At 39.5% G+C, this 57,671-nt stretch carries 54 protein-coding genes (2 of these 54 only partly in view); 47 read left to right on the top strand and 7 right to left on the bottom strand.

What is annotated here, in order from left to right; all coding sequences use genetic code 11:
- From QUF73_06465 to QUF73_06425, 9 genes are all read left to right on the top strand, one after another.
- Positions 1-735, top strand: the 3' portion of a protein-coding gene (locus tag QUF73_06465) for a CoA-binding protein (GenBank protein ID MDM5225853.1). 183 nt of this gene lie to the left of the window's left edge; 735 of the gene's 918 nt are visible here — the last part of the coding sequence; its start codon lies off the left edge, out of view; its stop codon occupies positions 733-735.
- Positions 732-2,090, top strand: coding sequence for an MmgE/PrpD family protein (locus QUF73_06460; protein ID MDM5225852.1), 1,359 nt, complete (start codon positions 732-734; stop codon positions 2,088-2,090). The genes QUF73_06465 and QUF73_06460 overlap by 4 nt, the downstream gene beginning before the upstream one ends.
- Positions 2,072-2,710, top strand: coding sequence for a succinate dehydrogenase (locus QUF73_06455; GenBank protein ID MDM5225851.1), 639 nt, complete (start codon positions 2,072-2,074; stop codon positions 2,708-2,710). The genes QUF73_06460 and QUF73_06455 overlap by 19 nt, the downstream gene beginning before the upstream one ends.
- A gap of 51 nt (positions 2,711-2,761) precedes the next feature.
- Positions 2,762-4,537: a succinate dehydrogenase flavoprotein subunit gene (sdhA, locus tag QUF73_06450; GenBank protein ID MDM5225850.1), complete on the top strand. Its 1,776-nt coding sequence runs from the start codon at positions 2,762-2,764 to the stop codon at positions 4,535-4,537.
- A gap of 18 nt (positions 4,538-4,555) precedes the next feature.
- Entirely contained in the window at positions 4,556-5,308 is a 753-nt protein-coding gene (gene sdhB / locus QUF73_06445; protein MDM5225849.1) for a succinate dehydrogenase iron-sulfur subunit, read from the top strand.
- Entirely contained in the window at positions 5,305-6,846 is a 1,542-nt protein-coding gene (locus tag QUF73_06440; GenBank protein ID MDM5225848.1) for an FAD-binding protein, read from the top strand. The genes sdhB and QUF73_06440 overlap by 4 nt, the downstream gene beginning before the upstream one ends.
- 22 nt (positions 6,847-6,868) lie before the next feature.
- Positions 6,869-7,714 carry a fumarate hydratase gene (locus QUF73_06435; GenBank protein ID MDM5225847.1) on the top strand — a complete coding sequence of 282 codons (846 nt, stop codon included), beginning with the start codon at positions 6,869-6,871 and terminating at the stop codon, positions 7,712-7,714.
- Positions 7,715-7,725: 11 nt separating this feature from the next.
- On the top strand, positions 7,726-8,289 hold the full coding sequence (locus QUF73_06430) for a Fe-S-containing hydro-lyase (protein MDM5225846.1): 564 nt from the start codon (positions 7,726-7,728) through the stop codon (positions 8,287-8,289).
- A 103-nt stretch (positions 8,290-8,392) separates the two neighbouring features.
- Entirely contained in the window at positions 8,393-8,773 is a 381-nt protein-coding gene (locus tag QUF73_06425) for a VOC family protein (GenBank protein MDM5225845.1), read from the top strand.
- Between the two features lie 54 nt (positions 8,774-8,827).
- On the opposite strand, the gene QUF73_06420 is transcribed toward QUF73_06425, so the two are convergent.
- From QUF73_06420 to QUF73_06405, 4 genes are all read right to left on the bottom strand, one after another.
- Positions 8,828-10,276, bottom strand: a complete 1,449-nt coding sequence (locus QUF73_06420) for an NAD-dependent succinate-semialdehyde dehydrogenase (GenBank protein ID MDM5225844.1) — start codon at positions 10,274-10,276, stop codon at positions 8,828-8,830.
- Positions 10,277-10,304: 28 nt separating this feature from the next.
- Positions 10,305-11,411, bottom strand: a complete 1,107-nt coding sequence (locus QUF73_06415) for a zinc-binding dehydrogenase (protein ID MDM5225843.1) — start codon at positions 11,409-11,411, stop codon at positions 10,305-10,307.
- A gap of 29 nt (positions 11,412-11,440) precedes the next feature.
- Positions 11,441-12,955 (bottom strand): hypothetical protein, encoded by a 1,515-nt coding sequence (locus QUF73_06410; GenBank protein ID MDM5225842.1) that lies wholly within the window; start codon positions 12,953-12,955, stop codon positions 11,441-11,443.
- A 121-nt stretch (positions 12,956-13,076) separates the two neighbouring features.
- Positions 13,077-13,613 carry a hypothetical protein gene (locus QUF73_06405; GenBank protein ID MDM5225841.1) on the bottom strand — a complete coding sequence of 179 codons (537 nt, stop codon included), beginning with the start codon at positions 13,611-13,613 and terminating at the stop codon, positions 13,077-13,079.
- A 213-nt stretch (positions 13,614-13,826) separates the two neighbouring features.
- Here QUF73_06405 and QUF73_06400 point away from each other — a divergent pair, with 213 nt between their 5' ends.
- The 29 genes from QUF73_06400 to QUF73_06260 all read left to right on the top strand — a co-directional run bounded on the left by QUF73_06400 (position 13,827) and on the right by QUF73_06260 (position 45,017).
- Positions 13,827-15,218: a sigma 54-interacting transcriptional regulator gene (locus QUF73_06400; GenBank protein ID MDM5225840.1), complete on the top strand. Its 1,392-nt coding sequence runs from the start codon at positions 13,827-13,829 to the stop codon at positions 15,216-15,218.
- 344 nt (positions 15,219-15,562) lie between these two features.
- Positions 15,563-16,636, top strand: coding sequence for an amidohydrolase family protein (locus QUF73_06395; GenBank protein ID MDM5225839.1), 1,074 nt, complete (start codon positions 15,563-15,565; stop codon positions 16,634-16,636).
- Between the two features lie 19 nt (positions 16,637-16,655).
- Positions 16,656-17,009, top strand: a complete 354-nt coding sequence (locus tag QUF73_06390) for a Rieske (2Fe-2S) protein (GenBank protein ID MDM5225838.1) — start codon at positions 16,656-16,658, stop codon at positions 17,007-17,009.
- 47 nt (positions 17,010-17,056) lie between these two features.
- Positions 17,057-17,707, top strand: a complete 651-nt coding sequence (locus tag QUF73_06385; GenBank protein ID MDM5225837.1) for a GntR family transcriptional regulator — start codon at positions 17,057-17,059, stop codon at positions 17,705-17,707.
- Between the two features lie 86 nt (positions 17,708-17,793).
- Positions 17,794-18,681: an NAD(P)-dependent oxidoreductase gene (locus QUF73_06380; protein ID MDM5225836.1), complete on the top strand. Its 888-nt coding sequence runs from the start codon at positions 17,794-17,796 to the stop codon at positions 18,679-18,681.
- A gap of 224 nt (positions 18,682-18,905) precedes the next feature.
- On the top strand, positions 18,906-19,289 hold the full coding sequence (locus QUF73_06375) for a helix-turn-helix domain-containing protein (protein MDM5225835.1): 384 nt from the start codon (positions 18,906-18,908) through the stop codon (positions 19,287-19,289).
- A gap of 29 nt (positions 19,290-19,318) precedes the next feature.
- Entirely contained in the window at positions 19,319-19,711 is a 393-nt protein-coding gene (locus QUF73_06370) for an IclR family transcriptional regulator C-terminal domain-containing protein (protein ID MDM5225834.1), read from the top strand.
- Positions 19,712-20,046: 335 nt separating this feature from the next.
- On the top strand, positions 20,047-20,787 hold the full coding sequence (gene fabG / locus QUF73_06365) for a 3-oxoacyl-ACP reductase FabG (protein ID MDM5225833.1): 741 nt from the start codon (positions 20,047-20,049) through the stop codon (positions 20,785-20,787).
- Positions 20,788-20,830: 43 nt separating this feature from the next.
- Entirely contained in the window at positions 20,831-21,283 is a 453-nt protein-coding gene (locus QUF73_06360) for a MaoC family dehydratase N-terminal domain-containing protein (GenBank protein ID MDM5225832.1), read from the top strand.
- Between the two features lie 11 nt (positions 21,284-21,294).
- On the top strand, positions 21,295-21,717 hold the full coding sequence (locus QUF73_06355; protein ID MDM5225831.1) for a MaoC/PaaZ C-terminal domain-containing protein: 423 nt from the start codon (positions 21,295-21,297) through the stop codon (positions 21,715-21,717).
- A gap of 12 nt (positions 21,718-21,729) precedes the next feature.
- The gene (locus tag QUF73_06350) at positions 21,730-22,893 is read left to right on the top strand and encodes an acyl-CoA dehydrogenase family protein (protein ID MDM5225830.1); all 1,164 of its coding nucleotides are present in this window, start codon (positions 21,730-21,732) and stop codon (positions 22,891-22,893) included.
- Positions 22,894-22,895: 2 nt separating this feature from the next.
- A complete protein-coding gene (locus QUF73_06345) occupies positions 22,896-24,080 on the top strand; it encodes an acyl-CoA dehydrogenase family protein (protein ID MDM5225829.1) in 1,185 nt (394 codons plus the stop codon).
- A 47-nt stretch (positions 24,081-24,127) separates the two neighbouring features.
- On the top strand, positions 24,128-25,297 hold the full coding sequence (locus QUF73_06340) for an acetyl-CoA acetyltransferase (GenBank protein ID MDM5225828.1): 1,170 nt from the start codon (positions 24,128-24,130) through the stop codon (positions 25,295-25,297).
- 2 nt (positions 25,298-25,299) lie between these two features.
- Positions 25,300-25,716, top strand: a complete 417-nt coding sequence (locus tag QUF73_06335) for a Zn-ribbon domain-containing OB-fold protein (protein ID MDM5225827.1) — start codon at positions 25,300-25,302, stop codon at positions 25,714-25,716.
- Between the two features lie 315 nt (positions 25,717-26,031).
- Entirely contained in the window at positions 26,032-27,201 is a 1,170-nt protein-coding gene (locus tag QUF73_06330; protein ID MDM5225826.1) for a TAXI family TRAP transporter solute-binding subunit, read from the top strand.
- 108 nt (positions 27,202-27,309) lie between these two features.
- Positions 27,310-29,247: a TRAP transporter permease gene (locus QUF73_06325; GenBank protein MDM5225825.1), complete on the top strand. Its 1,938-nt coding sequence runs from the start codon at positions 27,310-27,312 to the stop codon at positions 29,245-29,247.
- A 2-nt stretch (positions 29,248-29,249) separates the two neighbouring features.
- Entirely contained in the window at positions 29,250-31,385 is a 2,136-nt protein-coding gene (locus tag QUF73_06320; GenBank protein ID MDM5225824.1) for an acetate--CoA ligase family protein, read from the top strand.
- 40 nt (positions 31,386-31,425) lie between these two features.
- Positions 31,426-31,839, top strand: a complete 414-nt coding sequence (locus QUF73_06315) for a PaaI family thioesterase (GenBank protein ID MDM5225823.1) — start codon at positions 31,426-31,428, stop codon at positions 31,837-31,839.
- 95 nt (positions 31,840-31,934) lie between these two features.
- Positions 31,935-32,705, top strand: a complete 771-nt coding sequence (locus tag QUF73_06310) for a citryl-CoA lyase (protein MDM5225822.1) — start codon at positions 31,935-31,937, stop codon at positions 32,703-32,705.
- A gap of 81 nt (positions 32,706-32,786) precedes the next feature.
- The gene (locus QUF73_06305; protein MDM5225821.1) at positions 32,787-33,761 is read left to right on the top strand and encodes a nitronate monooxygenase; all 975 of its coding nucleotides are present in this window, start codon (positions 32,787-32,789) and stop codon (positions 33,759-33,761) included.
- A 113-nt stretch (positions 33,762-33,874) separates the two neighbouring features.
- Positions 33,875-34,654, top strand: coding sequence for an enoyl-CoA hydratase-related protein (locus QUF73_06300; protein ID MDM5225820.1), 780 nt, complete (start codon positions 33,875-33,877; stop codon positions 34,652-34,654).
- A gap of 96 nt (positions 34,655-34,750) precedes the next feature.
- Complete coding sequence (locus QUF73_06295; protein MDM5225819.1) at positions 34,751-36,553, top strand: acyl-CoA dehydrogenase family protein; 1,803 nt, start codon at positions 34,751-34,753, stop codon at positions 36,551-36,553.
- 66 nt (positions 36,554-36,619) lie between these two features.
- On the top strand, positions 36,620-38,149 hold the full coding sequence (locus QUF73_06290) for a 2-isopropylmalate synthase (GenBank protein MDM5225818.1): 1,530 nt from the start codon (positions 36,620-36,622) through the stop codon (positions 38,147-38,149).
- A gap of 299 nt (positions 38,150-38,448) precedes the next feature.
- Positions 38,449-39,711 carry an MFS transporter gene (locus tag QUF73_06285; GenBank protein MDM5225817.1) on the top strand — a complete coding sequence of 421 codons (1,263 nt, stop codon included), beginning with the start codon at positions 38,449-38,451 and terminating at the stop codon, positions 39,709-39,711.
- Between the two features lie 98 nt (positions 39,712-39,809).
- On the top strand, positions 39,810-40,589 hold the full coding sequence (locus QUF73_06280) for an enoyl-CoA hydratase-related protein (GenBank protein MDM5225816.1): 780 nt from the start codon (positions 39,810-39,812) through the stop codon (positions 40,587-40,589).
- Between the two features lie 194 nt (positions 40,590-40,783).
- Entirely contained in the window at positions 40,784-41,707 is a 924-nt protein-coding gene (locus QUF73_06275; GenBank protein ID MDM5225815.1) for a hydroxymethylglutaryl-CoA lyase, read from the top strand.
- Positions 41,708-41,731: 24 nt separating this feature from the next.
- The gene (locus tag QUF73_06270) at positions 41,732-42,532 is read left to right on the top strand and encodes an enoyl-CoA hydratase-related protein (GenBank protein ID MDM5225814.1); all 801 of its coding nucleotides are present in this window, start codon (positions 41,732-41,734) and stop codon (positions 42,530-42,532) included.
- Between the two features lie 34 nt (positions 42,533-42,566).
- A complete protein-coding gene (locus tag QUF73_06265; GenBank protein ID MDM5225813.1) occupies positions 42,567-43,739 on the top strand; it encodes an acyl-CoA dehydrogenase family protein in 1,173 nt (390 codons plus the stop codon).
- A 63-nt stretch (positions 43,740-43,802) separates the two neighbouring features.
- On the top strand, positions 43,803-45,017 hold the full coding sequence (locus tag QUF73_06260) for a CaiB/BaiF CoA-transferase family protein (protein MDM5225812.1): 1,215 nt from the start codon (positions 43,803-43,805) through the stop codon (positions 45,015-45,017).
- Positions 45,018-45,162: 145 nt separating this feature from the next.
- On the opposite strand, the gene QUF73_06255 is transcribed toward QUF73_06260, so the two are convergent.
- Positions 45,163-46,572: a sigma 54-interacting transcriptional regulator gene (locus QUF73_06255; protein MDM5225811.1), complete on the bottom strand. Its 1,410-nt coding sequence runs from the start codon at positions 46,570-46,572 to the stop codon at positions 45,163-45,165.
- 268 nt (positions 46,573-46,840) lie between these two features.
- On the opposite strand from QUF73_06255, the gene QUF73_06250 reads away from it, so the two are divergent.
- From QUF73_06250 to QUF73_06210, 9 genes are all read left to right on the top strand, one after another.
- Positions 46,841-48,229 (top strand): aspartate aminotransferase family protein, encoded by a 1,389-nt coding sequence (locus QUF73_06250; GenBank protein MDM5225810.1) that lies wholly within the window; start codon positions 46,841-46,843, stop codon positions 48,227-48,229.
- 132 nt (positions 48,230-48,361) lie between these two features.
- Entirely contained in the window at positions 48,362-49,807 is a 1,446-nt protein-coding gene (locus tag QUF73_06245; GenBank protein MDM5225809.1) for an amino acid permease, read from the top strand.
- A gap of 111 nt (positions 49,808-49,918) precedes the next feature.
- The gene (locus QUF73_06240) at positions 49,919-50,062 is read left to right on the top strand and encodes a hypothetical protein (protein ID MDM5225808.1); all 144 of its coding nucleotides are present in this window, start codon (positions 49,919-49,921) and stop codon (positions 50,060-50,062) included.
- A 22-nt stretch (positions 50,063-50,084) separates the two neighbouring features.
- Positions 50,085-50,255 carry a hypothetical protein gene (locus QUF73_06235; GenBank protein ID MDM5225807.1) on the top strand — a complete coding sequence of 57 codons (171 nt, stop codon included), beginning with the start codon at positions 50,085-50,087 and terminating at the stop codon, positions 50,253-50,255.
- Positions 50,256-50,419: 164 nt separating this feature from the next.
- Entirely contained in the window at positions 50,420-51,448 is a 1,029-nt protein-coding gene (locus tag QUF73_06230) for a VanW family protein (protein MDM5225806.1), read from the top strand.
- A 303-nt stretch (positions 51,449-51,751) separates the two neighbouring features.
- Positions 51,752-52,939: a CaiB/BaiF CoA-transferase family protein gene (locus tag QUF73_06225; protein MDM5225805.1), complete on the top strand. Its 1,188-nt coding sequence runs from the start codon at positions 51,752-51,754 to the stop codon at positions 52,937-52,939.
- Between the two features lie 14 nt (positions 52,940-52,953).
- Complete coding sequence (locus QUF73_06220) at positions 52,954-54,159, top strand: acyl-CoA dehydrogenase family protein (protein MDM5225804.1); 1,206 nt, start codon at positions 52,954-52,956, stop codon at positions 54,157-54,159.
- Between the two features lie 83 nt (positions 54,160-54,242).
- The gene (locus QUF73_06215) at positions 54,243-54,554 is read left to right on the top strand and encodes a DUF3870 domain-containing protein (GenBank protein ID MDM5225803.1); all 312 of its coding nucleotides are present in this window, start codon (positions 54,243-54,245) and stop codon (positions 54,552-54,554) included.
- Between the two features lie 339 nt (positions 54,555-54,893).
- Entirely contained in the window at positions 54,894-56,582 is a 1,689-nt protein-coding gene (locus QUF73_06210) for a methyl-accepting chemotaxis protein (GenBank protein MDM5225802.1), read from the top strand.
- A 32-nt stretch (positions 56,583-56,614) separates the two neighbouring features.
- On the opposite strand, the gene QUF73_06205 is transcribed toward QUF73_06210, so the two are convergent.
- Positions 56,615-57,601 carry a TIGR03943 family protein gene (locus QUF73_06205; protein MDM5225801.1) on the bottom strand — a complete coding sequence of 329 codons (987 nt, stop codon included), beginning with the start codon at positions 57,599-57,601 and terminating at the stop codon, positions 56,615-56,617.
- Between the two features lie 10 nt (positions 57,602-57,611).
- Positions 57,612-57,671: the 3' portion of a permease gene (locus QUF73_06200; protein ID MDM5225800.1), read on the bottom strand. It continues 933 nt past the right edge of the window; only the last 60 of its 993 coding nucleotides appear in the window; its start codon lies off the right edge, out of view; the stop codon is at positions 57,612-57,614.

Here is a 57,671-nt window from a genome sequence, read left to right as displayed (position 1 = left end):
AAAAAGCATGATATTAATGCAACTCTTATTGTTGTGCCTCCTGCGTTTGCATTGGATGCTGTTCTCGAAGCAATATCCATTGGAATTAAGCTGATTGTTGTTACAACAGAAAATATACCTCAGCATGATGCAGTAAAATTGCTATACGCTGCGCGAAAAGAAAATGTTACGATCATCGGTCCTAATACGGTTGGCATGATCAATCCAAAGGACCGCATAAAGATGGGATCAATAGGTGGAGATCGGCCTGAACGCTGTTTCGTTCCTGGAAATGTCGGAGTGATATCAAGAAGCGGCGGGATGACTGCTGAAACCTCCTGGATGGTTAAGAGGGCCGGGTTTGGTGTTACAACAAGTATAGGCATTGGCGGAGATAGCTTGATCGGAACCACGATTAAAGACCTTCTTGTTCTGTTTGAAAAAGACGATGATACAGAAGCTGTTGTTACTTTTTCAGAGCCAGGAACCTCATTTGAAGAGGACGCTGCCCAATTATTAAAAGAGGGTGGTTTTACAAAGCCGTTAATATCATTTGTTGCCGGCAAGTTTACAGAATCCATGCCGGAAGGGACTGTTTTTGGCCATGCCGGTGCGATGATTTCCGGAAATACAGGCCGACCTTCATTAAAGATGAAAGCGCTTAAAGACTCAGGTGCAAATGTAGTGGAGAAGTATGATGATATCATTAGCGTTTTACAAACAGTTTTAGGAGCAAAAGTAGGTGAAGTAAAATGACATTAACCAGAATGTTAGCTGAATATGCTAGTAATGTTAGATTTGAAGATTTGCCTTATGAAGTTGTTGAGTATACCAAACTATGTATTTTGGATTGGTATGGCTCAGCACTTGCGGGAAAAGATGAAAAACCGATTCAATCCATATTAGAATTGACTCAAGAATGGGGCGGGAATGAACAAGCAACACTTATTACCGGGGGAAAGTCTTCAATTGGCAATGCCTGCTTAGTCAACGCAGCTGCCAGCCATATTGTAGAGCTGGATGATATTCATAAATCATCCATTATCCATGCCGGCACGGTGGTCATTCCAGCAGCTGCAGCTGTTGCTGAAGCCTATGGATTAAGCGGAAAAGACCTAATTACCGCTGTAGCTGTGGGTTATGAAATTTGCTACAGAATTGGAGAGGCTGTTTCTCCTTCCCATTATTATTTCTGGCATAACACAGCAACCTGCGGGACTTTTGGTTCTGCTGCAGCAGTAGCTAAGCTTCTTAACTTAAATGTGGAGCAAACGATGTATGCTCTCGGAAATGCTGGCACACAAGCAGCCGGTTTATGGGAGTTTATTGAGGATGGAGCTAACACGAAACAGCTGCATACTGCAAAAGCAGCTTATAATGGCGCACTTGCTGCCTTACTTGCAAAAAAGGATTTCACTTCCGCATCAAAAATACTGGAAGGCAGAAGGGGCTTTTTTAATGCCATGTCAGAGAAATATGATGCAGATAAAATTACAAGGAATCTTGGCAAAGAATTTAAGATTATAGAAAATAGTTTTAAAATCCATGCGTCCTGCCGCCACACACATCCAGCGATGGATTGTATTTTAAACATCATGAAGGAAAACGCCCTCACCCATGAGCAAATACAGAGCATCTCAATAAAAACCTATCAAACTGTCCTGAATATAACAGATAACCCAAACCCTGATACAGTGTACGCTTCTAAATTCAGCAGCCAGTTTTGCGCGGCACTCATTGCAATAAAGGGTTCTGCATCATTAAGAGATTATAATATAGAAATTTTACAATCGCCTGAGATTATAGAGTTGATGAAAAAAGTCAGTGTTGAAGCAGATCCTTATTATGAAAATGCTTATCCTGAAAAATGGGGGGCAAAGGTAGTCATTACATTGAATGATGGCAGAACATTCAGTGAAGGAACAGATTATCCAAAGGGTGATCCTGAAAAACCTGCGGATAAGGAAGAACTGATTCAAAAATTTATAACTATGACTTTAGACAAAGTATGGAACGCTGAAGAAAAGGTTCAGGCAATTTTACAATTAGAAGAAATTAGCGCAGCTGAAATGATGGAAGCGGGGGAAGAGTCGTGCAAACAAATACAGTAGCGCCTCTTTCAAATTCAAGAAGATTTGTTCTTACAAGACTGCATTCACTAGCGGGGCTAATCCCGCTAGGCCTTTTTTTAATACAGCACTTAATGGGGAATGCATTGGCTATCCTCGGAAGCGAGAAATATGATGAACATATTCACTTTATGCTCAATCTCCCATTTTTGCTCTTGCTTGAAATTGGATTTATAGCCATTCCCCTATTATTTCATGCTATATACGGAATCTATCTATCCTTCATTTCCAAACCGAATGCTCATGTATATAAATACAAACAAAACATAAATTTTCTGCTCCAAAGGGTTACAGGAATCATTACCTTTATTTTTGTTATTTATCATGTCTGGTCACTTAGAATTAGTCCTGTAATCAGCGGAAATGAGGTTAATCATCAGGTGGTTGGGGAACATCTGGCAAACCCTTTTATGATGATTTTTTATATGGCTGGTGTATTAAGCACAACCTATCATTTTACAAATGGAATTTCCACTGCTCTCATAACTTGGGGGTTAACAATTGGTCCTTCATCCCAAAAAGCGGTCAGGAATCTGTGCTTTGGATTGTTTATTATTTTAACTGTCTTGGGATTGGGAAGTCTAATTTCATTTGTTAGTTAAACGCCATCCAGGATGGCAAATACTAGAACTTTCAAATGGAGAGGGGATATTATGAATAACCAGGAAATTATTGTGATAGGCGGCGGCCTGGCAGGATTGATGGCCACTATTAAAATAGCAGAAGCCAAAAAGAAAGTGAAATTGTTTTCTCTTGTCCCGGTTCGCCGTTCCCATTCGGTGTGTGCGCAAGGTGGCATCAATGGGGCTGTAAATACAAAGGGAGAAGGGGACTCTGTATGGGAGCACTTTGATGATACGATTTATGGCGGTGACTTCTTAGCCAATCAGCCTCCTGTAAAAGCAATGTGCGAAGCTGCTCCGGACATTATTTATTTATTGGCTAGAATGGGTGTGCAATTTAACCGTACAGAAGAAGGCCATATTGATTTTAGAAGGCTGGGAGGCGCCAAATATTCCAGGACGGCTTTTGCTGGATCCACAACAGGTCAGCAAATTCTTTATGCGCTGGATGAACAGGTTCGCAAATATGAAGCTGAGGGTCTTGTTGAAAAATTTGAATACTGGGAATTAGTATCGCTTATTAAAGATGATGAAGGAAGATGCAGAGGCATTTCTGCTCAGAATTTAAAATCGATGGCAATTCAGACATTTAAATCAGATGCAGTCATTTTAGCATCAGGCGGTATTGGCAATATCTTTAGAAAAAGTACAAATTCGATCATCAATACAGGAAGTGCACATAGCATTGCATACCAGCAAGGGGCCAGATATGCAAATGGCGAATTTATTCAGATTCATCCAACTGCAATTCCAGGGGATGATAAACTTCGGCTGATGTCAGAGTCAGCCCGCGGTGAGGGTGGAAGAGTATGGGTCTACAAAGATGGTAAACCATGGTATTTTCTCGAGGAGAAGTATCCTGCTTACGGAAATCTCGTTCCTAGGGATATTGCAACAAGGGAAATCTTCCATGTATGCGTTGACCTCAAGCTTGGCATCAACGGAGAAAATAAGGTTTACCTTGATCTTTCCCACCTGCCTGCAGAATTACTGCAGAGAAAGCTTGGCGGAATTCTTGATATCTACGAAAAATTTGTGGGCGATGATCCAAGAAAGCTCCCGATGAAAATATTCCCGGCTATGCATTACTCAATGGGAGGCCTCTGGGTTGATTATGATCAGATGACAAATATACCAGGCCTTTTTGCATGCGGAGAATGTGATTACCAATTTCACGGTGGAAACCGCCTTGGAGCTAATTCCTTAGTTTCGGCTATATATGGAGGGATGGTGGCAGGCCCTAATGCTGTCAGCTATATAAATAGCCTTGAAAAATCTTGTGAAGACCTTGCACCATTCATTTTTGAAAATGAACAGAGAAAGCAAGAAGAAGAAGTTGAAAAAATCTACAAAATGAACGGGCATGAAAATCCATATCAGCTGCATGTCGAGATGAGTGACTGGATGGTGGATAATGTGACCGTTGTCAGATATAATGATCGCCTTCAAAAAACAGATGAGAAGCTTCAGGAACTTCAGGCGCGTTTCAGGAACATTGGAATTGATGATACATCAAGGTGGCATAACAGAACCGTACCGTTTGTCCGTCAGCTTAAAAATATGCTTGAGCTTTCCAGGGTCATTACGCTTGGCGCTCTTAACCGGAATGAGAGCAGGGGGGCCCACTATAAACCTGGGTTCCCTAATAGAGATGATGAGAATTGGCTAAAAACTACAATTGCTACGTATACCCCGTTTGGTCCAAGCCTTTCTTATGAACCAGTTGATCTTAAATATATCGCTCCAAGGCCAAGGAGATATGACATTGTAACATCAGGGCAAAAAGAAGAGGCATCAAAAGTATAAGGAAAAGAAGGTGAAAAGATGGGTGCTGCAGTAGATATCAAGCTTAAAATAAAGCGAAAAGATTCCTCCGATTCTCCCTTTTACTGGGAGGAATTTAACATACCTTTCCGGAAGAATATGAATGTAATATCTGCCTTAATGGAGATACAGAAAAATCCGGTTAACGCGAAGGGAGAAAAAGTAAGATCAGTAGCTTGGGAGTATAACTGTCTGGAGGAAGTCTGCGGAGCATGCAGCATGAGAATAAATGGAAAAGTCCGCCAGGCGTGCTCTACCTTAGTGGATCGGCTGGAACAGCCAATCCATTTAGAGCCAATGGAAACATTTCCTGTAGAAAAGGATCTGGTTGTAAACAGAGACCGCATGTTTAGTGCTCTCAAGAAAATAAAAGGGTGGATCCCTCTTGATGGAACCTATGCATTGGGTGCTGGTCCTCTAATTTCCTCAGATGTGCAGCAAGAAGCTTATAAGTATTCAACCTGTATGACCTGCGGATGCTGCCTGGATGCATGCCCAAATGTTAATAGCGGCTCACCATTTATTGGCCCGCAGGCATTGGGGCAGACTAAATATTTTAATATGCACCCTACTGGAGCACAGCAGAAGAATGATAGATTATCAGTAATGATTGGGGAGGAAGGGTTAGCTAACTGCGGAAACTCCCAGAACTGTGTTCAGGTTTGCCCTAAGGAAATCCCATTAACAACTGCCATTGCTGAACTAAATAAAGATGTAAATAGATTTGCATTATGGAGCTGGTTAAAGAGATGAGGGCAATTCAATATAATCAATATGACGTAATGGTAATTGGCGGGGGGCAGGCTGCTTTGGCTGCTGCCATTTCTGCTAAAGAAGAGGGTGCATCTGTGGTTCTGGTTACAAAAGGAAAAGCAGGGCTTGGGGGTTCATCTGTTATTTCAGATAGTGTGCATTCGGCCATTTTTTCTCCTGGAGATTCTCCTGATATGTTCTTAAAGGATCTATTAGAAGGAGGCAGGCATTTATCAGATAAAAGGTTAGCAAGAATTTTAGCCGAAGAATGTACTGTCAGAGTCAATGAATTAGAAAGCAAATTTGGAATTCATTTAGAAAGGGAAAAGGTGGTTATTACTCCTGGCCATTCCCACCCAAGAAGAGTTTATGCCGGAACCGGACTTGGAAAAAATATTACAAAGCCAATGCGTGATTATGCAATAGAAATAGGTATTGATTTTCATGAACACTCTGCAGTTGTTGATTTAATAAAAGATAATAATGAAGTAAAAGGTGCACTGTTCCAAAAAGACAAGGAGTTTCATATTATTTATTCACCAGCTGTCATATTGGCAACCGGGGGTTTTGGAGGACTCTATCAATCTTCGGATAACCCAAGGGATGTATCGGGTGAAGGAATCGGCATGGCATGGAGACATGGCGCTATTCTTGTTGATATGGAGTTTGTGCAATTTTATCCATACCGTTTGCAGCATCCGGCAAATATTGATATCATGACAAAAATTTTTGCGAAAGGGGCTTTTCTTGTAAACGATAGAGGGGAACGGTTTATGGAAAAGTATCCTAAAAAAGAGCTTGAAACAAGAGACAAACTCAGTTATGCGATGTTTAAGGAAAATAAAGTACTGCTGGATTTTTCTGCAGTGGCAGGAAATATTCTTCAGCTTGACAGTCCATACCTGTATCGTCTGTTTCAAAAAGGACATGTAGGAGAATGGGTTATGAGTCCTGTACAGCATTATTGTATGGGTGGAATCCAGACAGATGAATGGGGGAGAACGAACGTTCCGGGTCTATATGCTTGCGGAGAAGTGACAGGCGGACTGCATGGGGCGAATCGTTTAGGCGGAGGATCTTTAACTGAATCACTGGTTTTTGGACACCGTGCGGGAAAGATGGCTGTACAGGAAAAATCGATGGATAGAATATCTAGCATTATGGTCTCAGGAACAGAAGAATTAATAGATAATTCTCCAATAATGGATGAAGCTGAAACGATCAAGAAAGTAAAAGCAGTTATGTGGCAGAAGGTGGGGATTGAAAGAACCTCCCGTTCTTTGAAGGAAGCTGCAGATGAATTATATTTAATCGCATTAAATTTGGAGAATGAAAAAAGTATTCAGGCTCTCCAGATTCGTGATAAAGTACGATCCGCATGGGCATCAGCAATCTCTGCGGCTGCAAGGAAAGAAAGCCGCGGAGCACATAAAATTCAGGATATTAAAGAAGAAAGGAAGGAGTGGCAGGGCAAAAACAGAATACACAAAAATAGCCTTCAATTTACTCCGTTATCTTCCAAAGTTGAGATGCCTTAAAGATGAAAAAGGAGAAGATCGTATGAGAACAATTACTTATGAGGAAATTGTTGAACGAGTTTCGAAAATGTGCCAGGAAGCAAATTTCGATTTAGGGCAAGACGTAGTGGAAGCCTTTCAATCAGCATTAAAAAACGAATCTTCTGAAACCGGCAAAGACATACTGGAACAGCTAATCTTAAATGCTGATATTGCAAAAAGCGAACGGGTTCCAATGTGCCAGGACACTGGAGTATCAGTATTTATCGTTGAGGTTGGACAGGACTGCCATATTGCTGGGGGAAGCATTTATAATGCTATAAATGAAGGCGTTAAAAAAGGTTATGAAGAAGGGTATTTAAGACATTCAATCGTGGATCATCCTATTACCCGGGAAAAAAGCAAGGGCTATAACACCCCTTCCATAATCCACATTGAACTTGTACCTGGGGATGAAATCGTCATCCATATGTCTGCAAAAGGGGGCGGCAGTGAAAACATGAGCAGTCTAAAAATGCTCAAGCCATCAGATGGTCTTGAAGGCATTAAGAAGTATATCCTTGATACGGTTGCAAAGGCAGGGCCAAATGCCTGTCCTCCTCTAGTAGTGGGAGTTGGAATTGGCGGTAATTTTGAAAGATGTGCCTATTTGGCGAAGAAATCACTGTTCAGACCAATTGGCCACCGAAGTGAACGCCCAGAGCTTGCCCAATTAGAAAACGAATTAATGGAAGAAATCAATAAACTGGGTATTGGGCCACAGGGCATGGGAGGAAATACAACGGCACTTGATGTGAAAATTGAGATAGAGCCTTGCCACATTGCTGCATTGCCTGTAGCTGTTAATCTAAACTGCCATGCAAGCAGGCATAAAGAAGTCAGATTGTAGGAGGAATTCATTTGTGTGCTAATAAAGTTAGCAGCCCAATAGATGAACATGTATTGATCAGTTTAAAAGCTGGTGACCGTGTTTTGATCAACGGAACGATATATACGGCGAGAGATGCAGCTCATAAAAGAATGTCAGAGGCCCTTCAAAAAGGGGAAGACCTACCCTTCAATATTAAAGGCCAAACCATTTATTATGTTGGACCAACCCCAGCGAAGCCAGGACAGATTATTGGATCAGCCGGGCCGACTACAAGCGGAAGAATGGATAAATATACACCATCACTGCTGGATCGAGGCTTAAAAGGGATGATCGGAAAAGGCTACCGGAGCCAGGAAGTAATCGATTCAATGAAGAAAAATAAAGCGGTCTATTTTGCAGCAATTGGCGGTTCTGGAGCATTGATCGCCAGATCTATTAAATCAATGGAAGTAATTGCTTATGAGGATTTAGGGCCTGAAGCGATTTATAAACTGACTGTAGAGAACTTCCCGGCAGTCGTAATTATTGATAGCGAAGGAACAGACTGGTATCAAGTGGGAAAAGAGCAATTTAACCAGCAGGCAGATCAGTAAAACGCTGCAGGCAGATTGCTGATAAAACAAAACCTCTGAAGTATTTGTCCGGGGTTTTGTTTTTTTATGTTATTAAAGGCATCTTTTAAAGGAGGGGATTTAAATGAAAATAGAAAGATTGGACCATCTAGTGCTGACGGTACATAGTATTGAAAAGACTTGTGACTTTTATAATAAAGTATTGGGAATGGAGATAATAACATTTGGTGAAGGCAGAAAAGCCTTGAAGTTTGGAATCCAGAAAATAAATCTTCACCCAAAAGGGAATGAATATGAGCCCAAAGCCCTTAATCCAGCAGCTGGATCAGGAGATTTATGCTTCATTACAAAAACGGGTATTAATGAAGTGATAAAACATTTAGAGTGTTGCAATATTGCAATAGAAGAAGGCCCAGTTGAAAGAACGGGAGCTCTAGGAGCAATAACTTCAGTCTATATTAGAGATCCGGATGGAAATCTTATCGAACTATCAAACTCCAATTAGTATATAGCATTCACTAAAAGAAATCCCAAAGCCATCATAGCTTTGGGACTTCTATTATAGCTTTATAGAAACATATTTTACTTCCAAAAATTCATCAAGACCATGGTGTCCGCCTTCTCGGCCCAGCCCGCTTTCCTTTAATCCTCCAAATGGAGCCTGTGCAGTAGAAGGGACCCCATCATTAATTCCGACTATGCCAAATTCCAATTTCTCATATGCTGTAATCGCTGTCTTTAAGCTTTCGGTAAAGGCATAAGCAGCAAGGCCATAACGGGAGCTGTTTGCCTTTTCAATTACTTCCTCTATACTCGTAAATTCAATGATCGGGGCAACTGGTCCGAAGGTTTCCTCCTGCATAATCACCATCTCCTCATGAACCCCGCTTAAGATGGTAGGTTCAAAGAAATAGCCATTGCTATATTCATTAATCCTGTTGCCGCCATGCTCGATGACTGCACCTTTTTCAACTGCATCATCGATATGCTTCTTTACTTTCGTATAGGCTGCTTCATTGATTAGAGGTCCAATCTCTGCACCAGGTTCATAACCTAAACCAACTTTAATTTTAGCCACTTCCTCTTTAAGCTTAGCTGTAAACTTCGGAAGAATTGATTTTTCAACATAAATTCGATTTGCACATACACATGTTTGACCGCAGTTTCTGAATTTTGATCCGATTACCCCACTGACAGCTTTATCCAAATCTGCATCCCCAAAAACGATAACAGGTGCATGGCCGCCAAGTTCAAGCGAAACCTTCTTAACAGTGTCTGCAGCCCCGCGCATCAGAAGCTTGCCTACTTCTGTTGATCCGGTAAATGTGATCTTGGCAACACGCTCATCCTGAAGCCAAGTTTGCCCGATTTGTTGTGCATCCCCAGTGATAACATTGAGAACGCCTTTTGGAATGCCCGCTTTTTCTGCAAGTTCAGCCAATTTTATCGCAGTCAGTGGAGTCAATTCAGCTGGTTTGATTACGGCTGTACAGCCAGCAGCCAGGGCAGGGGCAACCTTCCTTGTAATCATTGCTGCAGGGAAGTTCCAAGGTGTGATTGCGGCTACAACGCCAACTGGCTGTTTTATTAATAAAATTCTTTTATCCTGGAAAGAGGCCGGTACAGTCTCACCGTATATGCGTTTCGCTTCTTCTGCGTACCAGGATAGAAAGCTGGCTGCATAATTGACTTCAGCCAATGCCTCTGATAAAGGTTTGCCTTGTTCTTCAACTAAAATTCTTGCCACTTCTTCTTTGTTTTCCAAAAGGAGATCATGCCATTTCTTAAGCAGGGCGCTTCTTTCATAAGAAGTTGTTTGTGACCAGCTCTTAAAAGCTTCATGCGCAGCATCAACAGCGAGCCTCGCTTCTTTTTTGCCCGCTTTTGGAACAGGGCTGACAACTTCCCCTGTAGCAGGATTAATAACATCTATGCTTTCTCCAGATTCGGCCTGAATCCATTCCCCATTAATATACAATTTGTTAAGATCGGCAACTTTAGTGCTCAAAATACTCCATCCTTTCTATATGGTTTAATTAGTCGACGATAATGGAAGCACGAGTAACCTCACGGGCAGCAGACTTATCTAATGCTTCCTGTATCTGATCAAGCCTAAACTCTGCATCCAGCATTTGATCAAATGGATATTTTTCAATGGAAGCAGATAAAAATTCGAGCGATTTTCTCAAGTACCAAGGGTTATACCTAACAATCGGCAGAATTTTAATCGATTTTCTTGTTAATAAGCCCGGATCAAATTCAACAAACTTGCCAATTGAAACGTTTCCTATTGTGACATATTTTCCTCCTGGACGAATTAAATGGATTCCTTCAGCGAATGCTGCCGGTACACCGGCCAACTCCATACCCACGTCTGCACCTTTGCCATTTGTGAGCTGGAGAATAGCACTCTCCCTCGACTCAAGAGCAGAATACTCATTCATGTCAATCACATGATCCGCCCCAAACTTTTTTGCTTGTTCAAGCCTGCTTTTAATACTATCAATGACAATAACCTTTGCACCTTTTTCTTTTGCAATGGCAGAGGCATATAATCCTAAACCGCCAGCTCCCTGGATCACAATTGTCTGGTTATAGCGCAGCTCTGCTTCTTCAATTCCGAAATAAACTTGCGAAAGCGCACAGTTTGCACTCGCCGCTGCCACATCAGGGACATTATCAGGCACTTTATAAAAGTATTGGTTCTCATGAATATAATAGTGAGTTGCAAATGAACCATGAAAATGAGGTTCAACTTCCGGCTGTTTTGTCCAGAATTCATAGGCATTTTCACAAAGATGGAATTTTCCTTCCTGGCAGGGACTGCATTTTCTGCAAGTCAGGAAATAAGTCGAAACAATGCGATCTCCTGCCTTTACTGGTTCCCCGGCATAATCCTTTGTAACTCCTTCTCCAAGCTCATGAATGGTGCCAATCATTTCATGTCCCAGAACTCCCCGCTTAATGCTAGGGTGATGGCCTCTCCAAATGTGCAATTCTGATCCGCACACATTGGTCCTGTTTACCTTTACAACCAGTGAACCCGGCTGAGGGGAGGGAATCGTATACTCCTGGTAATTTAGGTTCAGCGGTTCAGTCATTACGGCCACTTTGCCTGTTTTTACGGCTGTTTTTTCTGTCATTTTAAACACTCTCCTATTTTTTTTAATATCTATGCTGAGATATCATTGCTACCGAATACTCTTTCAATTTCTTTCTCAGTTGGCTTTGCTGTTACTAAGGTAACTGCATACATCGTTGCCATACCTATTAATACTGAAATTCCAGCGGCTCCAAATGGGTTTGTAAAACCAAAGCCTATAGGCAGATAAATGATCCAGTATGCGATGGAACCAATCAGCATGGATGTAACGGCAGCTGTTTTTGTAGCTCTTTTCCATAGAGTTCCCACGCATAGAGGGCCGGCTGTAGCCGAGACGATTCCGCCAATGCCGATCCAGAGGAAGACTGCCAGTGACTGTGGAGGATTCCATGCCATCAAAATAGATACACCCAGTACAACAAAAGTACCGTAGCGGCTAATCATCATCTCAACCTTCTCCGCTTTAACTGGATCAATTCCTTTTCGTGGAACAATTGTTTTTCGGTAAATATCATTTGCTAATATCTGGGTGAGAGATACAATCAGGCCATCAGATGTTGACATAATGGCAGATAATACAGCAACTGCGAATAATCCTGCTATAATTGGAGGGAACAGCTCATTAAATAAAACTGGAATTACTTGGTCCGCAGCAATATTTGTGCTTGGATCAATAATGGCTATTCCTAATAATCCGCCAAGTGCCATTGCTGGCATAGTTGTGGCAACAACTGTACAAAACATTAGAAGCTTCTTTAATTCTTTCCCAGATTTTATTGCCATAAATTTATTTCCGATATGCGGAAGAATACTGAAAGGTATGTGTGCTATAAATAGCAGGAGTACTAGCCAGGCACTGCCATAAGTGATATCGCCAGGTTTAAATAATTCATCTACAAAGCCTTCAGGACGCCTTTCCTTTATAAGATCCATCATGCCTGCGAAACCGCCTTCAACTCCTGCTCCTGTAAGGAAAGTGAAGATGACGACAACAGCTATGATGAGCATTAATAACCCTTGAACAGCATCAGTCATGATATCTGAATGAGAACCTCCCATAAATACATAGGCGGCAAGGACTATGCCAGTTAAAAATAACCCCATGTTATAATCAAGTCCCATCATCGTTTGGAACATGGTTGCAGCAGCAACGAATTGAGACACAACATAGAATATAAGCAGGATTGAAACAAGAGCAAGGGCAATTCTTAAGAAGTCACTATTAAATCTTTCTCCCATAAATTCAGGAATTGTTCTTGTCCCAAATTTATCTCCAAATTTTTTTACATATGAGGCAATGAGGATCATTCCAAATACAGTAGCAATTGGGTATAAAATAGGATACCAGAGACTTGGAGCTCCCATGCTGTAGGCCAGTCCGGGTATTCCCATGAAGGTAGAGCCGCTGGCGATGGTAGCAGTAATGGCTAAACCAAGTGTTAGATATCCATATGAGGATCGGGCAGTAGCAAAGTCATCGGAATTTTTTGTTTTCTTCATGCCCAGCCAGCCCAAATAAATCATTGCAATTATAAAAAGGCTCATAAATATCCAAGAATACATAATTGTTGCGTTATTGACCATTTCATACACCCCCAAAGTCTAATTAGTCATCATTTATTACGTCTGTTTTAAATAAGATGAATCCCATAATAATCCAGGAAGCCAATACTAAACCAAGGTACCAAACCAGAATCATAGACTGTCACCTCCCTTCAAAACGCCTAAGCAGCACTTCTTTAATATGTGAATAGTTTGAAAGTAGATCAAGGTTCCTGGAAGAGTGCTCTAATAAATAATATTTTTTCCGTTCAGACTTTCCGGCCGAATCAATTAAAATGGTATAAGGCATATAGATAACTTCTTCCTTAGCCAAATCGATGACAGGCGGAGACCAAATCCTTTTATAATGAATATAGTAATTTCGTATAAATTCCCTGCTAGATGCCTGCTGGTCAGATTGTAAATGGGAAGGGGAAATTATGGCAGCTTCATCTGCCTCAATTTCAACATAATCAGGAAAATGATCAGAAAGCCCTGTGCCGCCACGAACTAGATCTGCTCCAGTGATCGACCGGCTTTTTCGATCTTTTCGTAAAAAACTCTTATATCCAATATTCCAAACTGAGAAAAGAGCTGGAAAAAAATAGGTGCCTTCTATCTCAAGCTTTTTTCCCTTTAATAGTGAAGAGTTTTGTATTTCTTTCATATTTAATACTTTAAAGCTATTAATCATTTTCATCATATCCCTCCGAAAGCGCTGTCATTTTTAATTATGCAAGAGCCGTGCCAAAATATATCGCTGACTTTATTTTTCCTCTTTGATATAATAAGAGTATTAACATTTTACAGAAAATAAAATTTATTTATATAACTCTGAATACTTTTTAAATGGTTTAATGTTGCGGTTTTGCAACGGATATTGCTGTTTTGCAACGGTAAGGAGGTATAAGTAGTGCTGTTTGAAACTGAGCAGATTAAACATCATAATCATTATGAAGATTGTCTTGAGCTTGAAGCAGCGATCCATGCATGTCAGGAAGGAATCTATATTTGCGATGCGGACCTGAAATGTGTCAGGTTAAATTCTGCCTATACAAGAATTACAGGTTTGACTGAAGAAGAGTTGATTGGCAGGACAAGCATAGAACTTGAAGAAAACGGGACAATATCCAAAGCGGTTGCAGTTATTGTTAAGAGAGAAAAAAAGGTAGTTTCTTTGATACAGAAGTTCCGGAGCGGCAAAAACGTACTGGTTACAGGGACACCTGTTTATAAAGAAGGCAAACTTTTTAGAATAGTCATTACTGCAAGAGATTTATCTGAATTAACTCTCTTGGAAAATCAATTAAATGATGCTGAGGAGAGGTCTGAAAGATATTTACGGGAGCTTAGTTTATATAAAGAGCATGTGAAAAGTGAAAAAATAATTGCAAATAGCCCGCAGATGAAACTAATCCTTAATTTAATTCCTAAAGTATCCAAAGCGGATTCCCCAGTTTTATTATTGGGGGAATCTGGTACAGGCAAAGAGGTATTAGCAAGACTTATACACGAGACAAGAAATGGCGGAGACAGCCCATTTATTAAAGTAAACTGCGGGGCCATTCCGGGTGATTTATTGGAATCTGAACTTTTTGGCTATGTGAAAGGGGCTTTTACAGGAGCAAGTGAAAAAGGGAAGCCCGGGCTTATCGAGATTGCAGAAAACGGAAGTTTATTTTTAGATGAAGTAGGGGAGCTTCCCTTAAAGCTGCAGGTTAAATTGTTGAGGGTCCTGCAGGATTTCGAAGTAACACGGCTCGGCAGTACAAAATCCAAGAAGGTGAGTTTCCGTCTTATATGCGCCACTAACAGGCCATTAAAAGAAATGATGGAAAAGGGAGAGTTCAGGGAGGATTTATTTTACCGGATTAATGTTCTTCCAATTACAATTCCTCCATTACGAGAAAGAAAAGAAGATATTATCCCATTTATATTAAAAACAACTGATAAACTATCCTCCAGATATGGAACACTAAAAACAATTTCTACTGATGTATTCAAAATACTTGAAAGTTATCGTTGGCCAGGTAATATCCGTGAACTGGAAAATGTGATCGAACGAATTTTTATCATGACAGATGAAACCTCGATTACAGTTAAGGATCTCCCGTCCAACATAGCTGCAGATAAAGTTAGTAAAGATGCTAATTCATTAAAAGAAAAGATGCAAATAATTGAGAGGGATATAATTGAAGACATGGTGAAGCAAAGTTCAAGTTTAAGAGATGCAGCCAAAAAACTAGGGGTTGACGCATCTACATTGACAAGAAAATGCCAGAAGTATGGGATATTCATACAATAAAGTTATATATAAATATGAAAAAGAATGATCGAATAAACTATTATTCGGTCTTTTTTTTAGAGATGATTCAATGGGCAGGAAAGTTGATTAAGTGTATATATTAAAAAATGTAATATTTGCAATTTTCATAATATATGATAATATTAAGAAAAAATATTGTCGACAATATACTCATTACTTACTCTTTATCTGTTACTACACATATTTAATAATCAAAAATTCTTGTAAAAAAATTTTAAATTGTAAAAGAATCGATACAAACCCCACATAAAAAATCAGTGTCATTTTTTCAATTCTGGTATTGTCGTCAGTATTCGTTTAGGAAATATAGGAGGGAAAATTAAATGGCAGTTAAAAACAAAATTATTGATGCAGATGTTCACCCTTGGATCAATGGTGATATTGAAGGGTTAAAACCTTACTTAAGCAAATCAATGTGGAGCCATTTTGACGGCCGAATGAGATTGCCTGATCATCCGCTTCGTCCCCCGCTGGCTGAATCGACCTCTATTCGATTAGATACAAAACCTCCAAGCGGCGGGGCAGGAGGATCAGATCCTCATTATGTTTGCGAGGACTTATTGGATCGCTGTAATATTGAGCATGCAATATTGTCTTCAGTGCAGGCAGGAAAACTGGTTACATATCCAAACCCTAATGAAGCACATGCCTTAGCAAGTGCCTTTAATGATTATTTTCTTAATGAATGGCTGACAGTCGATTCGAGATATAAATTAGCCATTTGTGTCGCAGTACATCAGCCTTTAAAGGCAGCAGAGGAAATCAGGAGGGCGGGCAAAGAAAAGGGAGTAGTTGCTGTATTCATGCCCCTCTTTAATATTTTGATGGGGAATAGCTACTATTTTCCTATCTATGAGGCTGCTGAAGAACTTGGATTGCCTATCCTAATTCATCCAACCGGAACAGAAGGTGGTTTCTCTACAAGCGTGGCCATGGCAGGAGGTGTACCATCCAGTTATATTGAAAGGCATACTGATTTCCCCCAGGTTGCATATGGAAATATTGTAAGCATGGTGTTTGAAGGTGTGTTTGTCCGCTTTCCAAAATTAAAGGTTCTAGCTGCAGAGTTCGGCTATAGCTGGGTTCCATCACTAATGTGGAGAATGGATCAAAACTGGCGCAATTTCCGCAGAGAGGTTCCATGGCTTGACAAAGAACCCAGCAAATATTTGCTCGAACATGTCCGCTTTACTTCTCAGCCTGTGGAAGAGCCAGAGAAGGGTAAGTATCTATCGCAGATATTTGAAATGATGCATGCCGAAGAAACTTTAATTTTTAGTACAGATTATCCTCATTGGGACAATGATTTTCCAGATAACACCTTTACAAATCTGCCGGAGACTTTAAGTCAGCGAATTTTCTATGATAATGCAGCTGAATTATTTAACCTAAAATAAAGAGGAGGCTAAAACGGGAATGGCCTATTGTGCAGGAGAATTAAGCCAAATTTCTGAGAAGGAAGCTTTTATTACTGATTTAAATGGTATTTCAGTAGGGATTTTTTTAATAAACGGAAAAGTGTATGCGGTTAGAAACGCATGTCCCCATAAATTGGCTCCCATTTGTAAAGGAACAGTTTGCGGAACAATGATTCCCAGCAGGCCATCTGAATTTGTGTTTGGACTTGAAGGGAAGGTTTTAAAGTGCCCATGGCATGGCTGGGAGTTTAGTCTTGAAACAGGATATGCACTTTTTGGCATAAGTAATAGAAAAGTAAAGACTTACCCTGCTGAAGTTAAAGATGGTATGATTTATATAGAAATGGGGTAGTTTTAACTTCCCAGAATCATATTGTCATAAGTGAGGAAAAATATACAATGGGCTTTGAAAATACAACATTATCACAGCGAATTTCTGAAGAGATTGCTATTAAAATTTCAGAAGGTGTCCTAAAACCTGGTGACAGGTTATTGGAATTAGAACTGACCAAAGAATTCGGCACCAGCAGAGCTCCAATCCGTGAAGCATTATTTATTTTAGAGAAGGACGGAATAGTTGAACGGGTACCCAGAAAAGGGGTTTTTGTAAAAAAAAGAACAAAAAAAGAGTTATTTGACCTTTATGAGGTTGTTTACAGGTTATTAGAAATAGCACTAACTAAACTAAATGATTCACGAACTGACGAACAGCTTAAAAAAATTGAAAATTTAATCAATAAAATGGGAGAGACACTTGATGGAAATAAGGTTAAGAAATGTTTTGACCTGCTCGAAGAGCTTCAAAAGGATTTCTTTTTCTTCTCAGGAAACACAGTTTTGGAAGACCTATATATGAGAATTAATAGTCAGTTAATTCCTTTTCGATATATTTCTCTTTCCTATCCTGCCAGTATGGACCACTCAATCGGTGAATATAAAGAAATACTGATTGGCTTAAAAGAGAAGGACACTCAAAAAATACTTGCAAGCTTAAAACGGAAGGAAAAGCGGGCTCTGGCGATTTTAGAGAAATTTGTAGATAGCCAGTAAACAAATATAAATCACACATTTAGTAAAGGTTTCGAGCTCAGGGCCTGGCTAAGGCACTTCCATTATAAAAGGGGAGTGGCAATGTTATGAAAGTTGGATTGATTGGTTTAGGAAATTTGGGCGGCAGAATTGCCCGAAATTTAATACATAAGGGATATAAACTATCTGTTTATGATTTAGATCATATGGCATTACAATCTTTCGCAAACATTGGAGCAATCGTATATGAATCACCTATTGCACTGGCAAAGGCCAATGACTATGTTCTTACTGTTCTGCCAAATGCTCAAATAGTAAAAAGTGTTGTCCTGGGCTCTAATGGTCTATTATCGGGTTTTTCTAAGGACAGCACTTTAATCGATATGACCAGTTCCATACCTGAAGTCACTATAGAAATAGGCAATGAGCTTTTAAAGCATGGGGTAAATATGCTTGATGCACCCGTCAGCGGGGGAGTAAAGAAAGCTGAAGATGGAACCCTGGCCATTATGGCAGGGGGAGATGAGGCTGTATTTCAGAATGCCTCCCCATTATTAAGTGATATTGGCTCTAATGTGACACATGTTGGAGATTTGGGTTCTGGCCATACAATTAAAGCATTAAACAATATGCTTTGTGCTACTACACTTGCTGCGACTGCAGAGATCCTTACAATTGGCATCAAAATGGGTTTGAAACCTGAAAAAATGCTTGAGGTTATTAATACAAGCAGCGGAAGAAGCCACTCAAGTGAAATCAAATTCCCACAGCAAGTATTGTCCCGTAAATTTGATGTTGGCTTTACAATAGATTTGATGTGTAAAGATCTTGCAATAGCAGCTGGCATGGCTGAAAATACAGGAGTTCCTGCTTTTGTTTCTAATACAGTTTTAGAACTTTGGCAATATGCAAAATCTAAGGGTGGAGGTGAAATGGATCACACAGCAATTGCGAGATTTATAGAAGATTTGGCTGGGGTGGAAATGAAAGCTTAATAATGAAAAAGTAAAAGCGCATAATCCCCATATGCGCTTTTACTTTTTCATGCCAATTACAATGAAATTAAGAAATTTGAATAAAATTTCATTGACAAAAAATTTTTTTATATATAAAATAAAATTAAAAATAAAATGTCTGAATTCTCTATATTCTTAATATGTCTTATCTATTTTAACATCAAAACACTTCTAAAGTCCCGAATTTGTCAGGAGGAAAGTTTATGGAAAATAAGGTAAAGAATGATGAGAACACAGGGAAGCGCAAATATAATGTTCCCGCAGTGGATAGTGCATTTAAAATTTTAACACTCTTAAGCCGTAAAAAATATAGTAAAAGTAATTTAACGGAAATCGCGAAAGCGCTTTCACTTACGCCGACAACCTGCTATCGCATCTTGCAGAAATTAGAGGAGCTTTCTATAGTTCGATACGATAAGAGCTCAAAACGATATAGCCTTGGACCGTATTTAGTTGTTTTAGGTGAAAGAGCGAAGGAAAATCTGTTTGATATTTCAGTAATTCTTCCTTATCTGGAAAATCTCTCTGAACAGACAGGCCTTACAACATTTCTTGTTAATAGAATCGGAAAAAAAGATCCACCATAATAGCAAAAGCTGAAGGAGAAGAGTTTGGGATTAATGTTTCAGTTGGCAGACACTTTTCTGTTGTTGATGGGGCTTATGGAAAATGTTTATTAGCTTATATGGAAGAAGAAGAATCAGATGAGTTATTGCGTATGAACGATGGGCTGCGTCCATTAACTGAGCAGGAAATCCTGGAATTAAAAAATGAATTCCCCTCTATTCGCCAAAAAGGGTACGCAACAACATCAGGTGAATATATCGATGGCATTGTAGGTATTTCATCCCCTATTTTTAATAATGATGAAAGTGTAGAAATGGTTATTGCCATAATCGGAATGACTTCTCAATTAAAAGAGCAAGATATTGAAAAAATGGGGGAACGCATAAAAGGTTCTGCAAAAGAAATAAGTTTAAAATTAAGTGGGCACTTATCCGGTTTTTAAATTAATACCTTTATATACTGCTAATTATAACAATGATTTTCTCCTTATTTTTTAATCAGATCTCTTTGTGATCCTGATGAAAAAATAAGGAGTTTTTTATATATTAAGATAACCCTAAATCAAAAAAGAGATTGATAATGGATTTGCCTTCAATCTAATTATTTATATAAAAAAGATATTAAGCCTATTTTTTATATAAATCTAAATTTTCAAAAATTTCATTGACAAAAATTTTTTTCTTATATAAAATTTTATTTAGAATAAATGTAAGCCCTTACTTATAGATTGGAATAGACATCTTTCATTTATTAATCGAATTGAAGGAGTGATTTTGTATGAATTTGGAAGGGAAGGTTGCAGTAGTAACAGGAGCTGGTCAGGGAATTGGCCGGGAAATTTCTTTGCTATATGCAAAACATGGAGCAAATGTTGTGGTTGGAGACTTAAACCTGGAATCTGCTGAACAGGTTGTGCAAGAAGTAGGAGAAATAGGAACTAAAGGCTTGGCTCAGCAAGTTGACGTTTCTCAAAAAGAAAGTGCACAAGGGCTAATCCAAGCTGCAATTGATTATTTTGGTGATATCGACATTTTAGTCAATAATGCAGGGATTACCAGAGATGCCATGCTGCATAAAATGACCGAAGAGCAATTTGAGCAAGTACTTGATGTTCATATGAAAGGTACTTTTCTATGTATGCAGTCAGCAGCAATTCATATGAGGCAAAAACAAAAAGGCAAGATAGTCAACATTTCATCTATTGCAGGTAAAGTTGGTAATATGGGCCAGATAAATTATGCAGGGGCTAAGGCAGGAATTGTGGGAATGACAAAGGCAGCTGCAAAAGAGCTTGCTAAATTTCAGGTTAATGTAAATGCAGTCCAGCCAGGATTTATTGATACAGATATGACTCGTGCAGTTCCAGAAAAAGTCCGGCAGCTAAAAATTGCAGAAATTCCTATGCAAAGGGTTGGGGAGCCTTTAGACATTGCCAAAGCTGTTATTTTCCTAAGCTCGGATTATTCAGATTACATGACTGGTAATGTTTTGGAAGTGACTGGCGGAAGATTTATGTAATCTTAGTTTAGTAGATTTCAAATAAAAAAGCAGGTGAAAATAAATGAGTGCTGTTAAAGATTTAATTGGATTGGAACTTGCTCCTTATACGTACTCAGTAGAAAAAGGGAAAATTAGAGAACTGGTTTTAGCAATAGGTGATCCTAATCCAATTTATTACGATGAAGAAGCAGCAAGAAACGAAGGATATGATGGAATACCAATCCCATTAACTTTCCTGCAGATCATTGATTTGTGGGGAGGATATAGTTTTCAGCAAAAGTGTGAACTGCTAAACTTAAATCCTGTTAATATTTTACATGGTGAACAAGGGTACCAATTTGTCAAGCCTATTTACGCAGGTGATGTACTTACAGTTTCCGGAAAAGTTTCTGATGTCAAAACAAAAATAGGCACTTCTGGAGGAATGAATCTAATTACTTTGGAATTTGAATATAGGAATCAGCACAACGAGCTGGTAGCACTTTCTAGAAATCTGACAATTGAACGTCATTAAAGGGTGTGGAAATGATGTGGAAATATTACGAAGATATCCAAGTGGGAGATAGTTTTCCAAAAGTATCAAAGGATCCGATTTCTCGTGTTCAGTTAGTTAAATACGCAGGAGCTTCTGGAGATTTTAATCCCCTTCATACGGTTGAAGAGGCGGGTGAGAAAGCAGGAACGGGCATTATAGCACATGGAATGTTAATCATGGGAATGGCTGCACAAGGAGTAACCAGCTGGATTCCGCGAAAAAATGTAAATTCCCTTCAAATCCGTTTCAGGGAAATGACATATCCTGGAGAAAGAATCCATGTCACAGGGAGGGTTATAGAGAAAAAGGAAAATAATCGGATTATTAGTGAAGTGGCAGCCACCAATGATGAGGGTGAAGTTAAAGTGTCTGGTACCTTTGAAGCTATAATGCCTTCAAAAAATGGACAATGAAGGAGGATAAGCATGAACTTTAATTATTCGCAGGAAGCTGAAAGCTTTAGAGCGTCATTTAGAAGCTGGTTAGAGGCTAACTTCCCAAAAGAATGGAATCAAGAAGTAACTGGTGAAAAATGGGTTCAAAGACGTAAAGAGTGGGGCAAGATGTTAGGCCAAGGCGGATGGGTTGCACCTGCATGGCCGAAAGAATATGGAGGATTAGGCTTATCGATTGAACAACAGCTAGTTTATATAGAAGAATTAGTTCGTATTAATGCCCCTGAAGTATTAAATTCAAATGGAATTGGCATTTTCGGTATGACTTTAATTCATTATGGAACAGAGGAGCAAAAGAAGCATTATCTTCCACGAATGCTTAATCATGAAGATATTTGGTGCCAGGGTTTTTCAGAGCCAAATGCCGGTTCCGATTTGGCAGGTCTTCAAACAAAGGCAGTGGATAAAGGAAATCATTATGTTTTAAATGGCCAAAAAGTTTGGACATCCTATGGTCCTTATGCAAATAAGTGCTATATCTTAGTGCGGACAGATGAATCAAGATACAAAGGAGTCAGCTTGATGATTCTGGATTTGGATCAGCCGGGTGTAACGGTACAGCCTATAAAAAATATCGCGGGAGAATCTGAACTTGCAGAGATCTTCTTGGAAGATGCAGTAGTTCCTAAAGAGGATGTAGTAGGGGAAATAAACAATGGATGGGAAATGGCAAACTATGCTCTTGCTCATGAACGCGGTATTCACTTCGCTCAGCGTTCCTTAAAAATGCAGCAGGAATTTCAGCAGCTTGTTACTTTATTCCAGGAGCAAATTCAGTCTGGAAAGTCAGCTGCAAATAGCCCATTGATGCAAACTAAATTGGTTCAATCTTATATATCTTGTGAAATATTAAAAAGTGTTTGTTTAAGAAATATTGCACTAATTGCACAGGGGGAAGACACCGGTGCCTTACCTGCTATAGCAAAATTGGTTTGGAGTGAAAGTCATCAGGATTTACTTAATGTAGGTGTGGAAGTGTTAGGAGAAGAAGCCTTAATAAAAGGTGAAAATTCATTTTGGATGGAAAAATTCCTTTTATCCAGGGCCGAAACAATATATGCCGGAACAACTCAAATCCAAAAAAATATTATTGCCAAATCATTAGGGTTGCCTAGTTCGAAAGGAGGAAGGTAAAAATGGAATATCGTTTCTCTGAACAGCAGCAAATGCTTAAGCATGCACTTCATTCATTGTTAAAAAAGGAAATGCCTATCGAAAAATTTAGTGAGGCTGCAGAAAAGAAAACGGGCTTCTCAAAAGAAGCGTGGAAAAAACTAGCTGAAAATGGATGGCTGGGTGTACTGGCCAAAGGGGAATTGCAAACTTTAGAAGATGTCTGCCCCCTTGACTTAATGTACTTAACCGAATCATTTGGAGAGAGGCCTTTTCCTGGACCCTATTCACTGGCAGCCGGCTTTATTGTTCCATTTTTGAGCCGGCTAAATTTAACGGACACTCAACGTAATTTGCTGATTCAATTCATTTCGGGTGAAAAGCTTATTACTGCTGCTTTACCTAAATTTGAAAAGTCCAAGAATATAATTGAATTCAATTGGCCTGAAATTGATATTTTAAAAGAAGAAAGCGGCCGAATCCAATTTAGCGGTAAAATCAAACATATCCAGTTTATTCAGCATGCAGATGCAGTGTTATTGCCCTTTGTAAATAAATCCAAGGGTATTTCTGTTGCTTTGCTTAACACCGAACTTAATGGAGTTAAGGTCATTTCCGATAACTCAGTCGATCTGTCGAAACCTCAGGGAACTCTAGAGCTGGATGGAATCTGGCTAGATAAAAATGATTTTATCGAAGGAGCTGACTGGGATGCTCAAGAATTATTAAATAAACAACTTGCCGATTATTTAATTTGTTTAAACGGTGAGATGATTGGCGGAGCAGATGAAGTTCTGAAAAAAACTATAAATTATGTTAAAGAAAGAAAACAGTTTGGAGTACGGGTTGGTTCCTTTCAAGCTGTAAAGCATTTGCTTGCAGATTTGCATGTAGGAATCGAGAAGGCCCGCAGCTATAGTGTGTACGCAGCATCCCAAACTGGAAATAATCCAAGTGAAACTTTATTAAATGTTATTACAAGCCGTCATTTTACTGCAGATATGTATAAAAAAGTTTGTGAAAATGCTATTCAGCTCCATGGGGGTATGGGGTTCACATGGGAAGAAAGTATACATTATTGGTACAAAGCATCAATGTATCAGCTGTCCCATATTACACAACCGGCTATGATGACTGAATTCATACTGCAAAACTTGCTTTTTAAATCTGAATATTCTAAAGAGCTGCAATACAATAGTCCTGAATAGATAAAGAGTTTCAGATTCTATTAATTATTGAATAAGTGGGTGAGAAAATGTCAATTAAAAACGCCGCGGCTATTGTAGGTGTAGGTGATGTTGAACTCGAAAAAGGCAAAGTGAAGGACGGGCAATCAGTTTTGCAGATTCAGGCTATTGCCGCAAAAAGAGCTTTAGAAGATGCCGGATTAAGTAAAGATGATGTTGATGGCATTTTTGTTGCAGGGCTATGGGGTCTGCCTGGAGTTGGTTCGTTTCCTTCCGTCATTTTATCCGAATATTTAGGTATCCAGCCTAAATATACGGATTCTACTCAAATAGGGGGATCGGCATTTGAAGCACATGTAGGCCATGCTGCTGCAGCTATTAAGTCAGGCTTATGTGAAGTAGCATTAGTTTTATATGGAAGTACACAACGTTCTGAAAAGTCCCGCACTTTAGCTGGAAGACCGCCTGTATTAACAGCTCAGTATGAAACACCTTTCGGATTGCCTTCTCCTGCTGGTTCTTATGCCATGGCTGCAGCTAGGCATATGCATCAATATGGAACCAAGCCTGAGCATCTAGCTGAAATAGCTGTAGCCACCAGGAAGTGGGCTCAATTAAATCCTTATGCGACAATGCGGGATCCATTATCCATAGATGATGTATTAAATTCCCCGATGATCAGTGACCCTCTACACCTTTTAGATTGTTGCTTAGTTACAGATGGTGCAGGTGCTCTCGTCATTGTATCACCTGAAAGAGCAAGAGACTGCCGGAAAAAACCAGTATGGATTTTAGGGCAAGGTGAATCACATAGTCATTGGTCTATACAGGCTATGCCTGATTTAACCGTAACTTCAGCGGCTCAATCCGGAAAAACTGCATTTGAAATGGCAGGTGTTACGCACGACGAGATTGATGTAGTGCAAATCTATGATTCCTTTACCATCACTGTATTATTAACATTGGAATCTCTTGGTTTCTGTAAACCTGGTGAAGGAGGAGATTTTATCAGCAATCAGCGTACAGCACCAGGCGGGGATTTCCCAATGAATACGAACGGCGGTGGTCTATCGTACGCTCATCCAGGGATGTATGGAATATTTTTATTAATTGAAGCAGTCCGTCAATTAAGAGGTGAGTGCGGTGAAAGACAAGTGAAAGATGCGAAACTTTCCCTTGTAAATGGAACAGGAGGAACTTTGTCCTCTACATCGGTTGTAATTTTGGGGAGGGATTAATCGTGACTGATCAAAATAAACCAATGCCTATACCTGATGGCGACTCAAATGTCTTTTGGCAAGGGTGTAAAGAAAACAAATTATTGATTCAAAAATGCAGTGATTGTTCAAAACATATTTTTTACCCTCGAATCTTATGCCCTAATTGTTTTTCTGAAAAAATAGAATGGGTAGAATCAACCGGAAAAGGAAAGGTCTATTCATACACAATTGCCCGAAGAGGCGGAGGGCCTGCATTCAAAGATGATGTTCCTTATGCTGTTGCGCTGATTCAATTGGATGAAGGAGTTCGGATGTTTAGTAATATTATTAATGCTGATGTTGAAGAGGTTAAATGCGATATGGCAGTTGAAGTAGTTTTTGTAGATTCAGGTGAGTTTACATTACCAAAATTTCAGCCTGCGGGAATCTTAAAATAACCTCGAATAATTATATTAAAATATTTTTTATATTTATTACTTGCAGATTTCATTTTCCAAACCTCCAGAATTTCACATAATAACTATAATGGAACCTCATGCTGGTGTTCCATTTTATTTTTATAAGGAAAAAATGTAAATTATGAAATTACTAAAAATACTGAATTTTTTAAAATTTCATTGACGAAAAAACATTTTGTATATAAAATTACTATAGGACATGAATGAAAGCGATTACTTTTTGGGGGTGGATACTAATATTTTCAAAGATTGATTTTTAATATCTTTTCTTGATCTATTAAAGGGGGAAACCAAATGTTGAAGAAAAAGATTCGTGTATTATTTACAATCTTTCTGCTTATGATATTGGCTGCTGGATGCGGCAGTAATAATACAGCTCAGAAATCAGCTTCAAATGCAAGTAAGTCTCCTGGCAGCTCAGGGGGTATGCCATCTCAAATGACATGGAGTGTATATGATGTTGGATCAGGCGGATACGCGGAAATGTCGGCAATAGCAAACGTACTTACTGAAAAAAATGGTTCCCAAATTAGAATGCTGCCATCAGCAAGCGGTGTTGGCCGTATGCTGCCTTTAAAAAATCAGCAAGCTTCCATTGGGAAGCTGGGTGACGAGATACAATTTTCGTTTGAAGGAATCAAGGAATTCGCTGACCAGGACTGGGGTCCACAAGATGTACGGGCATATTGGGCACCGATCAGCCAATTTGGATTTGCCGTCCGTGAAGATTCTGATATTAAATCTATTGCCGATCTAAAAGGCAAGAAGATACCGATGATTACAGGAAATGCTTCTGTGAATATTAAAAATGAAGCAATATTGGCATTTGCAGGATTATCACTGGACGATGTGGAGATTGTTAATTTAACTTCTTATGCTGGTCAAGGTGATGCACTAATTCAAGGTCAGATCGATGTTGCTGGTATAAATCCTACTGCTTCTTCCATGTTTGAAGCAGATAGTATGGGTGGTATTCGCTGGCTTGAGATGGACCCAGATGATTCTGAAGGATGGAAACGTGTTGAAGAGACAGCATCGTGGCTAATCCCTTATACAACAGATGGCGGTGCAGGTATGGAAGGCGACACGAATGTTATGGGACATGGTTATCTGGTTGGGGGTTATGCTAATCAAGATCCGAATTACATTTATGAATTGTTAAAATCTATGGATGAGAATTTTGACCAGTATAAAGATGCGCTTCCGAATTTAGCCCTTTACTCCAAGGATGAAGTACTAACAGAGCCGCGTGGAATCCCATTCCATGAGGGAACGATTAAATTCTTAGAGGAAAAGGGTCTGTGGGATGAAGAAAAGCAAGCTAAAAACGATGCCTTAATTGAAAGATTCGGAAAACTGCAGGAAGCTTGGGATCAAACTGTGAAGGAAGCGAAAAAAGAAAAAATTCCTGAAAAGGATTTTCAGGAATTCTGGTTAGAAAAAAAGGCTGAACTTGTTAAGTAAATTGTTATCTTAATGCTAAAGAATGTCAGTCTTTTGAAGCTGGCTGACATTCTTTTATATGTTAAAGCGCAGTTTTATTTAAACTATTAAAAGCTTGGGGGGATATAAATGCACGTAGTAGAAGAAAAGGAAACAGGCAGGCTAAATTCGTTTTGGAAAATAATAGTTGTGGTTTCTTCTTTGATTGGGATCTTTCTATCCGTGAATATGCTGTTTTATCTAGAACTGTTCGGAATAAATCCTATCCAGAATGCTTATCTAATCTATTTACTCGCTTGTTTCATGCCAATTGCATTTTTGATTTTTCCTGCAAGGAAAACCCATACTTCGTCAATCAAATGGTTTGATATTTTATTTTTTGCGGTTTCGTTAATCATTACTGTATATATTGGCCTTCAAGGCGAACGAATCATCATGGAAGGCTGGGATTGGAATGCACCCCCAGTTCCTACTTATTTCAGTCTTATCTTATGGGCACTTTTGCTGGAAGCCCTTCGAAGAACTGCTGGCCTTGTCTTATCACTAATCTGTTTAATAATTTCCCTGTATCCTCTTGTTGCATCTGATATACCTATTACTCTCCTTCAAGGTCAATCCTACGATTTTTTAACATTAGCAAGAAATCATATTATGAGTTCCAATAGTGTTTTTGGTATCGCATATACAACAATCGGGAATTTGCTTCTTGGATTTCTGGTGTTTGGTGTAGTAATTACTCGAACTGGCGGAGGGGATTTCTTTTTCAATTTAGCCCTATCATTATTCGGGAGAACACGTGGAGGATCAGCTAAGGTAGCAGTAGTTGGCAGTGCTTTCTTTGGCATGCTAAGCGGCAGTGCCGTTTCAAATGCTGTTACTATCGGAGCAATGACGATTCCAGCCATGAAAAAGACAGGCTACAAGCCGCACTATGCAGCAGCAATTGAAGCAACTGCTTCAACAGGAGGGACTATCACGCCTCCAATCATGGGTTCAGCAGCATTTATTATGGCTTCATTTTTGGCAACACCATATTACCAAATAGCTTTAGCAGCTGCAGTTCCTGCCTTTTTATATTATTTAGGATTATATATTCAAATCGATGGATATGCCGCAAGAAACAACTTAAAGGGTATGCCAAAAGAGGAGATTCCTTCCTTTTGGAAAACTCTAAAAAGCGGCTGGTACTATATATTCGCAATTGTTCTAATGATATTTTTCCTGGGAGTTCTTAATTCAGAGGGGCAAGCTCCTTATTATGCCAGTTTAGCGCTGATTATTATTGCAATGATTAAAAAAGAGACGCGAATGAACAAAAAGCAATTCTTTGATATGTTTGTTGAAATAGGTAAGGTATTGGCTGATATAGTAGTGATCATCGCAGGGGTCGGTTTTATTGTAGGGGCATTATCAGCTACAGGGGTTTCGTTTTCGTTTTCAAGAGAATTGGTTGCAGCAGCAGGGGATAACACTTTCCTTATCTTAATTGGCGGTGCAATAACCTGTTTTATTTTAGGGATGGGAATGACCGTTTCTGCTGTGTATGTGTTCCTGGCTATTATTATGGCACCTGCACTTATAGCCGTTGGTGTTGATCCTATTGCGGCACACTTATATGTGGTATATTGGGCAACCGTTTCATATATTACACCTCCTGTAGCATTAGCGGCATTTGCTACTGCAAGCATAGCTGGAGCAAGCCCAATGAAGACCGGTTTCCAAGCAGTTCAACTCGGTTCTGTAAAATTTATAGTTCCATTTTTTATGGTTTACAATCCATCCATCTTAATTGGACGCGGTGATCCAATGGATACAGTAATAAGTATCGTAGTGTCTGTTATTGGTATATCCGTCATTGCATTTGCATTAGAAGGATACCTATTAGGAGCAGGAATTTTAAATACTGCAGAAAGACTTCTATTGTTTGCTGCAGGACTATTTATGTTTTTCCCAAATGTTTATATGCCAATTATTGGAGCTGCTATAACAATACTTGTCTATTTATTTAAGATTAAGGTTTCGAAGATTCCATTAAATGTTAATAAAGAGGAAAACCAGGAGGTCTAAAAATGTCGAAAATAGAAGCAATCGAACGTTTTTTAAACCCTAAATCAATTGCTATTGTGGGTGTTTCGAGTGATTTTTCTTCAATTAGCGGAAAGCCTTTTAAGAATCTGCTTCTTCATCAATATAACGGGTACATATATCCAGTTAACCCAAAATACAAGGAGATAGAAGGAATGCCATGTTATTCCAGCATTTTAGATATTCCTGGGGATGTCGATGTGGCACTCATAGCAGTATCTTCAAAAAGAATGCTGCAAATTATTGAAGATTGCAAAAAGAAAAAAGTACGCAATTTAATTTTATTTGGTTCAGGTTTTGCTGAAGTTGGTGAAGAGGGCAGGCAGCTGCAGGAAACAGTGCTGGAAAAAGCTCGTGAAGCAGGCATTCATATTATTGGCCCTAACTGTGTTGGTCTGTTAAATGTAAAGGAATCAATTCCCTTGGGGTTTGCTACCTCTTTTGAAACAGAAAAAGGATTTCACTCAGGCAGTGTAGGCCTTGCCTCTCAAAGCGGTGCAACGGGATTTTCGCTGTTTGGATTGGCTCAAGAGGAGGGCATAGGTTTTTCTTATATCGTTAACACAGGAAATCAGATGGATATTCATTCCTTTGATTGCATGGAATATATGCTGGAAGATAAGGATACGAGCGTTGTTGCTGGCTATCTTGAGGGAATTCCTGATGGTGAAATGATGATTAAACTTTCGAAATCTTCCAAAAAATTGGATAAACCCCTGATTCTGTTAAAGGCTGGCCGTTCTGAGTTAGGAAGGCAGGCAGCCCTGTCTCATACTGCTTCTTTGACGGGATCCGAGGAGACATTCCAAGCAATAGCCAAACAGCACGGGATTATTACAGTAAACGATATTGATGACATGATTGATGCAATGAAAGTTTTCTCCCGTGGTAAACGAGTAAAAGGAAACCGGATTGTTACAATTTCAAACTCAGGAGCAGCAGGAATTGCAATGGCAGATTATAGTGAACCATTAGGATTGGAAATGGTTCGCTTGACAGGTAAGACAGAAGCAAAAATAAAATCAATTATTCCTCCTTATGGATCCGCATTAAATCCTATTGATGTTACAGCACAAGCTCTGAAAGAACAACACATTTTAACCGATACGCTTGAGCTATTAATTAAAGATGACCAAGTTGACGCTATTGTCTTTCAAACAACTTTTGGCGGAGAATTAGGAAAAAAAATCTGCCAAAAGATTGCTGAAATCGATCAGAAGACAGATAAACCTATTTTAGTTACCTTAACAGGTACAAGTGAACTAACAGGAGAAGGGCGAACAATATTACGAAACGCAAAGGTACCGGTATACCCTACAACTTATAAAACCATGCTTTCATTAAAATATCTGGTCGATTTTTCAATGTTTAATAAGAAATATGCTGAGCTCCAGAGTTCTGCAGATTTAAATAGAGTAAAAGAAGATATGTATGGTATTTGGACCGAAGATCGCGTGAAACAGGAATTAAAAACACTGGGAATACGTGTTCCGAATGGGATTGTTATTAAAGATCGCAAACAGTTGGAAGAGATAAAAGAAAATCTAAATTATCCTGTAGTCTGTAAAATAGTTTCTAGTGATATCCTGCATAAAACAGATGCAGGCGGAGTGAAAGTTAACATTTTGAATCCTGTTCAACTGGAAAGAGCATATGGCGAAATACTGAAAGCGGTAACCCAATACGCTCCAAACGCTCGTATCGACGGCGTTCTTGTAGAGGAAATGATAGAAGAAAAGGGAATAGAGATGTTTATTGGAGTAAAGCAGGATCCTCAATTTGGTTCATTAATTGTTTGTGGCCTTGGCGGTATTTTTATAGAAGTATTAAAGGATGTATCCATCCGAAAGGCGCCAGTTGATTTAAATGAAGCACATGAGATGTTAAAGGAGCTAAAGGGTTATCCTCTGCTGGAAGGAGTAAGGGGCGAAAAACCGCGTGATATTGCTGCATTTGCAGAAGCACTTTCCAAAATCTCACAGTACGCCTCACAAAATAACGGTCAAATTAGTGAAATGGATATTAATCCAGTTTGGGTTTTTGAAGAAGGAAAAGGAATTGCGGCTTTAGATGGCGTCATTGTTTGGAAAGAATGCTTAGGAAAATCTGTGACAATTTAACTCTGAAAAAAATTAATTTATTGGACCAGGAGAGATAGGAATGAATGGCTATACTGCAAGTTCTTACTTACAATGGTTAAAAGATGAATTTGAGGGTTCTCCATTTTGGGGCCATATGGGTATTACATTTGAACGTTTAGAGCCGGGAGATGTCATTATTAAAATGCCGGTCAAAAAAGAGCTTTTGAATTCTAATAGCGTCATGCACGGGGGAGCAATAGCTTCAATCTTAGATTCTATTATTGGAGCTACAATTCGATCAACCAGAGAAGTACGGGTGGCTACGATTTCATTAACAACGCAGTACGTTGCTCCGTTTACGGAAGGAACTTTATTTGCAAGCGCTGCCATAATTAACCCCGGGAAACGTATACAATATGTAGAATCTAAAGCCATGAACGATGATGGTGAAATAATCGGAACAGCTTTAGGAACGTTTGCGATATTGAAGTAGTCATCGCTTGAAGGGATAATTTCATACACAAAACTTTAAAGATTACGCAAGAAAAAATTTATGTAAATTAGCTGCAATTCTGAGGAGGATTATTATTGGACTTCCAAACGAAGATTGGTAAATCAGCACCAGATAAAATTTTTGTTCATGGCTACAATTTAACAGAGGACTTAATTGGAAATATTACTCTGGCAGATATGGCTTTTCTTGGTGCAATGCATCGCAAGCCAACTGAAAATGAATCTAAAATGCTTAATGCACTTTTAGTAGCTATTTGTGAGCATGGGTTTACGCCCAGCTCAATCGCCACCCGTTTAACTTACCTGGGGGCACCGGAATCTGTTCAATCCGCAGTAGCCGCAGGATTGCTTGGGGCGGGAACTGTTTATCTGGGTGCAATGGAGTATGTCGCCGAAATGCTTCAAAATGCCTTTCAAAAATATGGAGAAGAATACGATATTAAAGAATTAGCTTCAATCATAATAAATGAAAGACAAGAGAACGGGCAGCAGCTTCCAGGGTTTGGCCATCCTGTTCATAAACCTGAAGACCCCCGAACTGTCAAATTATTCGAGATTGCTGAAAAGTTGGGTTTTAATGGTAAAAACTCACAACTTCTTCAAGAGATTCATAGGCAGTTTTGTGAAAAAAAAGGAAAAACAATAACTTTAAATGCTGTTGGTGCAATTGGTGCCATAATGGCTGACATGGAAATAGATTACCGTGCTGTAAAATCATTTGCGGTAGCTTCAAGAGCTGTTGGATTAGTGGCTCATATTGTAGAAGAAATCGAACTTGGCAGAAAGGAAAGTATTGGCCAGCAGCTGTTCGATTACATTGAAGAACATACTGATTATAAAGGATAAATATTTGCTTTATTTAAAGGATCATACTCTGATATCAGAGTATGATCCAATTTTCATTTTGATATTACTGGAGGAGGGCTTATGGCAATCCAAACGGATATAACTAAATTGCTAGGGATTAAATATCCTATTATACAAGGCGGATTACAAGGCTTAGGACGTGAACCCCTCGTTTCAGCTGTTTCAGAAGCAGGAGGTTTAGGATTAATAACCGCAGGTACATACGCTACAAAAATGGAAATGATAAATGATATAGAACTCGTTCGTAAAAAAACAAACAAACCATTTGGTGTGAATCTGGCAATTGGAATCCGCAAACCTATGGACGAATATGTTGAGGGTGTTATTGAATCTGGGGTTAACATTGTTTTTACATCTGGCTATAGTCCAGCTAAATTTATGGATCAATTAAAAAAAGCGGGAGTTAAGGTTGTTCATGTTGTACCATCTGTTAAATTTGCCAGAAAAGCTGAGGAATTAGGATGTGATGCTGTTGTAATTGTTGGATACGAATGCGGTGGGCATCCCGGAGCAGATGAAGTTACCTCTATGGTGAAAATTCCTAAAGTTGTAGATGCTGTTGATATCCCAGTAATTGCAGCTGGCGGCTTTTCAGATGGCCGAGGGTTAATCGCAGCCTTATCGCTCGGAGCACAAGGGATACAAATGGGAACCAGATTTGTAATGAGTCAGGAGTCACCTCTGCCTGAAAATATTAAAGAACAATTAATTAGAGCCAGTATAACAGACACTTTGATTATTAAGCGATCTATCAATAAACCAAATAGGGTTTATAAAAATAAAGCTGCCCTTAAAGTACTTGAACTAGAAGACCAGAATGCCAAAATAGAAGAATTATTGCCGATTATTGGAGGTGAAGCTTATAAAGTACTGATTCACGAAGGTGAAATTGATGCAGGTGTATTGTCGATTGGCCAGGTAATTGGACGGATCAATCAAATTCCAAGCGTTCAGGAAATCATTAATGGAATCATTATAGAAGCAGAATCGGTAATAAAAAAAATGAATCAGTATTGGCAGCCAGTGGAGCTTTAATGCCGGGTGACCAGAAATAAGCTTTTACCTTTTTATGGAAAACGTTCTGTCCCTCATTCTTGTTAAAAGTTTAGCTTCTGAGAATTATAAAAAATTAGGAAGGAGAGGTTCTATTGGAATACAAATATCTTTTGGAGGAGAAACTAGGCAGCATTTCTATCCTCCGATTAAATAAACCTGAAATGCGCAATGCTTTAGTAATGGAAATGAGAATGGAATTGCTCTCTGCATTGGAAAAAGCAGAAAGTGATGACGAAATAAAATGTATCATTCTTACCGGTGAGGATAAAGCATTTTCTGCAGGAGGAGATTTATCTGCTCTTAAAGATATGAAACCACTTGAAGGCAGAAAAAGGCTTCAAAAATCTTTTCCCCTGTTAATAAAGATACTTGAGATTGAGAAGCCCATTATTGCCGCTGTCAACGGAGCAGCCGCTGGAGCGGGTTTTAGCCTTACTTTGCTGTGTGATTTAATAATTGCTTCAGATGAGGCTTTTTTTGTGCAAAGTTTTGTAAATGTAGGGTTAATACCAGACTTTGCAGCAATACATTTCCTTCCTATGTTAATTGGACCCCATCGGGCAAGAGAACTAATGTTTTTAGGTGAACGTATTTCTTCTTTTGAGGCAGAGCGTATAGGAATTGTTAATAGAGTTGTACCTGCTGAATCATTACTTAAAGAAACAATTGATATAGCAGAAAGGTTAACGAAAAAATCAAGCATATCTATAGGAATGACAAAAAAAATAATGAATCAGCACTTGCATAAGGATTTAAAAGTACTTTTGGAATTGGAAGCCCAAGGGCAAGACATCTGTTTTCAGACTGAAGATTTTAAGGAAGGTGTAAAAGCATTTTTTGAAAAAAGGGAACCAAACTTTATCGGAAAGTAACATAAATTAAGTTTTCCCGTTTTATTCATTGAGGACGGCGGAGTCATTAATTTCGTCATTAGTATGATATTAATTAATTTGCAAAGGGGTTAAAAGATGAAAGAGATATTAAACGAACTGAAACCAGAAGCTAAACTAGGTGGAATGCCAGAGCCTAGAGGACTTAATTTTTATGACATAGATTCGAATCTGGATTTTTTAATTCGTTTCTACGTTTCGCAAGAAGAATATAAACGCGCTCTGCCTCTTTTATCAAACCTTGGTGCTGTCGCCGGTGGAGAATTGGATGATTTATCCAGGGAAGCCGATCGTCATCCACCGGAATTAAATCATTTCAATAAATATGGAGAACGGGTTGATCATGTGAAATATCACCCTGCTTATCAACAAATGGAGGAAATTGGGTACAGCCAGTTTGGGCTTGCAGCAATGTCTCATCGGCCTGGTGTAATGGGGTGGCCAACTCGGTTTTCAAGACTATTAAAATATTCTTTCTGGTATTTATTTGCTCAATCCGAATTTGGACTTTGCTGTCCTATGAGCATGACCGATTCTGCAGCTAGAGTCATAGATCAATTTGCCTCACCAGAAATTAAGAAATCTTTTTTATCACGGTTGACAAGCACAGATATGAGCAAGCTTTGGACGGCTGCTCAATTCATGACAGAAAAACAAGGCGGCTCCGATGTTGGGGAGAATACTTTAGTGGCTAAAAAGGTTGGGGATCATTGGGAGCTTTGGGGTGATAAATGGTTTTGTTCAAATGTAAGTGCTGATGTTGCTTTAGTATTAGCCCGCCCAGAAGGAGCTGAAAAAGGAACAAAAGGATTGGCTATGTTTTTGGTGCCAAAAAAGCTGGAGAACGGAGAGCGGAACCGATATTGTATAAACCGGCTGAAAGATAAGCTGGGCACAAAGGACATGGCTTCGGGGGAGGTTTCTTTTGAAGGTGCGACAGGATATGTAGTCGGTAATATTGATAATGGATTTAAGCAAATGATGTCTATGGTAAATTCATCCCGGCTATCCAATGCAGTTCGTTCAGCTGCAATGATGAGGAGAAGCTTTTTAGAAGCACAATATACAGCCAGAGGGAGAAAAGCCTTTGGCCATGCACTTATCCAATTGCCATTGATGAAAGAGAATATATTTGAAATACTTCTTGATACTGAAGCAGCAGCTTCAATGATCTTTTACACTGCTGATATTTTTGATAAAGCAGATAGCGGAAATGAGGAAAATAAGATCTTATTACGAATATTAACACCTTTGCTTAAAGGTTATATCTGCAAGCGCGCTCGCTATATAACAGCAGAAGCAATGGAAGTACGCGGAGGAAACGGATATATAGAAGAATGGGTTAATCCTAAACTAGTCCGAGACGCCCATTTAGGCTCCATTTGGGAAGGTACCACTAATATTGTTGCACTAGATGTGATAAGAGCTATAAATAAAGACCACGCTGGTAATGTGTTTATAAGGGATTTTAAAAAGCGGCTCTCCAGTTTGGAAGATGTTTTTGTGAGGCGTGCCGCAAAAATTTGCCTGATGAAAGCGGAAATATTGCAAAAACAATTTGATTCAATTGTCTTGAATCAAACATTTGAACATGAAATATCAGCAAAACGCTTAATGAATTATATGTATCATATCTGTGTTTCCAGTCTGCTGCTGCAAGAAGCGGATTATCAGATCTCGAATAATGGCGGATACAGAAAGCTGTTTATGTTTATGCATTATTTTCAAAGATACGTTCAATCTTCCACTGAAACAAGTATTTTTGATAGATCATTAAATAAGTGGTTAGAGCTAATAATTGACTGGGGAAACATACCCTCTGAAGCTGTAAATGAACTCTTAAATGAATTAGAGACTTGTATATTAAAAAGCTGTGTTTGAATGAACTGCTTCTGCTTAGATTATAGTTTTTAGAAATATATATTTAAATAGGGAGGAGCTTTAAATATGCATAATAAAATTTACACTTTCGATACAACGTTAAGGGACGGGGAACAAACACCAGGTGTCAATTTAAACCTGAAAGAAAAAGTTGAAATAGCCTTGCAGCTGGAAAAATTGGGTATTGATATTATTGAGGCAGGTTTTGCTGCTGCGTCTCCCGGAGATTTAAAAGCAGTCCGCGCTGTAGCAAAAGCAGTGAAAGAGCAAATAGTGGTGAGTTTGGCAAGAACAAATAAAGAGGATATTAATGCTGTTGTAAATGCTTTTGAAGGGATAAAAAATGTTGGAATTCATATTTTTATAGCTACCTCTCCAATTCATATGGAGAAAAAATTAAATTTAACAGAGGAACAAGTGATATTAAAATCAATAGAAGCAGTTCGGTATGCAAGGCAATTTTTTGAACATATTGAATTCTCCTTCGAAGATTCAACCCGTTCCGATATTAACTTTTTATGTTCTATTTCTGAAAGTGTAATTGAGGCTGGAGCTAAAGTATTAAATTATCCGGATACTGTAGGATATACTACTCCATGGGAATATAGTGAAAGATTTAAAATACTAAAAAATCGTGTAAAAGGAATTGATAAGGTAATATTAAGCTGCCATTGCCACAATGACCTTGGAATGGCAACTGTAAATTCTCTTGCAGCAATAGAAGCTGGAGTTAATCAAGTCGAAGGGTGTCTGAATGGCATTGGAGAAAGGGCGGGTAATGCTCCTTTAGAGGAAGTTGCTTTAGCACTGGAGACTCGCTATGACTATTTCCGGAAGAAAACAACGATGAATCTTAAGGAAATAGCTAAAACGAGTAAGCTTGTAAGCCGTTTAACAGCCATGCCAATTTCCGCTACAAAGCCAATTATTGGGGATAATGCTTTTGCACATGAATCCGGTATCCATCAGGACGGAGTTTTAAAAGATAAAGAGACTTATGAAATAATGAAACCAGAAACAGTCGGCTTAAAAGAAAGCAGCCTTATTTTAGGGAAGCTTTCCGGCCGGCATGCATTAAGGGGAAAATTGGCTGAGCTTGGCTATAGTTTAAGTGATGAGGAATTATCCTTTGTATTTAAAAAGTTCAAGGAACTAGCAGACCGAAAGAAACAGATTTTAGATGAGGATATAATCACATTGCTGGATAAGGAAATAACGAATGAAATTGAATTCTATAAATTGAAAGCACTTTATATCTCATATTCCACACCGGAACAGCCATATGCATCCGTTCAATTATATGATAAAAACGAACTGGTGCGAGAGGAAGGCGCATTTGGCAACGGTGCAGTAGATGCTATTTTTAATGCTATTGATCAAATCATTGATTTAAATATTGAATTACTTGATTATAAAATTCTTTCTGTTACAAAGGGGAAGGATGCTCAAGGAGAAGTTTATGTGCAAATGAAAAACGAGGAGACAGTATCACAGGGGCGGGGAATAAGTATAGATATCCTTGAAGCAAGTGCTAACGCATACATTATGGCAGTTAATCGAATTAAAAATAAAATTGAACAAAAAGTTTCATTTTAATATTTATAACATTCTTTTAAAAATAAGTTGCTGATTTTTTTTGGAAATAAAATAAATAATGTCATCTTGATAGAAGGAATGTTAATCATTAATATTCCTTTATTTTTTATTGCACTTAGTACCTCTAGATTAAGTACAGATGAAGGAGAAGGAAAGAATTTAGTAATGTTCTCTGACCTTGGCCAGAAGAGATTGAAGAAGAGGGAGGACGTTTAGATGATTGTGGCTAATGAAATCTTAAATCTATATGATTTATGTGATAAGGAAGATTCAGCATTAACTTCAAAGAGGTTCACTCCATGAAAAAGGATGTATATTATGGATGGTACATAGTTGCCTCAGCATCCGTCATAGTGCTTCTCACCATGGGACTTCGAATGGGAATTGGTCCGCTTGTTAATCCGATAATGCTCGATTTTGGATTATCCAGAACAGAGTTCTCCATCATCGCTGCAATTGGCATGATTATTTATGGTATAGGAATGCCTCTCGCCGGATTGCTTTTAAAAAGTTATAGTACAAAATTTGTTTTGTTAACCGGCTTGCTTACAGTTTGTTTATCAATATTATGGACAATAAACTCAGGAGGATTTTTCTCATTACTCTTTTCCTTTGGAATTTTTCTTTCACTAGGTCTTTCCTTTTTAAGTAATATTACTTTAGCTCCAATCGTCAGCAAGTGGTTTGTTCTCAAAAGGGGAAAGGCACTCTTCTATCTTTCTACAGGCGGTATGGCTGGAATTGCAGTCATGACTCCTGTTGAAGCTATATTAATTGATTTGGTTGGCTGGCAGCAAACACTTCTATTTTTTGCTGTGTTATTCATATGTGTAGTGCTTCCATCAGCAATTTTTGTAATACGGGAAGATGTACCTGAGGGTGCAGATGGTTCCGTTTTTCATAGGAATACAATTTTGAAGGATATACAGCCGGAAATTACTTGGAAAGAAGCTATTAAAACAAAGACGTATTGGCAGATTGTATTTGGGATGTTTGCCTGTGGTTTTGGCATGAACCTTATGGGATCCCATGCGGTACCTATGTTAGTGGATCATCATTTTAAGCCTATGACTGCTTCCTACGGTGTCGGGACAATTGGAGCTGTAGCTATATTCAGCACCTTATTCTTAGGATCGATTGCAGATCGCTACCCAAGAAAAAATATTCTCTTTTGGGTCTATTTAGTCCGCGGAGCAGGTTTCCTTGGTTTAGTATACGCAGCAAATCCATGGCAGCTGTTTCTTGTATCCGTTACTGGCGGCTTGGTATGGGCAGGGTCCATAGCAATATCATCTGCCATTCTAGGCGATTTATATGGAATTCAACTTCTGGGAATATTAAATGGCTGGGCTTTTTTAGTACATCAGATAGGAGGGGCTATTGGATCTTTTATTGGAGGATGGGGATTTGAAAGGTTTGACACTCATTTAATTTCTTTTGGATTAGCGGCTGTATTTGCATTTCTTGCAAGCTGGGCGTCCTTCAAATTACCCGAGAAACTCCGGTACGTTCAGAATACGAATATTAGTGGCGGTCAAGCTGTCATTAATAATAAGAGATAAAATGTTCAAGAAACTTCGGATTCCATTTAAACCAGAAATAATTAATCTCCAAACTTTTTTACAATAATGTATTAGTTGAAATATAGAGGAGGATTTAGATGATATATCAAAACATTTTAGTCAAGAGAAATAGTCGGCTTGCTTATATAATAATAAATCGTCAGGAGGTTAGAAATGCACTTAATTCGGAAACGGTTGATGAAATTCAAAGCGCTCTTAACGAGTTGGAATTGGATGAATCAATACGATGTATTGTTTTTACTGGGGCAGGAGAAAAATCCTTTGCTGCAGGCGCAGATATTTCACAGCTAAAGGATAGAACAGCAATAGAAACATTAAGAAATAGAGGGATGCAGCAGGTTTATGAATATATTGAAAGCTATCCTAAACCTACTATTGCCATGATTAATGGCTATGCGCTTGGAGGCGGCTGCGAGCTTGCCATGGCATGTGACATTCGAATTGCTTCGGAAAATGCAAAACTTGGCCTGCCGGAATTAAATTTATCTATCATTCCAGGAGCAGGCGGGACACAAAGATTGGCACGTCTTGTAGGGAAAGGAAAGGCATTAGAAATGATTCTGACAGGAAAAATCATCTCTGCTGAAGAGGCAAAAATGAGTGGACTTGTTTCAGAAGTTGTTTTACCTAATAATCTACAGGAAAAAACAGAGGAAATTGCTGAGTGCATTATTAATAAAGGCCCGCTAGCAGTCCAGCTCGCTAAATTATCAATAAATTCCGGAACAGAAACCGATTTGAAAACGGGACTTGTATTAGAAAAACTAGCCCAGGCATTTTTAATGTCAACTGAAGATAAAAAAGAAGGAACACTGGCATTTCTGGAAAAAAGAAAGCCAAAATTTCATGGGAAATAGGTGCAAAAGGATAAAAGTATTGCATTAGTATGCTTCTCAAGAGTGAATGAGGTAAAACAAAAACTAAGAGTAGAAGATTTGAATATATGAAAATTTAAGAATATTCATAATAATAATTGAAATTGTAGATTGGATACAGTATCCTATTTATATAAAGCTAAGAATTTTCCAACAAATCAATGGGGGAATAGTGCATGAAGTTAGTAAACGAAGTAACGATCTATGAAGTCGGTCTTCGGGATGGGCTTCAGCTTGAATCGAAAGTACTGACAGCAGAAGAGAAGCTTGATGTATTTAATTTATTGGATGAAGCAAAGGTTTCTGAGGTTGAGTTTGGTTCTTTTGTCCATCCCAGATTGGTTCCGCAAATGGCGAACACGTCAGATTTCTATTCTCAAATTCAGCAGCATGAGGCAAACATGGAGCTTGTTGCCCTTGTCCCTAATTTAAAAGGGCTAGAAATTGCAAAAGAAAATGGAGTACGGTCAGTTAATTATGTTTTATCAGCGAGTAATACGCATAATCAGCAGAATGTCCGCCAGACAACAGAAGAATCCCTGAACAGCTTTAAGGTTTTATCTCAGTTTGCATCTGAAAATGATATTGGATTGAATGTAACAGTTGCAACTTCATTTGGCTGTCCATTTGAAGGAACAGTCCCCCAGAATCGCATCATGAAAATATTAGATACTCTCCTTTTACATAACATCAAAAGAATTACACTTGCAGATACAACTGGCATGGCTAATCCGAAACAGGTTTATGACTTAACAAAAGCAGCTGCAGATGAATGGAGAAATTTTGAATTTGGCTGTCATTTTCATAATACAAGAGGCATGGGAATGGCAAATATTCTTGCCGGTATGGAGGCGGGAATCAGCATTTACGATGCATCAATAGGAGGTATTGGAGGCTGCCCATTTGCGCCTGGTGCTACAGGTAATGTATGTACAGAAGATGTAGTTCACATGCTGGAGGAAATGGGGGTAAGAACATCTATTGATCTTGATGCGCTAATTGCTGCTTCCCATAAATTAAAAGAAATACTTGGACATGATTTGCCGGGGCAAGTAGCAAAAGCAGGAAAAAGCTCTCGAAAGTATCCGGTACCAAACTGAAACTATAATGAAGGGATGAGTTAGATGCTAGTGCAAACGTATGAAACTATTAAACTCGAAAGTCCTCAAAATCATCAAGGCATTTTGCAAATAACTTTATACAGGCCCAATTCAATGAATGCCATGAATACAAAAATGGCATTGGAATTAATTGAAGTGCTCGATGAATTAAAATATGACGAGCATGTAAGGGTTCTCATTATAACGGGTTCTGGGACGAGGAGTTTTTGTGTAGGAGCCGATCTTAAAGAACGGAATGGAATGTCACAGAAAGAGTGGAAACAACAGCATGACTATTTTGAACAAGTAACTGAGAAAATCCGCGAGTTTCCTTTTCCAATAGTTGGAGCCATAAATGGATATGCATTAGGAGGCGGAATGGAAATTGCTCTAAGCTGCGATATTAGAACTGCGGCTCCGCATGCAGGAATGGGCCTTCCTGAATCTAAATTAGGCCTAATTCCGGGTATTGGGGGAACACAGCTTCTCCCGCGTATCATTCCTATAGGATTGGCTAAGGAAATGCTTTTCACGGGCAAACGGATTAGTGCTGAAGAAGGGAAGCAGCTTGGAATCATTAATCATATTTTCTCTGCTGAAACACTCATAGAAGAAACGGCTAAACTGGCTGAAACTATAGCTGCTAATGCGCCGCTTTCTTTAAAGGCTTTAAAGAAAGCAGTCAATAAAGGAACAGAAACAGATTTAGCAACAGGTCTGGCATTTGAACTGGAGGCTTATTATAAATGTGCAAATTCTGAAGATCGTTTAGAAGGCATCTATGCATTTAATGAAAAGCGCCCGCCTCAATGGAAAAGTAAGTAAAAAAATTAATTTCAAATAATTGGAGGGAACAGAGATGGCAAATAATACACAAACAATAGAAGATACTGAACATGAAATGATTAGGAAAAGTGTTCGCACTTTATGTGAGCGCTTTCCTGAAGAATACTGGAGAGATACAGATGAGAGAGATGCCTACCCAACGGCATTTGTCAAAGCCTTGACTGACGAAGGCTGGCTGTCGGTGCTAATTCCTGAAGAATATGGCGGCGCTGGGCTGGGGATGAAAGAAGCAGGCATAATCTTAGAGGAGATTAATCGCTCAGGCGGGAATGCAGGAGCTTGCCATGCTCAAATGTATACAATGGGTGCATTGCTTCGGCACGGAAACGAGGAGCAAAAGCAAAGGTTTCTTCCCAAAATTGCCAGCGGTGAATTAAGGCTTCAGGCTTTTGGCATTACTGAACCAACTGCAGGAAGTGATACAACAAGCATCCAAACTTTTGCTGAGAGAAAGGGAGACAAATATATCGTTCATGGGCAAAAAATTTGGACCTCCCGTGCTGAGCATTCAGATTTAATGATGCTCCTGGCTAGAACGACACCGAAAGACCAGGTGCAAAAGAAAACAGATGGACTGAGCCTTTTTATTCTGGATATGAAGGAACAGGCAGATAAAATTGATATCCGGCCAATTGATACGATGATCAATCATGCTACCACCGAAGTATTTTTTGAAGGGGCTGAGATTCCAGCTGAAAACCTGATTGGCGAAGAAGGCAAAGGCTTCCGCTATGTCCTTGGCGGAATGAATGCAGAACGCATTTTAATTGCCTCTGAATCGATCGGAGATGGAATGTATTTTGTTGATAAATCGGTTCAATATGCGAATGAGCGTGTCGTATTTAACAGGCCAATCGGGCAAAATCAAGGAGTTCAATTCCCTATTTCCAGGTCCTATATGGATATTCAGGCGGCGAAATTAATGCGTGATAAGGCAACTGAGATGTTTGATGCGGGTATGGATTGCGGTGCTGAGGCAAATATGGCTAAATACCTTGCATCAGAAGCCACCTGGCGTGCAGCCAATGCAGCCATGGACACATATGGCGGATATGGTTTTGCTAAGGAATACAATATTGAACGGAAATTTAGGGAAGCCCGGCTGTTTATCGTCGCTCCTATTACCAACAATCTCGTAGTAAGCTATGTCGGCCAGCATGTTCTAGGGCTGCCGCGCTCATTCTAAAAACAAAAATCCGAGGGCCATTATAATATTTGGTCCTCTCTTTAATAAGAAGGAGGAACCAGGATGGCAGGACCGTTGACAGGCATCACAGTTGTGGATGTTACAACAAATATTTCCGGACCTAGTTTAACCATGATTCTCGCAGACTTAGGTGCTGAAATCATCAAAATTGAAAGGCCGGTTACTGGAGATGACTCAAGGGGGATGGGACCCTTTTGGGAAGGTGAAGGTGTTTATTTCCTTCATATAAACCGCAATAAAAAATCTGTTGTCATTGACCTCAAGCAGGATGATGGCCGAAAAATAGTTTATGATCTTGTAGAGAAGGCTGATGTTTTTGTAGAGAACTTCCGTTTTAAAAAAGCGGAAAAAATGGGGCTTGGTTATGAAAAATTAAAAGAAATCAATCCTTCACTTGTTTATTGTTCCTTATCTGCTTATGGGCAGAATGGTCCTTTGCGTGAACGATCCGGGTACGATGCAATCGCCCAGGCGGATTCCGGCATCATCGGGATTAACGGGGCAGAAGGTTCAGAGATTGCAAGAGTTCCAGTATCTGTGCTGGATCAGGGAAGTGCCATGTGGGGAGCCATTGGCATTCTTTCTGCCCTCCTCCATAAAGAAAAAACAGGCGAAGGCCAGCTGGTCACAACCTCTCTCTATGAAACAGGCGTTTTTTGGGTTGGCTACCATATGTTATCATGGCTTGCTACAGGGGATGAGCCTAAAAAGAATGGTGCTGGCCACACAGCTTTTGCACCATATGGGGCATTTTATGCAAGCGATTCACCCGTCATGATTGGAATATCCAATAATTCATTATTCAGCCGTTTATGCAAAGTGCTTGGCAAAGAGGAATGGGTTACAGACACTCGATATGAGACGAACCCTAAAAGAGTTGAAAATCGGGAGAATTTGAGAGTAGCCATTGAAAATATCCTGCAATCAAAACCTGCTGAAGAGTGGGTACAGCTTTTGGCAGAAGCCGGGGTACCGTGCTCTAAGGTAAAAAAGATTTCAGAAGTAGTAGGGGATGAGCAGGCTGAAGCCATCAAAATGTGGGAGTGTGTGGAACATTCGAGCATCGAAGGGTTTAAGCTTCCCCGGCTTCCATTTGAACTAAGTACCTCAAGAGCTGGGATTAAACAAGGCCCACCCAAGCTGGGAGAAAACTCAAAGGACATTTTAAAAATGCTTGGGTATGATGAAGCGAAGGTTGAGGACCTGTTAAATAATAAAATCGTTCAAACACATGAAGAAAAAGCACAAACCCGGTAAATGAAATGCTATTTAGGGAGAGAGAAGAGAAAGGAGTGCATAGCGCAGGGGAGGTTCCGTTCTCATCAGGTAAAGTTTATGAACAGAAGCCAACTGGAGAGTTTAAAAGAACGCCCAAACTCCTGGCCAAAATGCCAGGAGTTTTTTATTGGTCTTTTATATATTTTTGAATTTTTCTATAGGCAGTTGATTGATTTATGCCAAGGGCTTTGCCGACTTTATAGGAGCTTCGGTATTTTTTATAAGCTTTTATTATTAATTGTTCCTCCAATTCCTCGTGTGCCTGCTTTAGGGTGCAAATTTCATTAATCTGGACTGTAAATTGCTTATGGCCGTTTGGTGAGCTAACAATCTTTTGCGGCAAATCGGTTAACTGAATTTCATCCCTGTCGGCGATAACAACCAAACGCTCCATTAAATTCTCCAATTCTCTTACGTTTCCAGGCCAACTGTAATTAATTAGCTTATTTTCTGCTTTCAGGCTGAGATAGGCAGATGTTCCATATTTTTTATTGTATTTTTCTAAAAAGTGATCCATTAAGTATGAAATATCCTCTGGTCTTGTATTTAAAGGAGGAATATAAATGGGTATCACATTTAAGCGGTAAAATAAATCTTCTCTGAATGTTCCGTCCTCCACCATTGTTTCCAGGTCTTTATTTGTTGCCGCAATAATTCTGGTATCTACGGGTATTGCTCTGGTTCCGCCAATCCGCTGAATTTCATTTTCCTGAAGGGCTTTTAATAGTTTTACCTGAAGGTTAAGGGGCATTTCGCCTATTTCGTCCAAAAATAATGTACCGCCATTTGCCGCTTCGAATAATCCTTTTTTGCCTTCTTTTTTCGCACCTGTAAAGGCGCCTGGTTCGTACCCGAAAAGTTCTGATTCAATAAGGGGCTCCGGTATTGCACCGCAATTTATATGTATGAAAGGCTGCTCCCTTCTTTTGCTTTTATTATGTATGTGAGATACGATTACACCTTTTCCAACTCCGGATTTTCCTGTAACAAGAACAGTAGAATCAACCTTTGCGATTTTATCTGCCATTTTCACTATTTTTCGCATATCGGGTGAAAAAGAAATAAAATCTTCTTCTTCTTTATTATGAAACCGCCTTAATTCTTCAAGCTCTTCCTGAAAGCTTTCAAGTAAATGTTCTGTACGCTCAATCTTGTTGCGAAGCTGTTTGATTTCAGTCAGGTCCCTTGAGGTAAAAACTATGAACTCTATATTTCCTTCTGTGTCCAAAGAGGGATTTCCTATGCAATGAATAGTTTGCCCTGTTCTTGTTCTTTGTATCATTGATACCCGCTCTTTCCGCTCTTTAACAATCGGAAACAAAGAGGGGGAAAATAATCCTTTACTCGCCAGTTCCTCTGTATTTTTTCCCACTATTTCAGCTGCCTTCATCCCATAAAACGCCTCACCTGCTGGATTCACTTTAAGTACTGTACCAATGCCGTCAGTAACAAAGATTTCATCAAAACAGGTATTAATAATGGTTTCTAATTCATGATTCAAATTCTTATATAATGTAAGCTCACAAATTTCCATAAATTCACCCTCACTTTGATAATTTGAGGTAGTTGAAAGCCGGTAATGAAATAATAGCATATTGAATAGGTATAAACAATTCGTAATATTTAGATAAATAGCTAAAAAATAATGCAGATGTGCATTATTACTAATGCGCTAAATCATTAACCCTGCTGCTGCAGAGTAAGAATTCTATTGCTAGCAGTAATATATTCCTGGCATAAAACTTGCATTATATTTTTTTGCGTCTTTTATATTAAACATATTTTATTAGGAGGTATTCGCAATGGCCAAGTATAATAATGAACAAATCAAGAAACTGCAAGAGCTGGACAAAAAGCATTATTTGCATCCAACATCTTCATTGAGACAGCATCAAGAGAGCGGTCCGAAACGTATTTTTACAGAAGGGAAAGGAATATACTTAACCGATGTAAATGGCGTAAGTTATATTGATGCACTGGCATCATTGTGGAATGTAAATGTGGGGCATGGCAGGAAAGATCTTGGGGAGGCAGCCAGCCAGCAGATGGGCAAGCTTGCTTATAGTTCCTCTTTCAATAATCTCTCCCACGAATCGGTTATTCAGCTGTCTGAGAAGCTGGCAAGCATTACACCTGGTGATTTAAATGTGTTCTTCTATACTTCTGGCGGATCTGAATCAAATGATACTGCTTTTAAGCTTGTAAGGCATTATTGGAAAATGAAGGGGCAGCCAGAAAAAAAGAAAATAATTGGATTAGAACGAGGTTATCATGGAATAACGATGGGGGCGACCAGTGCAACGGGCATTCAGCAATTTCAAAACATGACAACCTCGCTGGCACCGGATTTTCTCCATGCTGCAGCCCACAAAACGAATTGTGAATTGGGTGCCAGGAATGATCCGGACTTTTCGAGAAGCATTCGAGGGATTATTGAAACTGAAGGTCCAGAGAAGATTGCTGCTGTAATCGTTGAACCTATTCAGGGAGCTGGAGGAGTGATAATTCCGCCAAATGGATATCTCGAAGCTGTGCGTGAACTTTGCGATCAATACGGTATCTTAATGATAGCGGATGAAGTTATATGCGGTTTTGGCAGAACAGGGAAAATGTTTGGAGTAGAACATTGGGATGTTGTACCGGATGTCATGTGTATGGCTAAAGGAATTACTAGCGGCTATATCCCTCTCGGAGCAGTAGCGATTACTGAACGCTTAAGGGACAGCCTGGCAGAAGTATCGGATGATGTTTTATTCCATGGATTTACTTATAGCGGTCATCCAACTGCTTGCGCAGTTGCCTTGAAAAATATTGAAATTATTGAAAATGAAAGCCTGCCAGCTCATGCAAGCAAGATGGAAAAGGAACTGATAAAGGGGTTTGAGTATTTGACGGAAAAGCACTCAACTGTGACAAAATCCAGAGCGAAGGGCTTGATTGGTGCTTTTGAATTGTTTGAGGACAGGGATAAAGAAATTCCATTTGCACCTGAGAAATTGGCTGCTCAAAAACTGGTTGAAGAATGTCTTTCCAGGGGATTAATTGTCAGGGCAGTTACCTTCGGAGGAACAAACATCATTGCTCTTTCACCGCCGCTTATTATCAGAAAAGATGAAATCGAAAAAATGATTTCGATCCTTTCGGACGCTATTCACGTGGTTGAAAAGGGTTTAAAATTACAAAGTGTTTAATCGTTAAAAGGGGATATGGTGTCTATGCTATCAAAGCAGGCACCATATCGTAATAAAAATCAGAATATTAATTATATTTAGTGTTTTTATCGCTTTAGATTTATTGACTTGAAAATGAGTGGAGGTAACTGGATGAGTGAAAAAAGATTTATTAAAACACTTGGAAACCGTGATGTCCTTACTCTTGCCTTCGGGGCAATGATTGGCTGGGGATGGGTTGTTACAGCGGGACTGTGGATTACAGAAGCTGGTTCATTAGGTGCTATCCTTGCATTTGTTATTGGAGGCTTGCTTGTAACCTTTGTGGGTTTAACGTATGCAGAATTAGCATCAGCTCTTCCTTTGGCTGGAGGGGAACATGTTTATAGTTTTAAAGCCATGGGGAGGGTTGCCAGTTTTATCACAACATGGGCAATCGTTTTAGGCTATGTTTCTGTAGTAGCGTTCGAAGCAGTTGCACTGCCAACGGTTTTTGAGTATTTAATTCCCAATTATAGTACAGGCTATTTATACACAGTAGCAGACTGGGATGTAACGATTACTTGGGCAGGCGTAGGGATTACTGGGTCAATTTTGATCGCCTGGATTAATTATCGCGGCATTAAATTTTCTACTGCTGCCATGTTTATTTTGACATTATTAATTCTCATAGCTGGTGTTTTATTAATAACAGGCAGTTCCTTTTCAGGGGATACTCAAAATATGCAGCCATTATTTGAAAAAGGAATGGCTGGCATTTTAACTGTTGTCATTATGACACCGTTTATGTTTGTGGGATTTGATGTTATCCCGCAGGCAGCAGAAGAGATTAACCTTCCTCAAAAACAAATTGGGAAATTGCTGATTGTATCCGTTATAATGGCAATTGTTTGGTATATTGCGGTCATTTTCGGCGTTTCACGTGTATTAAGTCCAACTGAAATTGCCCAATCCAATCTTGTCACTGCTGATGCAATGGCAAAGGCTTTTGGGGATAGTCAAATAATGGGCCATATTCTTGTGCTTGGCGGAATTGGCGGCATATTAACAAGCTGGATTGGTTTTTATGTTGGAGGAAGCCGGGCAATTTATGCAATGGCAATGGCAGGAATGCTCCCGAAAACGCTAGGTGAACTGCACCCTAAATATAATACCCCTCATAAAGCGATTTTATTAATCGCTGTATTATCGACAGCTGCTCCATTGCTTGGAAGGCCTGCTTTAGTATGGCTGGTTGATGCTGGCGGTTTAGGTTTGGTAGTAGCTTGGTTTATGGTAGCACTTTCCTTTGTCATTTTACGCAAAAAAGCGCCGGATATGCAGAGGCCATTTCGCCTTAAAGGAGGAACTGCCATTGGATGGATTGCGGTCATTATGTCCCTTGGCGTAAGTATTCTCTATATGCCTGGAATGCCTTCTGCCTTAATCTGGCCTTATGAATGGGCCATTGTTTTTGCCTGGGCGATCCTTGGCTTCATATTCTATAAAACCTCAATGGCAAAATACGGAATAGAATACTCTGAGAAACATATGAATGAAGAAATAGCGCGAGTCATCAAATACGATGACCAAACCGACATCAAGGAAAAAAGCAGCTGATGGGTGCCAGGCATCTATACCGCTTAAGGTATAGATGCCTGGTGCTTTTTTGCGTATAAAAAAGGGTCAGCTGTTTAAAATAAAAACACTTTCTATTTTGGAGGTTGCCTGATGGGTGAAAAGTGTTTTTATTGCACTGATGAAATTGATGGAAATCAAATGCATTTGATTACATTTGATGTGGCTGATCAAGAGAGAGAAGAAGTTTTATGTAAAGGCTGTTATCATGAATGGCTGCATGGGATTAAGGACTAGAACAGATTATTGGGAGGCTATTATGAAAAAAGATAATTCTCAGTTTCGTCCTGAAAGCAGGAGTGAGGGATTTAGCAGTGAGCATTCGTCAGAAGGAACACTTGAAATTAGTTCAACGGGGTATGGGCTGGAATCTGTTTCGAAAGAAGAAGCCAGCCATCAGGAAAATTCATCCGGCTGTGGAGGATTATAATGCAAGCGTCTGCTAACTGCAGGCGTTTTTTTATTCAGGAAAAAAGGTACAAACTGAGCTGCTGCTGTGCAGGAATACCTCTTCCCCGACTTGAATACAATATGAAAATGGAAACGACTTCCTAAAGAAAGAAAGGAAGAATACAAGAAAAAGCTGGGGGAAAAATGAGTAAGCTAAAATGGGGAATTTTATTAATGTTGATTGGCAGTTTAATAGGTTTAGCTGGGTGTTCAGGAAAAGCAGCCGGAGATAATGAGCCGGAGAAAAAGGCAGCAGAAGAGAAGGTAAAGGAGGAAGAAAAGGCCAAAGAGGAGGCAAAGGAAGAGGAGCAGGCAAAAGAGGAGGATAAGAAGGAAGAAGTAAAACCGATTGTGGTTAATGTTATCGATCCCAATACAAAAGCTGTGCTTAAGACCTTCAGCCCAGATGAGATGGGATTTGGTGATGACGATGTAAAATATAAAGCAGATCTTGCCCAATGGGCCAAAGAGATGGCGCGTGGTACGGACACAAATAAAGGCTATGACCAAAGGATGACCCTTGATAAACTAGGACCGGATGGGAAGATAATTAAAGGACAGCCCGAAATCATCCTTGAAGAAAGTGAATTAGTGGATAAGATTATTGCTGCGTCTGTAAGCGGAGGGGATGTGGAATTGCCTCTCTATGTTACTGAAAGCGGATATAGCCCTGAAGATGTTCCAAGCTTGGATGAAGTGGTGGTCGCCTCTTATACGACCTACTTCAATAACGGAGTAGCCGGCAGAACGAAAAATATAGAGCTTTCCGCCGAGGCCATTAATAATATCATCCTTGGTGAGGGCGACCATTTTTCCTTTAATACAACGGTGGGTCCAAGTGACGCAGCCCATGGTTATCAGCCGGCAGAAGAAGCTATCAATGGTAAGCTGGTTATGGGAATTGGAGGCGGGATCTGCCAGACTTCCTCCACTTTATTTAACGCAGTTGACAAGGTCGGGGTGAGCTATGTAGAAAAGCATCACCATTCCGTAACAGTAGGATATGTTCCAAAAGGAAGAGATGCAACGGTATCTTATGGAGGCAAAGATTTTAGATTTGAAAACACAACAGGCATACCCCTCCTTGTAAAAGCACATTTCGGTAATGGCGTACTGACTATTGAGCTAAAAACCTCCAAGCAATATTCAGGAATTTTGAAAAAAGCTGTTTAATAAGTACCAGGTACCTGGACCCTTCAGCAAACTGGTAGGTACCTGGTGCATAAAATATTGAAATATTCAATTAATTGTTGTATAATGAGTTTAACAAACCGATGACAGCAATTTACTTGCTGCATGCACGGCTTGAAGTTTTAATTCAAAATAAATACCTATGGATTGACTTTGTTCACTTGAACTTCCTTTTTCGGAAGACGAGCCTTGAATAAGAGTCAGTAAGGCGTTCAATGTCTAAATAGACATTGTCTGTTTTGCTGGCTCTTTTTGTTTACTTAAATTTGTGAAAGAGGTGAAAACGTGAAGGGTGCTTTAGAGGGAATCCGAATAATCGATGTATCAAGGGTGCTGGCCGGTCCTTTTTGCTCCATGATTCTTGGTGATTTAGGAGCAGATGTGATTAAAATAGAACATTATAAAACCGGTGATGAAACACGGGGCTGGGGCCCGCCTTTTTTAAATGGAGAAAGTGCCTATTATTTATGTGCCAATCGGAATAAGCAGAGTATTTCATTAAACCTAAAAACTGAAGAGGGGAAAGATATTTTCAGGGAACTTGTCTCGATAAGCGACGTAGTTGTGCAAAATTTCAAAACAGGGACGCTGGAAAAAATGGATTTGGGCTACGAAAGATTGAAAGAGATGAACCCTTCTTTAATTATGGCTTCTATTACAGGATTTGGTTCAGCCGGACCATATAAGGACTTGCCAGGATATGATTACATTATTCAGGCGATGAGCGGATTAATGAGCATTACTGGAGAGCCGGATGGGAGCCCTTTGAAGGTTGGTGTTGCTATTGCGGATGTACTAACTGGCCTGTATACATGCATTGGCATTTTATCTGCTCTCCAGCATCGGTACAAAACTGGAGAGGGGCAGGAAATCGATATTTCCTTAATGGATTGTCAGGTTGCTTCACTAATTAATGTTGCCAGCAATTATTTGTGCACTGGAAGCACCCCAAAACGTTTAGGAAATCAGCATCCCAATATAGTTCCATACCAGGTGTTTTCTGTAAAAGATGGTGAAATGGTTGTAGCAGTAGGAAATGATGAGCAATTTAAGCGATTTTCAGCTGCATTAGGCAGGCAGGATTTATCTGAAAAGGAAGAGTTTATTCATAATAAAAATCGCTTGGAGAATAAATCAAAGCTTATTCCAATACTTGAAGAAATGCTCTCAAAAAAAACAAAAAAGGAGTGGAAAGACATTTTGGATAAAGCGGGAATTCCCAACGGTCCTATCAATACTGTTCAAGACATGTTTGATGATCCGCAAATAAGATCCAGAGAAATGGTAGTCGAAATGGATCATCCTACTATTGAAACTCTTAGACTTACCGGTTCACCGATCAAGCTCTCTAAATCACCTGTAAAAATGAGGCATCATCCTCCTATGTTTGGTGAGCATACAGAAACCATTTTGGAGCAGCTCGGTTACCATCCCGACCAAATTGACAGGTTTAGAAAAAATCAAATTATATAGGAGGAATTGAAATGATGAATTTCGAATTATCTGATGAACAGCAAAGTGTGAAAAAATTAGTGAAAAAGTTTGCAGACAAGGAAATTATCCCGAATATTCAGGAGTGGGACAGACAAGGTCATTTTGAACCTTCAATACTAAAAAAATTAGCTGAATTGCAATTAATGGGTGTTTGCATTCCTGAGGAATATGGTGGTGCTGGGATGGATTACAACACTTTGGCAATTGTCTGTGAAGAGCTGGAGCGTGGAGATACTGCCTACCGTACTGCGGTATCTGTCCATACAGGGTTAAATAGTATGACATTGCTGCAATGGGGAAACGAGGAGCAAAAACAGAAGTATTTAGTGCCGCAAGCACAAGGCAAACAGGTAGGAGCATTTGGCTTAACCGAGCCTAATGCAGGATCGGATGTAGCTGCAATGAATTCAACAGCCATTCGGGATGGAGACTCTTATATTCTAAATGGATCAAAGACGTGGATTTCACTTTGTGATGCAGCGGATAATTTCCTCATTTTTGCAAAAACAGAACATGATATTGGGCACAAGGGAATTACTGCATTTATAGTTGAACGAAACTTCCCAGGGTTAGAAACTAAGGCAATTAAAGGAAAGCTGGGAATAAGGGCAGGCAACACAGGCGAGGTATTTTTGTCTGATGTAAGAGTACCTGTATCAAATAGGCTTGGTGAAGAAGGAGAAGGATTTAAGATTGCCATGTCAGCATTAGATAATGGCCGATTTACTGTAGCAGCAGGGGCAGTTGGCTTAATTGAAGCCAGTCTGGAAGCAAGTCTAAAATATTGCCATGAACGCAAAGCTTTTGGCAAGGAAATTGGCAGGCATCAGCTCGTTCAGCAGATGATTGCAAAAATGAATGCCAATTTGGAGATTTCCAGATTGCTTGTGTTTAAGGCAGGCTGGCTAAAAAATCAAGGGAAAAGGAATACAAAAGAAACGTCCCTTGCGAAATGGATAGCATGTAATGCAGCCTTCGAAGCTGCCAATGATGCCGTTCAAATCCACGGGGCATATGGCTATTCGGATGAATATCCGGTTGAGCGCTTTTTAAGAAACTCAAAAGCCCCGGTGATTTACGAAGGAACTAGAGAAATTCACACCATTATGCAAGGAGAATATGCTCTGGGATACAGGGAGGATAAGCCGCTTCGAAAGCAGCTGCCAGCGTGGCCATTTGAAGAAGTATCTGTCCATTAAGGAATGGGAACATGACAGTTAGCTTTCGGTTTAATCGGCACACACCCCATTTTCCTGAGAGTGACAAAAGGGAGAACGATAGAATGAACACATATTTTATTGCCGGGCATGCCAAACTTCCGCAGGGAATGGCTGCGAGAAACCTATATGATACTATTACAATTACATTGGAACTGGACTTTAAATATGGCGTGATAGTCGATTCATCATGTACACTCGCCACTGAGCATGGCCGTGAATATATCCGCCAGCTGCTTAGAGGCTATTGTTTGGGCGAAGGGGTAGAAGAACTCATAGAAAAGGTTCAGCGTCATTACCGCGGGAAAGCCGGACAGGCGATTCAGGCAGCACTTAAGGATGTCTATCTCCAGTATGAGCTTGTTTTGTCTAAATAAAAAGTCAGGAGAGCCTAACCAGATAAAGACTTTAGAAGTGTTTGGGCTCAGTTAGATGAAAAAATAAGCAAATAGCGGAGGGGTTTGTCCACACCATTTCAATCACATTTAATACAATGATATAGAAGATCTCCTCCCTAAGGATCTTTGGTCTGCATAGTTGCCGCTAATCTGCCAGCCGGATTAGCGGCATTTTCTTTGTTTTATGCAAATAATCGCGAAAGGAGGAGAATTTTCTGTATATATGAACTTGCAGGTAAAAAGTACCTGACTTACCAGGTGTGTTCATGTTAAATTATAAGTAGAATATCCTATCTTATCTGGAAATGAGGAAAAGTCATGAAATTATCTGTGGCAAAAAAACTGTTCCTCGGGTTTTTGTCTGTCCTTTTATTATTTGGTCTTGTCGCCGGTTTATCTAATTATGAACTTGGCAATGTTAACCGAAATTATCAAAGCTTAATAGATGAAAATGTCTCTGAAGTGATGCTTGTAAAAACCCTAAAGGCAGAGCTTATGAATGAAGCAGGGGGAATCCGCGGCTATCTCCTGACAGGCGACTCTACATATCTCAGTGACTATGAAAGTTCCCGCAAGAGAATGGAACATCATATCAATGAACTGAATAAATTAACCAGCAATAATGAAGAGAAGGAATTGGCGAAAGAGCTGAAAGTGCTTCATGATCGCTACCAGAGCATTATTGATAAAGAAATTAAGTTTAAGCTGGAAGATAACAATGCATATATGTCATTAGTTGAAACTTCCGATAAACAGGTCAGCCAGGATTTTAACAATAAAGCGGATGAACTTGTAAAATTTTATGAAACCCAATTAGATGCTGGGATAAATGAAACCGTATCCAGCGTAAAATCCGCTCAGGTCATTACTTTACTTATTACGATTGCAGCCATTCTGGCTGCGGTGGCGATCGCTTATTTTATAAGCAGAATGATTTCAAGGCCGATAAATCTGGCTGCAGCTACGATAGACAAGGTGGCTGGAGGAGATTTAAGCCACGGCTCCATTAAAGTGAAAAACAGGGATGAAATAGGAGCGTTTATTTTATCTTTAAATAAGATGGTTAAAGACTTAAGGTCTGTGGTCAGCCAGGTAAGAAACACTTCAGAACAAGTTGCATCAAGCAGTGAGGAACTGGCTGCGAGTGCAGAGGAAAGTTCTTTGGCTTCTGAACAGGTTGCAGCTATTTCGCAAAAAAATGCTCTTGGCACTGAACAGCAGCTTTACCGTTTTAGAGAGGTAACTTCTTCAATGGAGGAGATAGCTTCCGGAATGCAGCAGATTTCTTCAAGCAGCGAGCTGATGCTTGAAGCAGCAGAAAAAACTGATTTCTTAACTAAAATAGGCACTAAATCAGTCGAAAATGTTGTAAGGCAGATGAATGAAATAAATATTTCAGTAGGCAATGCCACACAGTATATTAATACTCTCGAATCCCGATCAAAAGAAATCAGCAATATCGTGGAACTGATCACCACTATCGCCGAGCAGACCAATTTGCTTGCCCTAAATGCAGCCATTGAAGCTGCAAGGGCAGGTGAGCATGGCAGGGGCTTTTCGGTTGTAGCCGATGAAGTCCGCAAACTGGCAGAGGGTTCCAAACAATCTGCTGTTCAGATTCAGCAAATGATTGGACTTGTGCAGGAAGAAACAAAGCAGGCCGTTCAGGCAATGGAAAAAGGGAATGAACAGGTTAAAGAGGGACTGGAAGATACGATGGAAGCAAGTGCTGCTTTTGCAGAAATTGCCCATTCAATGGGTGATGTGACATATAAAGTCGAGGAAGTTTCTTCCTCAGTGGAGGAACTGACTGCCTTAACCAGCCAGATCATTGAAGTCATGACAAACGTGCAGGACATCTCAGAAAAAAATGCAGCAGCTTCACAGGAAACTTCAGCTGCAACAGAAGAACAGCTCGCCAGAATGGAAGAAGTATCATTATCAGCAGGATCACTTGCAAAACTTGCTGAAGATTTGCAGGAAGTTGTTTCGAGATTTAAATTATAAAAGGGACTCGGCTGAGTCCCTTTTAATTTTTACTATAAGATTCTAATGGTTAATGGGTACAGATATGGAATAAACGGCTCTTCAATTTCTTTCCATTCTTTAATTCTAATCAGTGGAAGCTCTGTCCCATTATAGGCTGCCTTATCTATGACTCCGCTAACTTTGACCCACATATTATCATAGAGTTCCGGAGCTTCCTCCATTTCTGAAAGAAAGCCAATCATACTTGCATCTGCCACACAATGCGTAATCAAAAACCTCGAAATGACAAGCTGATTAGAAGCCAGTCCTTTTTCTTTATAAATAAATCCCTGAAATTCAATTTCCCTGCCTGCGAACTTATCAATATCCTTACTGATTTCCTCATAATATAAGCTAAAAACTTTATCATCCATCTTAATAGCAGGAGACGAATACAGGTCCTTTTTTAATTGCTCAAATTCTTCATTGGATATTTCCTGTACCTCTTCATTTACAGATAGGTCATGCTCCAGCTTCTCGACTTCTTCCAGCTCTTCTTCAAGCGAATAATTCTCAAGGTTAATTTCCGATTGATCTTCTATTTCCTCAGAGTCCGACGAAACATTCTCCTCTTTATTTTGATTACCAAGTATGGCCAGCCCGCCTTTCTTATCAGCAATGGAAGCATCAAGCGTCTTTGCAGGCAAGAAGAATCCTGTTAATAGCGGAAATAATATAATGGAATATGACAGCAGCTTTTTACCTGTAAACGGTGTATCTCCATGATCATGATGATGAGAACAGCTATGATCATCATGGTGGCAGCAGTCCTTACCGTGAAGGTGTTCGTGACCCTCTTTTTCTCTATTGGAACTCCATATCCTGGTAATCTGAATAAAAAATAAAAATAAAAACAGAATGGAAGCGGATTGACTTAACCGGACATATTTCGGATTAATATATTTGGTTATGTCGCCTGTATAGTGAAGCTGAAAAATCAGTCCGCAAAAAGCCAGTAGAATCAGCGCCCTTAATGCCTGCTGAAAATGGATTTTCATAGCAATCCTCCTAAATGAAATTCTGTAAAAGAAGAAGCGTGAAAAAGACAACGGAAGCTGTCAGGGCTAA

This window comes from Cytobacillus sp. NJ13, assembly GCA_030348385.1.
GTDB lineage: Bacteria > Bacillota > Bacilli > Bacillales > Cytobacillaceae > Cytobacillus.
The sequence above is the reverse complement of the archived record's forward strand: the minus strand, read 5'-3'. Positions and strand labels throughout refer to the sequence as shown.

What these genes read in the sequence shown, in the direction of transcription:
- QUF73_06460 (MDM5225852.1), top strand. Translation starts at nt 732, where the DNA reads ATGACATTAACCAGAATGTTAGCTGAATATGCTAGTAATGTTAGATTT.
- sdhA (MDM5225850.1), top strand. Translation starts at nt 2,762, where the DNA reads ATGAATAACCAGGAAATTATTGTGATAGGCGGCGGCCTGGCAGGATTG.
- sdhB (MDM5225849.1), top strand. Translation starts at nt 4,556, where the DNA reads ATGGGTGCTGCAGTAGATATCAAGCTTAAAATAAAGCGAAAAGATTCC.
- QUF73_06440 (MDM5225848.1), top strand. Translation starts at nt 5,305, where the DNA reads ATGAGGGCAATTCAATATAATCAATATGACGTAATGGTAATTGGCGGG.
- QUF73_06435 (MDM5225847.1), top strand. Translation starts at nt 6,869, where the DNA reads ATGAGAACAATTACTTATGAGGAAATTGTTGAACGAGTTTCGAAAATG.
- QUF73_06425 (MDM5225845.1), top strand. Translation starts at nt 8,393, where the DNA reads ATGAAAATAGAAAGATTGGACCATCTAGTGCTGACGGTACATAGTATT.
- QUF73_06415 (MDM5225843.1), bottom strand. Translation starts at nt 11,411, where the DNA reads ATGACAGAAAAAACAGCCGTAAAAACAGGCAAAGTGGCCGTAATGACT.
- QUF73_06410 (MDM5225842.1), bottom strand. Translation starts at nt 12,955, where the DNA reads ATGGTCAATAACGCAACAATTATGTATTCTTGGATATTTATGAGCCTT.
- QUF73_06405 (MDM5225841.1), bottom strand. Translation starts at nt 13,613, where the DNA reads ATGAAAATGATTAATAGCTTTAAAGTATTAAATATGAAAGAAATACAA.
- QUF73_06395 (MDM5225839.1), top strand. Translation starts at nt 15,563, where the DNA reads ATGGCAGTTAAAAACAAAATTATTGATGCAGATGTTCACCCTTGGATC.
- QUF73_06390 (MDM5225838.1), top strand. Translation starts at nt 16,656, where the DNA reads ATGGCCTATTGTGCAGGAGAATTAAGCCAAATTTCTGAGAAGGAAGCT.
- QUF73_06385 (MDM5225837.1), top strand. Translation starts at nt 17,057, where the DNA reads ATGGGCTTTGAAAATACAACATTATCACAGCGAATTTCTGAAGAGATT.
- QUF73_06380 (MDM5225836.1), top strand. Translation starts at nt 17,794, where the DNA reads ATGAAAGTTGGATTGATTGGTTTAGGAAATTTGGGCGGCAGAATTGCC.
- QUF73_06375 (MDM5225835.1), top strand. Translation starts at nt 18,906, where the DNA reads ATGGAAAATAAGGTAAAGAATGATGAGAACACAGGGAAGCGCAAATAT.
- fabG (MDM5225833.1), top strand. Translation starts at nt 20,047, where the DNA reads ATGAATTTGGAAGGGAAGGTTGCAGTAGTAACAGGAGCTGGTCAGGGA.
- QUF73_06360 (MDM5225832.1), top strand. Translation starts at nt 20,831, where the DNA reads ATGAGTGCTGTTAAAGATTTAATTGGATTGGAACTTGCTCCTTATACG.
- QUF73_06355 (MDM5225831.1), top strand. Translation starts at nt 21,295, where the DNA reads ATGATGTGGAAATATTACGAAGATATCCAAGTGGGAGATAGTTTTCCA.
- QUF73_06350 (MDM5225830.1), top strand. Translation starts at nt 21,730, where the DNA reads ATGAACTTTAATTATTCGCAGGAAGCTGAAAGCTTTAGAGCGTCATTT.
- QUF73_06345 (MDM5225829.1), top strand. Translation starts at nt 22,896, where the DNA reads ATGGAATATCGTTTCTCTGAACAGCAGCAAATGCTTAAGCATGCACTT.
- QUF73_06340 (MDM5225828.1), top strand. Translation starts at nt 24,128, where the DNA reads ATGTCAATTAAAAACGCCGCGGCTATTGTAGGTGTAGGTGATGTTGAA.
- QUF73_06330 (MDM5225826.1), top strand. Translation starts at nt 26,032, where the DNA reads ATGTTGAAGAAAAAGATTCGTGTATTATTTACAATCTTTCTGCTTATG.
- QUF73_06325 (MDM5225825.1), top strand. Translation starts at nt 27,310, where the DNA reads ATGCACGTAGTAGAAGAAAAGGAAACAGGCAGGCTAAATTCGTTTTGG.
- QUF73_06320 (MDM5225824.1), top strand. Translation starts at nt 29,250, where the DNA reads ATGTCGAAAATAGAAGCAATCGAACGTTTTTTAAACCCTAAATCAATT.
- QUF73_06315 (MDM5225823.1), top strand. Translation starts at nt 31,426, where the DNA reads ATGAATGGCTATACTGCAAGTTCTTACTTACAATGGTTAAAAGATGAA.
- QUF73_06305 (MDM5225821.1), top strand. Translation starts at nt 32,787, where the DNA reads ATGGCAATCCAAACGGATATAACTAAATTGCTAGGGATTAAATATCCT.
- QUF73_06295 (MDM5225819.1), top strand. Translation starts at nt 34,751, where the DNA reads ATGAAAGAGATATTAAACGAACTGAAACCAGAAGCTAAACTAGGTGGA.
- QUF73_06290 (MDM5225818.1), top strand. Translation starts at nt 36,620, where the DNA reads ATGCATAATAAAATTTACACTTTCGATACAACGTTAAGGGACGGGGAA.
- QUF73_06285 (MDM5225817.1), top strand. Translation starts at nt 38,449, where the DNA reads ATGAAAAAGGATGTATATTATGGATGGTACATAGTTGCCTCAGCATCC.
- QUF73_06280 (MDM5225816.1), top strand. Translation starts at nt 39,810, where the DNA reads ATGATATATCAAAACATTTTAGTCAAGAGAAATAGTCGGCTTGCTTAT.
- QUF73_06275 (MDM5225815.1), top strand. Translation starts at nt 40,784, where the DNA reads ATGAAGTTAGTAAACGAAGTAACGATCTATGAAGTCGGTCTTCGGGAT.
- QUF73_06270 (MDM5225814.1), top strand. Translation starts at nt 41,732, where the DNA reads ATGCTAGTGCAAACGTATGAAACTATTAAACTCGAAAGTCCTCAAAAT.
- QUF73_06265 (MDM5225813.1), top strand. Translation starts at nt 42,567, where the DNA reads ATGGCAAATAATACACAAACAATAGAAGATACTGAACATGAAATGATT.
- QUF73_06260 (MDM5225812.1), top strand. Translation starts at nt 43,803, where the DNA reads ATGGCAGGACCGTTGACAGGCATCACAGTTGTGGATGTTACAACAAAT.
- QUF73_06255 (MDM5225811.1), bottom strand. Translation starts at nt 46,572, where the DNA reads ATGGAAATTTGTGAGCTTACATTATATAAGAATTTGAATCATGAATTA.
- QUF73_06250 (MDM5225810.1), top strand. Translation starts at nt 46,841, where the DNA reads ATGGCCAAGTATAATAATGAACAAATCAAGAAACTGCAAGAGCTGGAC.
- QUF73_06245 (MDM5225809.1), top strand. Translation starts at nt 48,362, where the DNA reads ATGAGTGAAAAAAGATTTATTAAAACACTTGGAAACCGTGATGTCCTT.
- QUF73_06240 (MDM5225808.1), top strand. Translation starts at nt 49,919, where the DNA reads ATGGGTGAAAAGTGTTTTTATTGCACTGATGAAATTGATGGAAATCAA.
- QUF73_06235 (MDM5225807.1), top strand. Translation starts at nt 50,085, where the DNA reads ATGAAAAAAGATAATTCTCAGTTTCGTCCTGAAAGCAGGAGTGAGGGA.
- QUF73_06230 (MDM5225806.1), top strand. Translation starts at nt 50,420, where the DNA reads ATGAGTAAGCTAAAATGGGGAATTTTATTAATGTTGATTGGCAGTTTA.
- QUF73_06220 (MDM5225804.1), top strand. Translation starts at nt 52,954, where the DNA reads ATGAATTTCGAATTATCTGATGAACAGCAAAGTGTGAAAAAATTAGTG.
- QUF73_06215 (MDM5225803.1), top strand. Translation starts at nt 54,243, where the DNA reads ATGAACACATATTTTATTGCCGGGCATGCCAAACTTCCGCAGGGAATG.
- QUF73_06210 (MDM5225802.1), top strand. Translation starts at nt 54,894, where the DNA reads ATGAAATTATCTGTGGCAAAAAAACTGTTCCTCGGGTTTTTGTCTGTC.
- QUF73_06205 (MDM5225801.1), bottom strand. Translation starts at nt 57,601, where the DNA reads ATGAAAATCCATTTTCAGCAGGCATTAAGGGCGCTGATTCTACTGGCT.